Consider the following 57,671-nt stretch of genomic DNA (forward strand, 5'->3'; position numbering starts at 1 on the left):
TGAGTGCGCCAATTCATTGCTGATCACGCGATAAGAGATTGTGGTTCCACCATAGACATTTCCTTCTGAAACCAAAATACCATTTGGACCAACGGCTTCAACAAAAGCGACATGACCATAACGAGGATCAGATCCAGCTGTTCCAGGTGCAAAAGAGATCATACTACCTGCTTTAGGCGTTTGACTGACGTTGTAACCTAAACGTCGTCCGGTATTGCCCCATTGACCACCATTTCCCATGTAGTCATCTACTTGACCGCCTAATTGACTCACCCGATTGAACACATACCAAGTACATTGTCCAACAGGATACGAACCAGAAAGATTGTAGTCACGACCGTTGTATTCTGGAAATGTCATGAGGGAGCGATACTCTTCTGGAATTTGTTCTTTTCCTTGGATAAACAAGCCTGTTTCTGTTGCGATCACTTGGTCATATTGCGTCAATCCATAGACCGCAATCAGTGAATTGATTTTTTTACTATAATTAACATCGGTCGCATAAGTGCCCGTCAAAGCATCTGCTGCCCGAAGATAGTTTTTTGATTCAGAGCGCCACACGTCTTGATAAAAGGTTGGATTTCCAGTGATTCCTCCGCGAATCAATTTGACATAATCCGCCATCGAATCTCGATAACTTGAATAGGAACGAAAGGCTGCTTGAATTTGGAATAGTTCTCCGTTGCCTTTATCTTCCATTGTTGGTAAAGTCACGCTGCTTCCTTGGTAACTGCCTTTGATCCCAAAAAGGTTATAATGGGGACTGCTGGAAAGCCCGCTGTCGCCACTGCCGCTTTCAAGGATCGCTTGCGCGATCAATACAGAAGCAAAGACATCGTATTCTTGCCCTAAGCTTTGGGCTTCTTGTGCCAATGTTTCAATAAACGTCTGGGTCTTTTGATTCACTGTAAATTCGTAAGGGGCTGGATATTCAGTAACTAGCTTTTCGCCATATGTAGCCAATTCAGGATTTGATAGCCGTCTGATCGATAGCGGCTCTTCGATTGAAACCCGCTGAACTTCGATGGCAGTTTTCGTTGGCTCTTCTTGATTTGTCACTAAACTTGCTTGGTAACCATCTGCGAGGTAGATACCGATTAACTTATTTGCGTCATATAAAAGATCCCCCGGTTGTAATTGTTCAACCTGCTGTTCTTTTTCTATCCAGCTAGCTTTTCCTTCTATAACCGCTTTGATCCGTTCATTGATCCATTCGTCCATTGTCGATGGTTCTTCTAGTTCACCAATTTGCCCGATGATCTCGTAGACCAATGCCGCTTGCCATTGGGCATCATAATCAGCTAATATTGGCAAGGTGAAATCTAACAGATTCGAATCTGCGATCTTCGCTGTCCGAAAACTCTCTGGTAAATCAATGGTACGTCCATCATAAAAAGAATTTTTCAAGTGAGAAGTAGCATCTGGTGATTGAACGACAGGGTTTATTACTTGCTCAGGTGCAATAATCGGAGGTGTTTTCGGCTCCTCTTTTTTTGCATTTTCAGTATTTTCGTTGCTCTCAGTTGAAATTTCATTTTCTTTTGGTGCCAATGACTCATCAATCAAGTCGGTCTCTTTTGGCTTGTTCTCTGTTTCTACTTCTAGATCGTCCGTTTCAGCATCTAGTTTTTCCTCTTCCTCGGAAGGTTCCGTGGACTCAGATTCGTCTAGTTCGGTCGTTTCCGCTGACTCGATCGTTTGTGTTGAGTCTGATTCTTCAGACGAATCAAGAGATTCTACAACGGGATCTGCTGTTTCTGAATCCATAAGCGGTTCATTTGATTCGGAGGATAACTTGGTCGAGTCCTCCGTTTGCTCTTTGCTGACGTCTTCTTGACTTTCTTGGTCTTCTGCTGCCGATGAATCTTGGTCATCAAGTTGCTGTTGGACATTTGTATTTTCTGAATAGTTATCAGGCTGAGGGCTTTCTTTCGCCAGCAATACGGGAGAAACAAAAAGTTGGCTTGCTAAAATCCCAGCACTGAATACTGTCAGATATGACTTCTTTTTTTTACTCTTCATACAGTTTCCTTTCTCTTGTTTCAGCTGGCATCATTGGTTTTGAACAAAACCTGACGAACTGATTCAAAGCTGCTTGAATAGTTTTTGCACGAGTTTAGGTGAACTCTATCTCTTCGCGGTTATTATGAAGCAAGCGTGATCTACCGCAAAAAAACGGTAAAACCCACTGCTTTTCAAGCGATTTACTCACTATCTTCCTATCAAGAATGGAAGCTGTCATAGGCGTCAACAGCTTCCATTTGATAAGATTGAGCATTGATCATTCGGTAGATGGGACAAAACTTAACTCCCATTCAATCGTTGCTTGGTAGGTCATGTTACGCGGATTTGATCCAATGGGTACTTCAAGTTTGACACTATCCCCCATCGTCCCCATATCCCCGTAGCGCTGAATCCAGGTACCGCTTCCTTCATTTGCATCTGCTTCAGCGATCAAAGCGGGTACCCCAGGATCAAGGATCATTGATTCACTATAAGTGGGAGGAATTGCTGAATTGGCAGCATTCGTCAGCATAACTGCATTTTCTAAAATAATTCGTGCCCCCCGAAGTTCTTCTCCTCGATCATTACGAAATCCTGCAGCGGATAATGTCGCGTTTAGTTCCCAGCCGGTAAATTGAGCGCGACGGTCAGAAATCTGCACGTAATTTGGCCGTTCCTCAGTTACTGAGCCATCTGCACTGCTAAGACGTTGCGGCAATGCCTTGTACTGTTTGGTATCTGCACTTATTGATACATCTCCAAAGCTATACTGGGAGATGAAATCGATACTGATAAACCCTAAATGTTCTGGTATATCCGGTTTATTTTCTGGATTCACTTCAATATCTGGCGCGATCGGATCTCGTGGATTCATTGTGGCAATCTCTTGAACAACTGTTTCAGCTGTATCAAATTTTCCATTTAAGAAAGCGTAAGCCGTCACCGTATTATGTTTTGTAAACCGATCCCCCTCGGCTAAGGTCAAGCTGAAATCACCATTGGCATCTGCTTGAAGATGGAACAAGCTGTTATCATCAAAAGAGGGTGATTGCAGTTGCGGTGCGGGAATCGCTGGATCTCCGTCAAAACGAATCACACTATAAGGTGTGGCTTTTCCCCTAATGATTCTTGAGCCTTCCAGTGCCGGGTCTTCCGTTAATGGTTCTAAATGAACCTCGACATCTGGAATATATTCAAATAGGATACGTTGTGCTCTTGTGGTAAAATTCGCGCGAAAATGATCAACGATCTCTTGAGAGATGGAAGAAACATTCGAAATCGATGACAAGGTTGAGGCAAAATTCACTTTTAAATTGAAGATTGGACTCCAACTGAAGTCTGGTTCCTCCGTCAAGTTTCCGTGCCGCCATTGTTTCGCTGCTTGAATATCCACATCTAATAGCCCACCGCTGCCGGAGATCGAAATAAGGCTGCTATTTGCTGCATTTCCGGTAACCGCCCTTGTTTTCTCTAAATTGATGCGTTGTGCATCCGCAAAAGTGAAGGTTGAGGCCGAGCTCAAAAATGTCATCAAGGAATGAGAGGGATTGGTTCCGTCTGACTTAATATCCAAGATTCCTTCTTTAGCAACAATAAATGTGGCGGCACCGGCTACATGGATCACTCCGGATGTGGTGGTCCCTTGATTCACTGCATCAATTTCGACACTGCTTTTATTTCCAATAAGCATCGTGCTTCCAGCACCCATGTAGATAATGTTATAGCCCCATCCATTGAGGCTTGTGGTACGTCCGTCAGCTTTGATTACCACTTTGCTATCCTCAGACATTTCAAAGTGGGCGCCGCTAGCATACATACTGATTGCGGGGGAGCTGGCTCGAGCATTCAAATGAAGCTCGGATCGATTACCGATATCGATCCGACCATTTTGAATGTAAATATTTGCCCCAAAGGCTTCTCCTCCTGTGCCAGCTGTTCGCAAGGTCATTTTCACATCATCGCCAATAATCATTCGACCCGTTGCATAGTACAAATAAATATTTCCCGCATTAATCGTTGACATGTCAACTACTGCGTTATCGAGAACTTCTAATTGGGTTATTTCCATATTTACCTGATTCGTTGCGTTGATCGTTTGTACTCGTCCTGATCGGGACGTATACGTCGGTGATTGATGCGATGTTACCTCGCCAGACATAACGACAGGTGTTGCGTGCGAGTGAATCAATTGATTTCCCGCATTGGTCAAATTATGGTAGCGCATTCTGGATAGATTCTGTTGTGGAATGCTCATATTCGTAAAATTCATGAAGCCATAATAGTTGCCATGAACGATATCGATATTTTGGTACGTGATGTCCCACGGCGTTGCACTATTGACGGTACTATCATAAAATCCGACTGCAACAGCTCTAAAGTCGATTTGATACCCATTGCCTTCGATCACAAGCGTTCTTGAAATTCCAGAAGCATTGGTCCAAATATAGGCTAATCCATTTGTAGGGTTGGAAGTTGCACTTCCCGCAGCCACTCCAGAAACTCCTTGAGTAGGATTATCCGAAGATTCAAAGTCATTTACGATATTGATATAATTTACATCTTTATTCACGATTGCCGCCATAAATTCTTGCCAGTTGGAAACATCCCGGTGACTGATTTCGTTTAACGGTGTGACCGGTTCTGTCAATTGGGCAATCGCTTCTGCTTGATCAGCTTCTGTGTCTTGCTGATTCTCGTTTAGGTTCGCGTCATTGGAAGGTTGCGTGGTTCGTTCCCCTTCCTGCGGCGTCTCTGATGGTGAGACTTCTGTCTCGATCGTTTCATTATCTGCATCATCATCCGAGTCCTCTTCCTCGTCATCTTCTGCCTGTACTTCGATCGTTAGTTCCGCTTCACCTATAACCAGTTGATAATCGCCTATTTTATTAAAGACGATAGGAATCTCGAACTCCATTAGCTCTTCATCAAAGGTAAGCGTCCATTCCTGTTCTTCTTCAGACAGCTTTTTACTCTTCACTTCTGCAGCAAATTCTTCTTCCACGATCGCTGCTTCTTTCGCTACAACCAGCGTAATCTCATCTAACGGTTGGCTTGATACGACGAAAACATCGATCGGTTGATCCACGACACCTTCAATCACACTAACTGGAAACTGAAAAAAAGGGGTATGGATGTCAAATTCTTTTGTTTGGATCGGTTGTGTTGCTTTATCAAGCAAGGACATGTTATGCGTTTCGTCCAATGGTTCAATCGTGTGATCGATGGCGTGGATTTCTGGCAATAGTAAACTGCTCAGACTTGGAAAAAAAGTTTGCACACTTAGCAATCCAATAATGATCGCAATTATTACCTTGTGTGGGGTATTCTTCATTTCAACTTTTCCCACCTTCCTTTGCATTTTTTTTCTGACGAACAATTAGGATGATCGCAAGCAATAGAAACAAGCTGATTAGACCAGCCGTGGCGATCATCCACCAATTGAGTGACGTATCTACAGTGACATCGAGTTCATTTAAGCGGCGAGCATCTTCTGCCTCTACGCTAAATGTCTGTTCCCAAGACCACTCTTCCTCTCCTGACCGCGCAGTAAGATTCAATACATACTCCCCATTACGAAAACGATCGCCATTCAAGGGAATTGGGAAATGCATATGTGAATTAGGAGCCATTTGCATCGCTGATTGACTTGTTTCATATAAAATTGTCTCACTGCCAACAGATCGAATTTCAGCTGTTACTTCCAATTGATTGACAAATGTTGAAGTATAATTTTGGATAACAGCACTAAATACGTTTCGGTAGTTTACTTGATCGGCAAAAACATCAAGCAGTTCCAATCCCGGATCCGTTGCGGACCGATTGTTGCTTACTACCACACCAATGACATAGGAAAATGCATTCCGAATACCTAATCCTTGTTCAGCAGATTGTGTTTGCTCCTCTTCCGAAATAACCTCTTTGATTCGAATGCCACCTGCCAAAACCCCTTTAAATTCCTCTTCTGGCATCGTAATCGGTAAAGAAATGATTCGTTTTTCTAATGGATCGAACGATACGGTTTCAGGCACCTCTACCAGTTCATCAATTGATGCAGGTAAAGTCGGATCAGGGGATTCTGCATCCCTACCATATTCCACAACACCATTCACATTCGTAAATGCCGTATGGGCAGAAATTTCTATTTCGATCGCTTGATCAGAACCATTTTCGATCTCTAAAGCCAATTCATCACGTTCTCCTGCCCCAAGATTTAAATCGAAATACCCCAATGCCCCTCCTTCCAGCTGACTTTCCGGTAAGATAGGCGTCACATAGAAGTTTAATTCTGATTCTGTCTGAGCATAGCTCAATCTTGGTGAAAAAAAGAATGATAATAGGATGACCGCATAGGTAACCGTTTTTATCCATTTCATTCTCATACGTTGTTCAGTCAAAAGTGGTTCTCCTTCCAAAAAAGGCAGGAATAATTTACTATTCCTGCCAGTTGTTTCTTGTTGCAAGCTATGATCCTTCTTACGGATTTACTGTTTCGCCGCCACTATCAACAGAAGCAGTTAGCGTCCATGTCATTTCCGCAGTATAGTTAGTTGCTAGCTGCGTGGTAGAACCTGGTACAAATAGTTGAATATCATCATTTCTGATAATTTCGCCTTCTTGTTTATTAAGATTTTGTTCCGTCAATTTTTCTTGATCTCCCCAGTAAATCGATGAAGCGCCCGCGCCTTGACCGACCGAAGCACGCATGACAGGAATGTCTTGATCGTTGACATCTAAGATCAACGCATTTTGTTCTTCATTATTGATAACGGCACTTGGCTGTAAGTCTGGATCACCCTCGCCTTTGTTGAACACGATCTCAGGGTTTGCCAACTTGATTTTTGCCCCAGTCAAGACATCCCCTGATTCAGAAGTAAAATCAGTTAGACTAACATTTAATGTCCAACCAGCATGCGTTCCTCGGGTATCTTGCACTTGGGCAAACGATACATACGGTGTCGTACCTGATTGATCAGCCAAATTACGCTCATCAGCAAAGATTGAATACCAACGATCACTGGTAGAAATAGCATTCTGACCAAAATCGAATGTTTGTGGTGCATAAGCAATGGTAAATGGACCCGTTTGTCCTGGCGGTGTTGGTTCGATCGTTTCTACTTCTGGGTGCACGACTGGCGGTTGTACCACTGTTAGATCGCTTCCGTCTGAGGTAAACCCTACAACGTTATCGGTAGTCGTTTCTAATGAAGATTGGGCAAAGGCTTGAACGCCTCCTGCTAGTAAAGTGGTGGATAATACAGCGACCGTAGCTAAACGAATCTTTTTCATTTCTAGTTCCTTCTTTCTTTTTATTCAGTACAAAACCAAGTTATTGAACCGTTTCTCCGTCCGGTCCAGCTGTTGCAGCCAATGTCCAAGTAAGGGTTGCTTCATAAAGAGCAGCGTCTTTCGCTGTTGATCCAGGAACAAGTAACTCGATTCCAGCATTTTCAACAACCTCTGCGCCTGCTTCCACTTGTCGATTGATTTCTTCCTGATCGCCCCAAACGACTGACGATACACCAGCACCTTTTGTTTGAGCAGCGGTCAGAACCGAACGCTCACTATTTGTAGCATCTAAAATCAATCCATCCGCATGAATTTGTGGTTCATTTTCTTGGTTGCTTCCGTTATATTCCAATTTTGGCGAATTAAAACGAATTCTTGCTCCAGTCAGTTCATTATTTTGTGTTCCTGATTCAAAAGCACTTAAGGAAACTTTTAAATCCCACCCAGCATTTGTCCCACGCGTATCTTGGACTTGGGCAAAAGAAACATAAGGAACTCTTTCTTCACTATCTTCCGCATCTCTTAGCTTGTGTAATTCAGCCACTAGCTTATATTCTTGATCGGTATTAGAAATCACTTGCTCACCGAAATTAAGCGTAGGTGCGTAAGCAATCGTCAATGGTCCCGTTTGTCCTTCCGGGCCGACTGGATCGATCTCTACATCTGGACCATTAGGACCAGGATTTGGTGGTTGAACCACTGTTGCTTCGCTATCGTTTGGTACAAAGAGAACTTTCCCTTCTGTATCATGGTTTGTTACACTTTCAGTAGCGAAGGCTTGCGCGCTAATAGTAAATAAAGTTGCAGCTAAAACAGCTGCCGATGCAAATCTTACGAATTTCAAATTCATCCCTGCTTTCAAATTATTTGTCTTTTCTTTTTAACCATCATAAATTTTGATCGATGTTTGGTATATTGCACATACAATACAACCAGTACGAGCAGTAATCCAAGTAAGATTACGCCGTAAGTTCTTGTCTCGTTGGTCTTTGGTAAAATACCACCTGGTTTTGCTACCTCGTTTGGTGGCGAGATATTCTCTGTAGGGCCTGCTGGCGGTGCTGGTTCGGGTTGCCCAATAGGCTCATAAACACCGGTAAAAAGCACAGAGCTTTCTGTTTCAACCGACTGCACTTCCTGAGCATTCACCGCTGCAGTAGAAATAGTTATCCCATAAAAAAGAGTGCAAAACAGAACCATACGAACTAATTTCCATACCTTTTCTCCTTTCATTCTCCCTCCTCCTCTATACTTGCCACATCTTATAAGTGATCTTTTCAAAACTGCGTTTGTCTAAGACCCGTTAACAAAAAATGATTTTGAGATCGTTACAGAATCATTTGAACTATGCAACGCTTTTTCTGTCATTCGTAAAATAGCAGAGAAAGACTTATAACCTTTGACAAAGTTCACTATACTGATGATTTTCACAGATTTGAAATACTATTTTTCACCAATAGGTGAATTTTCTTATTAATTTTACGTTTTATTAACTAAAAATAAGCAGTTTTATAAAAAGAAAGGATGAAAATTGTGCAAAAAAAACCCATCATACTAAGCTTACAAATAGCTTCAAAAAAAAGGCGTATCGGAAGGTTCATTTCGCATCGAGCATCACCCCTCACACGATCTCTTTGTGAAAAAACACCTGATTTTGAGTGGTGTAATCAAAAAAATTCGGTAAGCTTATGTTTTTCCAGTTACTTGAAAGGGCTTTAATAAAGGGTATTACGTTAATTACCTGTTTTTTTTATCAATTTGTGCAAAAAAACGCTAAGCGATTTCGCTTAGCGTCTTGATCCTAGTTACTTTTGGTTTATGTTCACCATTAAATGGTTTTCTTCCCCTTCATCCGAAGTTTTCCTTCTTGGCACATTGTCAACAATGGACAAACCTCACACTTAGGTGCCCGTGCTGTGCAATGATAACGACCAAAGAAAATTAACGTGTGATGCGTTTTGACCCACAACGTATCTGGAATCTTTTTCATCAATGTTTGTTCGACTTCGAATACGTTGGCGTCTAGTTTACAGATGCGCAGCCTTTTTGATACCCGTTCGACATGCGTATCGACAGCGATTGCTGGAATGCCAAATGCATCGCCAAGAACGACGTTCGCTGTTTTTCTGCCGACACCTGGCAAAGAAATTAAGTCTTCTCTGGTTTGAGGCACTTCGCCTCCAAAACGCAGCAACAATTCAGAGGCACAAGCTTTGATATTTTTCGCTTTGTTTCGATAGAGGCCAATCGATTTGATTTTTTCAATAATGTCTTCTAACGGCGCCTCGCTGAGAGCCTGCGGCGTTGGATATGCTTCAAAAAGTGCCGGTGTCACTTTATTAACTGACACGTCTGTTGCCTGTGCGCTTAGAATGACAGCAATCAGCAATTCAAAGGCATTTTTTGACACTAGTTCTCCATGTGCTTCAGGAAACATCTCATACATTATTTCTATCGCAGTCATTGTTTTTTCTTTACTGATCATTGGACGAATTAAACTCCTTGTATCTTACTCTCCTTCTAACCAATTATGCATAGGGATTTTGGGCATTGGGCCATCTTCTTGTGGCGTGATTTCATTTTGAAGAAACTGTTTTTTTCTTCTTTTTTGCTCTTCTTCTACTTGCGCTTTTGAGGTAATATTCTTGCGTTCCCACGAAAGCAAAATACGATCGATATAGTTTAAACTATACGCTTGATTCAAGACCGCTTCGCGCAAAGCAAACTGGACCAGCTCGGGATCATAGTGGTCCTCATCCAACCACTGCCCGATCCGTTGGTATTCGATCGCCGATAAGGGGCGACCAAATTCTCCTTCAAATAAGCGATACAACTCGCGTATCTTCTCTTCATTTGTTTCAGCGACTTCCTTTTTGGATTGCTGCTGCAAAAGAAACTCGAGCCGTTCATAAATGCCAGTGAAATCATAATAATCAACCATTTTTCCTGCGTCGTCTTTTTTAGAACCCATTCGCAGCACATCTTTTTTCAGCAATTGATTCAACCAATGATAGATCTCTTTTTGGTCGCTGCCCATCACCGAGGCGATCTCACGTAAATCTGGAAAATCATTGCCTTGCTCATGGTTGCGATACAGTTGTAGCCATAACAAAAATTCATCATTCGTCAAACCAAGATGATGGTAATTCTCTAAAAGCAAATTTGAAATCGTCGTTTGCCCTTTTGCCAAATATTCCTTTAACGAAACCATACTACATCCTCTTCTCCTTGGCTCACTTGAAACATTAAGATTCTTCCTATCAGGATCGAATCAATAAAAAGGGGACGACGCAAATGCGGACGTCCCACGATTCTTTGTTGGTTACGCTTTTTCTTTGACTGCTGCGATGATCTCAACTTCAACCAAAACATCTTTTGGTAAGCGAGCAACTTCGACAGCAGAACGTGCAGGTAACGCTTCATTGAACAATGTGCTATACGTATTATTGAAAGGAACGAAATCATTCATATTTTTTAAAAAACATGTCGTCTTAACGATGTCATCTGGCGTAAGTTCCGCCGCTTCAAGAATCGCGTTGATATTTTTCAATACTTGCTGAGTCTGTACTTCAATCGTCGTACCGACAACTTCCCCCGAAACAGGATCTAATGGCACTTGACCAGAAGCAAACAAAAAGCCGTTTGCGATTTTTGCTTGAACATAAGGACCGATTGCTTGTGGTGCTTGATCTGTAGAAATTATCTTCATTTTGTTTCCTCCTCTTTCACTTGGCATTCAGGACATAGACCATAAACTTCTAGTCGATGGTTATTTATTTGATACCCAGTTAATTTCGAAGCCGCCATTTCGACATCTTCCAATCCTGGATAGTAAAAATCAGCGATCTTTCCACACTTTTGGCAGATAGCATGATAATGAGGCTCCGTTGTAAAATCAAAACGACTGGAGGCATCTCCATAATTCATTTCTTTTACAAAGCCAATTTCTGTGAACAAACGTAAGTTATTGTATACCGTTGCGACACTTATACCAGGAAAATGAACTTCGATCGCCCGATAAATCTCTTCAGCGGTCGGATGGGCATCGTGACTGGCTAAAAATTCTAATATCGCTACTCGCTGCGGTGTAATACGAATATTTTCATGTTTTAATCGTTTGATCGCTTCATCGTAGATCGTACTCACAGGAGTTCCTCCATTTCTCTTATCTTACCTATCATACTATGTAAAACCTAAAAATTCAAACAGCTTTCCTTGTTTTTTTCAAAGGAATAGCGCATTTTCCCAGCCCGTCTTCACTCAGTTTTTCGAGAAAGAAAAGCAGACAAACGAATGCCTGCTTTCTCCCTCTTTGCTAGTCTTCAAACTGATACAGTGCCGTAGACAAATAGCGTTCACCATTATCTGGTACGATCGCTAAGACTTTTTTGCCTTTTCCTAATTCCTTAGCAACCTCTAATGCCGCTTTGATCGCTGCACCAGAAGAAATCCCTACTAAGATTCCTTCTTTCATCCCAACTTGACGCGCAGTTTCCATGGCATCCTCACTAGCGATGGCAATGACCTGATCATAAATCTCAGTGTCTAGTACTTTAGGAACAAATCCCGTGCCGATCCCTTGGATCTTATGGGGACCAGGTTTGCCACCTCCTAAAATAGCTGATTCTGCAGGCTCAACGCCCACGATCTTCAAATTAGGATAGACGCGCTTCAATTCCTTCCCCGCACCAGTGATCGTACCACCTGTGCCGATCCCAGCAACAAAAGCGTCTAACCCTTTAGATTCAAACGCATCCTCAATTTCTTTCCCTGTCGTTTTTTCATGGACTTCTGGATTGGCTGGGTTTTCAAATTGTAATGGCATATAATAGCCGTCTTGTTTTGCTAATTCTTTTGCTTTATTAATAGAACCAGTGATTCCTTCAGACCCAGGGGTCAAAATCAACTCTGCACCATAAGCTTGAACAATTTTACGTCTTTCAATACTCATGGTTTCTGGCATAACCAGCACGACACGATAGCCTTTTGCCGTACCGATCATGGCTAAGCCGATCCCAGTATTCCCAGAAGTTGGTTCGATGATGGTATCACCAGCTTTTAACAAGCCATTTTTTTCTGCTTTTTCAATCATGGCTAAAGCAATTCTGTCCTTGACACTTCCCCCAGGATTGAAGAACTCTAATTTCAGATACACATCCGCAGAACCTTCTTCTACGATGTGATTTAATTTGACGATTGGCGTATGCCCAACTAACTCATTGACCGATTGATAGATTTTTGTCATTGAAAATCCCTCCCGTTCTTATTCTTCCATTCTACCTAAAATAACCCCGAGTTGCGAATAAAAAGTAAGCAATTTCAATTTTTTTCTTATTTTTTTATATTTGTTTGTATTCACTTTCTTGATTTTGTTTTTCCATTACAAAAAAACCTTAAGAATGATGCCATTTAGAGCAATCATTCTTAAGGCAGTATCAGATAATTAAACGATTAATTCTTGGCCAACAACAATGACCTCACTAGATAACCCATTTGTTGCCATTAGAGCGTCGACCGTTGTGCCAAATTTATTGGCGATATCCCAAAGTGTATCGCCTGAAGCAACGTGATAGCTCTGCGCTGTAGATCCGCTGTTTACCTGAGTCGGCGTTGTAGTTTGCGTAGTACTGGTGCTAGTTGTGCTCGTTGTACTTGTCCATGCGGTACTTTGCGTTGTCCCAGTATCAAAGCGTGTGAGCTGATACGTTTCAATTAACCAGTTCAGTTTTTGTGCATACCCTGGATCGGAAGCATAGCGCCCCGTCAAGTAATTCGTTGCATCATAAAATGAGGTTGTTTGGCTTTTCCAAACACCACTGTAATGAGCAGTTCCTGTCGCGAAACTCGTGCTGCGCAAGACATTCGCATGATCCTGAAACGATTCCCAGTAAGAGTTATATTGACGAAACGGTTCATTCATCTCTACCCACTGACCATTCAAATACTCTTGTGTAGGCATATAGACACTTTGTCCGTTGTAACTGCCTTTGACCCCAAACAAATTGTAATAGGGTGCATTGGATAACGCAGAAGAACCATAGCCGCTTTCCAAAATCGCTTGAGCAATCATCACAGAAGCATAGAGATCATTGTTGGCAGCAACATCTTGTGCTGACCAGCCAATTTGCTCAATAAAACCTGAGATGTCCTGCGTCGCGTATTGATTCTCAGCAGCTTGTACCTGTTGAGGAACGAAAGTGACCGTCATTGGCGCTAACATCATTCCTGCCCCCATCAAAGAGACCACCGCCTCTTTAGTAGGTCTTTTTATCGTCTTCTTTGGTTGATGATGTCTTTCACTTCTTGTTTGATAACTTCCCATTTTTTTCCTCCAGTAACTGTACGTTTTTTCAAATAAATCAATACAGCTATTATACGGAAAAACATCTAACAGTGCAAACAATGTTCACTTCGCAAACAACAAAAGACTTTTAAAAAACTGTATGGGTATCCCGCTTGGTTTGCTAACTACTGATAAGTTTTTTTAAAAACTGTTAGATTGCTATTTTATCGATTCCCTCTTACTATTCACAAGTGCTTGTGCCTTGCGGTACAACCATTTTTTGGAAATCTTAGCCACTATTACTTTAAATAAGTCACTCTAACACGTTTAAAGTGGCAAGAATCCAGACAAAAAAACACGCTCGAAAATCGAAAAGATTCTCGAACGTGCTATTTTTGATTGATTGTCGATCAATTAATCGATTGATTTGAAAGTATTCACGACATTCTCAACACTGAAGCCGAATTCCGCTAAGACTTTGTCACCAGGTGCGGATGCACCGAAATGATCGATCGCGATCACTTTTCCATGGCAACCGGTGTAACGTTCCCAACCAAATGGGGAAGCCGCTTCGATCGCTACCCGTTTCTTCACTGCTTTTGGCAAGACGCTTTCTTTGTATTCTGAGCTTTGTGCTTCAAACAGATCAAAGCTTGGTAAGGAGACCACCGATACATCGATGCCTTCTTCTGCCAATTTAGCTTGTGCTTGAACCGCAAGATTCACTTCAGAACCTGTGGCGATCAAAATCCCCGCTGGTGTTTCACCAGCTTGTTTTGAAATCACGTAACCACCTTTTGCGACATTTTCATCCGCACCGGTTTGCGTGCCTTCGATCACTGGTAGATTTTGTCGGCTTAAGACTAAGACTGTTGGTTTATCCGTTGTCGTCATGGCCAATTTCCAGGCAGCACGGGTTTCATTGCCGTCTGCTGGACGAATCACTTGGACATTTGGCATGCAACGGACGCTGGCTAATTGCTCGATTGGCTCATGCGTCGGTCCATCTTCTCCAACCGCCACGGAGTCATGCGTCAAGACATAGATCACAGGCGCATGCTGGATCGCAGACAAGCGCACCGCTGGACGCAAGTAATCAACGAAGACGAAGAAGGTTCCGCCATAGATTCGCGTACCGCCATGCAATTGGATGCCGTTCATCGCTGCCGCCATCGCAAATTCTCGGACGCCAAACCAAATGTTGCGGCCTTCGTATTGGCCAGGTTCAAAGTCTTTTTCTGCTGCCACCATCGTGTTGTTGGATCCAGAAAGGTCAGCCGATCCACCCCAGAGACTAGGGACGGCTTTGGATAAGGCTTGGATCATCTCTTTGCTGGATACTCGACTAGCTTGTGAGCTGCCAACTTCGTAGCTTGGTAATGCTGCATCCCAATCTGCTGGCAATTCACCCGCAAAGGCTTGTTTGAATTGCGCAGCAAGTTCTGGGTAGGCTGCTTCATAGGCACGGAAGGTTTCGTTCCAAGCTGCTTCAGCTTTTTGCCCTTCATCGATCATGGTTTCTTTGAAGCGCGCGGCAACTTCTTCAGGCACAGTAAATTCTGGGTATTCCCAACCATAAATCGCTTTGGCTGCAGAAATGCCTTCGGCACCGATCGGCGCACCATGAACGGCAGAGGTGCCTTGATTTGGCGCACCGTATCCGATCACAGTCTTGATTTCGATCAAGGTTGGTTTGTCGCTTTCAGCTTTTGCTTCGTCGATCGCTTTCGAGATCGCTTCTAAATCATTGCCGTCTTCAACGAGAATGTGTTGCCAGCCATACGCTTCAAAACGCGCACCGACATTTTCTGTAAAGGCTTTTGAAGTTGGGCCATCTAGGGAGATATCATTTGAATCGTACAAGACGATCAGTTTGTCTAATTTCATGTGACCAGCCATGGATGCAGCTTCTTGCGAAACACCTTCCATCAAGTCCCCATCGCCACATAAAGCGTAGGTATAGTGATCAATGACTTGATACTTGTCGCGATTGTAGGTTGCAGCCAAGTGGGCTTCGGCCATTGCCATACCGACTGCCATGGCGATCCCTTGTCCTAAAGGTCCAGTGGTTGCTTCCACGCCGTCTGTGTGATCGACTTCTGGATGTCCTGGCGTGCGGCTATCCCATTGACGGAAGTTTTTTAGATCCTCAATGGTCACATCGTAACCAGACACGTGCAACAAGCTGTACAATAACGCCGAACCGTGTCCAGCAGACAAAACAAAGCGGTCACGATCCACCCAGTTGCGAGAAGTCGTTGGATTGACTTTCAAGTGTTTCGTCCACAAGGCATAGGCCATGGGTGCTGCCCCCATCGGTAATCCTGGATGTCCTGAATTGGCTTTTTGTACGGCTTCGATACTTAATGTACGAAGGGTGTTCACTCCTAATTGATCGATTTTATCAAACAATGGTAGTTCCTCCTAATTTAGGTTTTTTTTACCTTTATTACATCTTTCATTATACGTGATTCAGAAGCTTATTTCAATAGCAATGAAAAGGAATTCACAATTATCTGCCGTGGAGACCTTTTTTCTTTTGAATCTCTTTTAACTTCTCTGGTGTTACATCAGCACCTTCAGGGTCAACGATTTTCATTCCTTCGATATGGTGTCGCATCCCTCCACGAAAGGCGGTTAAATACTCTTCACGCAGAACTTTTTGTTCGTGGGTCTCAGCCTCAGTCAATCCTTCTGTTTTTTTCTTGTTGGCAAGTTCATTGATTCGAGCTAATTTTTCTTGAGATAGCATAGTTGTTCCTCCTTTTCCCTCTTGATTTTACTACAAACTAGCGAGCAAAAACAATAGCACAAAAAGCGAACATTTGTTTGAATAATCGATATAGCTATGGTACACTAAGGTTATCAAATGAAAGAAGGTGTCAGTTTTGGCAAAACGAACAGAAAATCGACAAATCGAAATTCTTAAGTTCATTCATACACGTGTCACTGAAAAAGGCTATCCGCCGACTGTTCGCGAAATTGGCGAAGCCGTTCAGTTATCTTCTACCTCAACTGTTCATGGCCATTTGTCCCGACTTGAAAAAAAAGGACTGATTTTACGAGATCCTACAAAACCCAGAGCCATTGAATTAACTGCTTCCGGTCTTGAAAAAATCGATGTTCAACCAGCATCCATTCCGATGCTTGGTGTCGTAACTGCTGGAGAACCGATTTTAGCCGTGGAAGATGCATCCGATTTCTTTCCGATTCCGCCAGATTTAGCGAATAGCACAGGAAGTTTATTCATGTTGACGATCCGAGGAGAAAGTATGATCAATGCTGGCATTCTCGACGGTGATCAAGTAATCGTTCGTAAACAACAAAGTGCTCAAAATGGCGATATCGTGATTGCTATGACAGATGAAGACGAAGCTACGTGCAAACGATTCTATAAAGAAAAGAATTACATTCGTTTACAACCAGAAAATGATTATTTAGAACCAATCATTTTGCCTGACGTAACGATTTTAGGATTGGTTGTTGGATTGTATCGCCATCTGCTTTGATGCTCAACGAGCTGACTAGGAAATCTTCGTTTCTACGAAGATTTTTTTTCTTTCCTCTTTACAAAGCGAACAAACATTCGTATAATAAGTATACAAACATAAGTTCGTATTATTTAAGGAGTGAATGAGATGAAAGCAGTTCGTCGATTTGGTTTTATGTTGTGGGTATTATTGATGGGAATTGTTATTGGCTATTTTGGCGTTTTAAGTGCTGTTCTGATTTTTTGCCCTCTAATGATGCTTTGGTTCATGCTTTGGGATGAAAAGAAATTCCGCCAAGCAGAGCGCAAACGTAACCGCCATTATTATCACGATCATGATTTTTATCGTTATGAACCATGATCCTTCCCCTACATACGCCCATAAGGCAGCAGAAACAAAAAAGGACTCCAGCGAGTCCTTTTTTGTTTCTGCTTTTTTAGTATTCCATTAACGTCTTAATTTCTACACCTTGGATCTTGTCTCTTCCATGTAGATCCATCAGTTCGATCAAGAAGGCACAGCCAACAACGATACCACCTAGTTTTTCTACGAGTTCGATCGTTGCTTTGATCGTTCCACCAGTTGCTAGTAGATCATCACAGATCAAGACACGTTGACCTGGTTTGATGGCATCGGCGTGCAGCGTCAAGACATCCACACCGTACTCTTTTTCATATTCTGCTTCAATCGTTTCTCGTGGCAATTTGCCTTTTTTACGTACTGGGGCAAAGCCGACACCTAATTGATAGGCAACTGGACAACCAACGATAAAGCCGCGGGCTTCAGGTCCTACCACCATATCGATGCCTTTTTCTTGCGCATACTCAACGATTTGTTGTGTCGCATACCGATACGCTTCTCCATCTGCCATCAATGGCGAGATGTCCCGAAAAATAATTCCCTCTTGGGGATAATCAGGAATACTAGCAATATACTCTTTTAAATCCATTTTCTTTCCTCCTAGACTGTCAACCACTGACGAAGGGTTGATAAATCACTCATTAATAAAAATTCTTCTGTTTTGATCAGTTTTTGTCGTTGCTGATACAAATGACTCTCCGTCAATGGACGGGAAACAGGATCAGCAGTTTTATTCAAAACACCATCTTGTATTGTAACAAATTCCAGCTCAGAAAACACCTGAATCATGAAAATAAGTAATTTTTGTGGAATTTTTAGATAGTCAGCGACCATCTTTAGTTTGTAACGAATGTCCAAACGAGGCTGCTGTTTGATCAGTTGAAAGAGACGACTGTATTGCTCTCTTGTCCCTACCCCATCTAAATAAGCATCTTCTGTCGAGTAGAAAACAAAAGCAACTCTTGACGCCTGGAGCGCTTGAACGATCTCTTTGATCACTGCAGGGTCAGCAGGACAATCTAAAAATGCAATCTCTTGGAACTGACCAGCACGAAAAGTATCTTCCAAGGCTGTAACTGAGTCAAATATGGTGGTTTGCCCACAAAAGCCTTGCAATTCCCGAGGAAGTTTCTGCTTGAAAAGAACGCCTAGTGTTTGACTGCCCAGAGAGACACCTTGACGGCTTCTTTTCGAACGATAATCAAATAGCTGAATCCCTTCCACTGCAAAATCATCCAACATGAGCTGCGGTTTTTTGTTGCCATTCCATTCATTGATGGAAAGCTGACCAACGATCGATAAGCGGTCGTTTTCAAACGCTACTAAATCTTTTCCAAAACCAAACCCAATGACATCCAGCTGCGTGTTAGACTCATCGCTCATCACTAACTTCAAATGCTGATTTTCTGAACCAATCTGGCGAGCATTTTGAGTCATCAGATTAGAAAATAAAAATTTCGGTAAGGGGTTGTCCGTTCCAAAAGGCGCTAAGACTTTTAATGATTCAATAAAACTGATCGAAACTTCTGTTAACGGTAACTCCTCATCGATCGCTAAGGGGATGCCCTGACTGAGGTCAATGCCATTTTCTTCAACGTAACGATTCATTTGGGCTTGCAGCATATCTAAATGATCGATGGGGATACTTAATCCAACTGCTGCATGATGGCCGCCAAAGCTAGTAAACATGTCTTTCATCGTCGACAGCATTTCAAACAGATTCAACGCAGCAATGCTTCTTCCCGACCCTTTGGCTAAGCCATTTTCTTTTTTGGTCAAAACGATCACTGGTTGTCCTGTACTTTGCATGATTCGTCCTGCCACGATACCTAAAACACCTTCGTGCCAATGATCTCCCACCACCAAATGAACATGATTCGCAGGATCGATTTTTTCTTGTGCTTCTTTCATGATTTCTTCAACAAAGGTTTTTCGCTGCTGATTGATCGTATCTAAGGTTTGGGCTAAGCTTACTGCCTCTTCTTCATCGAAGGTAGTCAATAAGCGAACAGCCGGATTGGGGTCCTCCAAACGACCGATCGCATTTAAACGTGGTCCAACAGCGAAGCCAATATCTGTTTCGTTGACTGTTTGTTTTTTTAAACCGCTGACTGACAGCAACTCATTCAGTCCGATGCGATCCGATTGCTGAATCATTTTCAACCCGTTGCTGACTAATAGCCGATTCTCATCGGTCAAAGAAACCATATCAGCGATCGTCCCAATCGCAACAAGATCAAGCAATTCCACTGGCACTTCTTCTAACAAAGCGCAAGCCACTTTAAATGCGACGCCGACTCCAGCCAAATCACCAAAAGGATAGTTTCCTTGAGGGTGACGGGGATGGACAATAGCAAACGCCTCCGGTAGTTCTGCAGGTAGTTCATGGTGATCTGTGACGATCACGTCAACTCCTTGTCCTTGAGCATAAGCAATCGCCTCATGACCAGACACCCCATTGTCGACGGTGATGATCAATTGCGTCCCTGCTGCAATTTTATCTTGATAGACAGTTAGATTGGGACCATATCCATCTGTAAAACGATTAGGCAAATAATACTCAGCTTCCGCCCCTAGCAATTCCAACGTTTCCTTTAACACGGTAGTGCTCGTGATCCCATCCGCATCGTAATCACCATAAATCAAGATTCGTTCGCCATTTAAAATCGCTTCATGGATTCGTTCCACGGCTTTAGCCATATCATGAAATAAAAACGGATCATGAAGATATTGCAGGTCCGTTGATAAAAAAGCATCGAGCGCCTCTGCTGTTCGAATATTTCGCTGCCATAGCAACGCGCCGATCCGCTCAGGGAGCTTTCTTTCTTGGATCAGCTCTTTAAATACTGGGGTCGTTTCGCTTTCTTGCGGACGCACCCAATGAAAATTTGCACGTTTCACCAAATCACTCCTAACTAGGATATTATAGCAAAGTTTATGCAAAAAAGAAAAACAACGAGAGAAACAGCACTCGTTTTACAACACAAAAAAAGAGCTTGCAGCAAATCTTGCACTAGCAAACTCTTTTTTTGTGAAATGTCGCTCTTTTAGGCTTGCGATTCAAAAGACTTCATTTCCTCATCGATCGTTGGCGGCGTGGATGCGCCCGCAGCACGTGAGGAAAGCTGGGCTTCTTGATCATCGAGCTGCTGCTGTCTTGCCGCTAACTCCGCCTGCTTGTTCGTGTATTCCCGTTCCAAAGCTTCTCGTTGTTCTTGGAGAACCTTCTCGTTATTCGAACGATAATCTGAGAGCTCTTTTCTCAATTGCTTTAGTTCTTTTTTTTGGCGGAACATTGCGCTTGTGGAAACCAGCAGCAAAATCAATGCGCCTAACAAAGCAGAACCAATAATGACTAAGATCAGTGGCGATTGAATCGTTGTGAAGCCAAAGTTGATCGGGACAGTCATATTGTTTGCAACGGCAAATAAAACGATCACTAAAATCAGTAAAATACCAACGATAACACGCCATTGATTTTTCATGGGCTTCAACTCCTATTTTTTGTTGAACATCGTTCCCGCCATATAATCGCCGATTGAAGGAAACAGCGTATATAGTTTCGCAGCAGCGCCTAAAATATGTGGGCGATTGATTTCTCGTTTTGGATGGATCATCGCTTTGACGATCGTTTGCGCTAATTTGTTCGGTTCGAGCACTAGGCTGCCCACCGACGATAAGTAACTACCGCTTGGGTCTGCTTGGTCAAAGAATGCCGTTTCGATCGGTCCAGGATTGACCGTTGTTACGTTGATCCCTAATGGTTTTAGTTCTAAACGTAATGCGTTAGAAAAACCGAGCACAGCAAATTTTGTTGCAGAGTAGACGGCCGTTTTTGGCGTAGCGATCTTACCTGCGATCGAAGCAACATTTATGATGTGACCATGCTTTTGTTCAGCCATTTGGATCGCTACTTGCTGGGTCAAAACCATCATGCCAAGCACATTGACTTCGAACATATTTCGGATGACCGCCGGGTCCATCTCTGTAAATTCTTGAAAGATCCCGTAGCCAGCATTATTGACGAAGACATCGATCTTACCAACTTTTTCATTGATTTTTTCTAGTAAGCGCTCCACACTTTCAGGATTTGCTACATCCAATTGAAACGCATACGCTTCTTTGCCGCTTAATTCCATACATTGTTCTTTGACTTTTCCAATCAGATTCGTTCTTCGGGCACAAGTCACGACGATCGCACCACGTTTTGCGGCTTCATAACAGATTTGTTCGCCAAGTCCAGCAGAGCCACCTGTTACAACGACAACTTTATTCTCTAAATTCATCTGTTTCTTCCTCTCCGGCAAAAGGGATCTCAACAATATCAAAATCTTTGACGATCAACGTATTCGGAAATACTTCTTTTGCTTCATTTACTAAATTTGTAATATCTTTGCCAACGTAACGCGCACTGATATGGGTCAACAGCAAACGCTTAGCTTGAGCTTCTTGTGCCACTTCGGCAGCTTGCCACGTCGTCGAGTGAAAATAAGCGCGAGCCAACTTGGCTTCTTCTTTGTTAAAGGTACTTTCATGCACCAATACATCCGCATCTTCTGCTAGCAGTACGGCGTTTTGACATTTACGCGTATCACCTAATATCGCCACGATCCGACCTTTTTTCGCTTGGCCCAAGAAATCAGCCCCATTGATTTGACGTCCATCGTCAAGGGTAACTACTTCACCTTTTTTCAAACGACCGAAGAGCGGCCCAGGTTTCAACCCAAGTTCCAGTAAAGCCTGCACTTGCAATTCCCCTTGATGGCTTGCTTCAACAATCCGATAACCAAAACTGTCAATGCCATGATCAAGACGCAGACACGATACTTCAAATTGCTGATCTTTAAAAAGAATCCCTTCTTCTTCAATCTCGAAAAAATGTAAGGGGTAGCTGACTTTGGTCTGAGAAATCCGCAAAACGGTTTGAACGTATGCTTTGATCCCCTTGGGTCCATAAATCTCTAGAGGCGTGTCGCCTCCTTGAAAGGAGCGGCTGCTGATCAATCCTGGCAACCCATAGATATGGTCACCATGAAGATGAGTGATAAAGATTTTTTCAATCTTTCGTGGACGAATCGTAGAATGCAAAATCTGCATTTGCGTCCCTTCGCCACAATCAAAAAGCCAAACGGCATTCCGTTCATCTAAAAGTCGTAACGCAATGCTGGTCACGTTTCGATGTTTCGCAGGCACACCCGCGCCTGTTCCTAAAAATTCTAATTCCATAAGCTTCTTTCCTTTCATCTCTTTCCAATTTTAGCGGAAAAGAAATCAAGTTGCAATTGAAGCTTGTGGATTTTATTTCTCAGATTGGCGATCTTCTGCGTCGTTATGAGAGTTTTTCCAGTCTTCTTGAACGCGTGCTTTGGTGGATTCTTCGACTTTCTTAGCCGTTTCAATCTCTGCTTCCACTTCATCGTAGTCAAAGCGCGTGATGTCACCGCCTAATTCATTCATGATCAATTGATTCAAAGGACGATTGTCTTCTTCATCTGCGATCAATAATAACCCCGTATCACCAACACCAATTTGGTTTCCGACATGTTCAAAAAGCATTTGCGCATTTTGGATCTCTTTTGCATCACGAGTAGCACCGATCATACTGCCACCAAACCAGCCCAGCATAATTCCTAAAGGTCCGCCTAGCACACCAACGAGCATCCCGATCAATCCACCCGTTGATGTCTTATTGTTCCCAGTAAAATCGAGAAAGTCCTCGACTTTAAATTGATGCACGCCTTCATTGGTGTGGGTAAGAACCGCCATTTGTTCCCCTTTGATCTTCCGTTCCATATGCATCCGTTTCACTTCCGAAAAGGCTTGGTACGCTTTGGCACTGGCATCAAAATTCATTACAATGACACGTTTTGACATAAAAATCGCTCCCTTTGGTTTATTTGTTCTCTTCTTTATTTTAACAGTAAATCATTTAAATGAAAAAAGAAACCAAAAAGACTACCAATCATTGATTTCTTAGTGAAAATCAATGATCGGTAGTCAAATACACTGCAGCTAAAAAGGTATTTTTTAGGCAAATGATGTTCTTTTAAACGATTATTCGACAAACTCGAACTCGAAGTTGCCGATCCGAACGATATCGCCGTCTTTGGCACCGCGCGCCCGTAATGCTTCATCGACACCTAAACCACGCAGCTGACGAGCAAAACGCATCACGGTTTCATCATGATCAAAATTCGTCATCTGGAATAGTTTTTCGATTTTTTCACCGCTCAAGATCCAAGTTGCATCAGGATCGCGATCAATTGAGAACTCTGGTTCATCCGATTGGAAGCCGTAATGAACAACATCTTCTTCCATTTCTTCATCGTATAAAAGAAACTCAGGAGTGACTTCCAATAGATCCGCTGTCGCATTCAACAAGGCATCGATTCCCTTACGAGTGACACCAGAGATTGGGAAAATCATTGGTTCATCCGCGAACTCATCCGTTTTTTCTTTTGCCAGCTGCTCTTTGAAAAGGGCTAGGTTTTCTTCAGCATCCGGCATATCCATCTTATTGGCAACGATGATTTGTGGTCGCTCTAGTAAGCGCAAGTTATGGGTCGACAATTCATTGTTGATGGACAAATAGTCCTCGTATGGATCGCGTCCTTCCATGCCACTCATATCGATCACATGTAAAATGACGCGGGTCCGTTCGATATGGCGTAAAAACTGAGTCCCTAAACCAACCCCTTGTGAGGCTCCTTCGATCAGACCAGGTAGATCAGCGACCGCAAAACTACGGCCATCAGTAGTTGTTACCATACCTAAATTTGGTACCAGCGTGGTAAAATGATACGCACCAATTTTTGGTCGAGCAGAGGAAATCACAGAGAGTAATGTAGACTTCCCAACTGAAGGGAAACCAACTAGACCAACATCTGCTAAAACTTTTAATTCGAGCTCGATTTTTCTTTCTTGACCAGGTTCTCCATTCTCAGCTAATTCTGGGGCTGGGTTTTTCGGAGAGGCAAACCGAATGTTGCCACGGCCGCCACGGCCACCTTTAGCAATCACTAATGTTTGGCCTTGCTCAATCAAATCACCTAATAAGGCACCTGTTTCAGCGTCACGAACGGTCGTTCCCTGTGGTACTTTGATGTAGGTATCATCTGAGCCACGACCGTGCATTCCTTTACTCATGCCGTTTTCCCCGGGTTGCGCTTTAAAATGACGATTAAAACGGAAATCCATTAATGTACGCAGACCCTCGTCTACGACTAAAATGACATCACCACCACGTCCACCGTCACCACCTGCTGGTCCGCCGTCTGGGACATATTTCTCTCGGCGAAAAGCAACCATTCCGTCGCCGCCTTTTCCTGCTTTGACATCGATTGTCACTTGATCTAAAAACATGGACATTATTTGTCCTCCATTCTTTTTTTACTACCTTCTATACTTTTTGATTATCAGTTATCTCACCTTAAGTGGTTACTATTTCTCTAATAAGAAAGTCTATTTTATTGTAACGACCCAAACGTCTTTTGTCTATCTTTTCTCATGGGTTTCCGTAAGAAATCGCGAATTCTTAAGGGTTATTCTTTGACAGTCACTTGAAATCGTAGCAAACTTTTAAGTGTACCAGACACAATCAAAGGAGGAAACAAGAAATGACAGTAAAAGTTGGAATCAATGGTTTTGGACGAATTGGACGTTTGGCTTTTCGTAGGATCAAAGAAGTTTCTGCCGATATTGAAGTTGTGGCAATCAATGATTTGACGAGTCCAGTCATGTTAGCACACTTATTGCAATTTGACTCGACCCACGGCACGTACCCTGGAACTGTTACTGCAACGGATAATGCTATCGTTGTCGATGGCAAAGAGACCCGTGTGTACGCTGAACCAGACGCAAGCAAAATCCCTTGGGCAAAAGAAAATGGCGTCGATATCGTTTTAGAATGCACGGGTTTTTACACTTCCGCAGAAAAAGCACAAGCCCATCTTGATGCGGGTGTCAAAAGAGTCGTTATCTCCGCACCAGCTGGTAATATGAAAACGATCGTTTACAATGTCAACTCCGACACGTTAACACCAGAGGATACTATCATATCCGCAGGTTCTTGTACGACCAACTGCTTAGCTCCGATGGCCTACTTCTTAAATGAGGAATTCGGGATCGAAGTTGGTACGATGACGACGGTACATGCCTATACTTCTACACAAATGCTATTGGATGGTCCGGTAAAAGGCGGAAACTTAAGAGCCGCTCGGTCCGCTGCAGATAACACGATCCCTCACTCGACGGGTGCTGCTAAAGCGATCGGTCTAGTTATCCCAGAATTAAATGGCAAATTACAAGGACACGCCCAACGGGTTCCTGTCGTCGATGGTTCTTTAACAGAATTAGTCTCAATTTTGAAAACCAAAGTAACCGCCGATGAAGTCAATGAAGCGATCAGAAAACACACCGTCGATAATCCGTCATTCGGTTACGATGACCGTGAGATCGTCTCTGGAGATGTGATTGGTACCACTCAAGGTTCTATCTTTGATCCGACACAAACAGAAGTAACCACGGCTGGCGATTTCCAACTGGTGAAAACCGTCGCTTGGTATGATAATGAATATGGCTTTACTTGCCAAATGATTCGTTTGCTAGAAGAATTTGCTCGTTTATAAGCCAAGGGTCAAGCAAAAAGTGCCGGTTCTTTTTTTGAACCGGCACTTTTTTATTCACTTGCTGGGTGATCGTATTTGTCCAAAAAAGCTGCAATTTTTTCTTTATAAAGGTCTGGATCTGTTTTGTAGCTTTTCGCATGCTCGGCACCTGAAACAACCCATTTTTCTTTTGGTGCATCGGTCGCGTTATACAAAATTTCCAGCATCGAATAAGGAACAAACGTATCCGCATCGCCATGGATAAAAAAGATTGGACGCGTATTCTTTTGCAGTTGTTTGACTGCATCTGCTTCACCAAAGAAATACCCCGCTCGGATTTTTGTGACAAGGCTAGTGACATTCATCAATGGAAAGGCAGGTAGACCAAACAATTGATCGAGTTGATACCCCAATTCTTCATTGACGTTGGTATACCCACAATCTTCAATGATAGAAGTGACATTTTTCGGCAAGTCTTCCCCACTGGTCATCATTACCGTGGCAGCCCCCATACTGATGCCATACAAAGTGATCGTTTCTTCAGGACCATTTTTTGCGAGTACTTCATCGATCCATTGCAGATAATCCTTACGTTCGTGCCACCCAAAACCAATATAATCTCCTTCGCTTTGACCATGCCCTCGAGCGTCTGGAACCAAGACATTATAGCCTAAATCATGATACATCTTAGCATAGTCCGCCATCGTTTCTGCATTCCCCATGTAGCCATGCGCGATGATCGCCGTTTTTCCTCGATTCTTCTCCTCCGCCGGTAGATAAATGGCGGATAATTTTAAATCATCTTCAGATGTCAGCTGCCACATCTCACGATTTGCGGGATCTGTAAACCAATTTTGCGATTCATTTCCTGTCTGATTTTCATCCGTACCAGGGGTATCTCCTTCCAAAAAATCTTTTTCTGAAGGAACCACCGCATAATCGTAAAAATAGTTTCCTGCATACCCTAATCCTGCAATTGCTAATACAGCCACTCCGATGGCAATCTTCCAGCGCAATTTCACACTTGTCACGTCCTCTTGTTATATAGTTTACATAATATTATTATGGTTTCATCGTTCTTCATGGAAAGAACCCACTACATAAATTACCGTTTTTTGCTCGTGTTTGTCAATTGCAAGCGCCCAAAAAGAAAACCATTGCCAACACGCTTTGTTGGCAATGGTTGATTTCTCGTGATAATTAGTTATTTTCGACCAATTTAAAACTTGACCAAGGTTTCAAGAATTCTAATAAGAATAGTTCCTCATCAGCGATCTTACCAACGACATTGACACGACCATCATTTTTCATTGCTTTCAAGGCGATTTGCGTCTCACCTTTGTATTGTCCATAGCCAGCATTATCGATCAAGACATCCCCTCTTACCATATCACGGGTATCATGAGGTGGAAATTCCTTGTCTTTATAATAGATCCGCGTCATCGTTGAACGCAAGATGTACTCTGAGCGATCTCCTCGATAGCTGTGCAGATTATCGAAGAGACAAATTCGTTCATCTTCAGTGATTCCGTCAACGACATCGACTCTTAATGTCGGATAATCAGCATGAAACGCTTCAGCCATTGCTGCCAATTCTGCTTCTGAAGCATAGGCATTTCCAATAGAGATATCATCGATCAAACCAGTCAACACTAAATGTTTGACTTGTGTAGCTAGTGGCAGATCACGATGGTCTTCCAACGAGCATAAACCATCTTGTGTTGGCCATGGACCGAAATCAGCTTCGTGAGAATTCACGAAAGCCATCGTATTTAAATTGTATTTGCGGAATTTTTCCGAACAAAAAACAAAATGGTCATAGCCTAACCCTGAATAGCGATGAGGATAGAAGTTATGCGAACCGAGTAAATTTTCAGTATTAGGTGAATAACTCATGATGTTATCCACGTAGCTCGTGCCGCTGCTCATATTGATTTCGATTTTGATCCCGTAAGGATTACGGGTCATTTTGGCTTCTTCTGAACCAGTGAAACCAATATCTAACCGAACACCGTAAGCCCCCATCTCATCAAAGAAGGATAAATCATCATAAGAAATACCTAACTGTTCGAATAAACCAGGATTGATATCTACCATGACTTCCATTCCTAACTGATTGGCATAATCCACGACTTGCTTAAAGTCTGCCAAGACTTTTTCTTTGTCATCGTTGATTTGCAGCAAACTGGTAAATACCCGTTTAAAGCCGTATTTGTGTGCCAAGTCTAGATACGCTTTGTCCTTTTCAAACGTTGAGCGCTCTGGATAAATCGATATCCCTAATTTTCCCATCAAAAAAACCTCCTGTAAATTCTATCCGTTTATTATAATGAATCCTCTTTCATTATAGCAAACATCTAAAAAGTGGTCTACACCTTTCCGTCTGTTTCTTTCTCATTCCACAAAATCTGCGCTTTCTTCTATGTCTCTTTTTTGTTATGATTATCATTAAGAAAACTGGAAGGAATGAAAGAATGAAAAAAATCCTATTCACACTGACAGCAGCTGCTAGCCTTTTATTATTAGCTGCTTGTACAGGTTCAAGTACCACCGATCCCTCATCAAGCAATTCGGCAGAAAGCACGTCAACCTCAGAATCTGTTGACTTGAATGCCCTGGAATTGCCGCAATTATCAACGGATGTGCAAGAGAATGAAGCTTTAGTTGAAATGGTAACGGAAGAAGGCTCGATCAAAATCAAACTTTTCCCAGAGATCGCGCCCAAAGCAGTCGAAAACTTTTTGACCCATGCCAAAGATGGGTATTATGACGGCTTGACTTTCCATCGTGTCGTAGAAGAGTTTATGATCCAAGGGGGCGACCCTAATGGTGATGGCACTGGCGGAGAAAGCATTTGGGGCGAAGGATTCGGCGAAGAATACTCGAACCAGCTTTATCACTTGCGAGGCGCATTAGCAATGGCAAAATCAAGTGCGCCAAACAGCCAAGGCAGTCAATTCTACATCGTTCAAAATGATCAGGATGTATCTGACGGTCTAGCGATCCAACACTATCCTGAAAAAATCATCGAAGCCTACAAAAATGGTGGAACACCACGATTGGACGGTAGCTATACCGTATTTGGTCAAGTGATCGAAGGCATGGATGTCGTAGATAAAATTGCGCAAGCAGAAACCCAAGACTCTGGCAATGGTGAGAATTCTCAACCGGTTGAGCCAGTGAAGATCGAAACGATCAAGGTCTTGCAAGAAGCCAAAGAATAAATAAAAAACCGCTGAAGTCTCCGTTAATCGGGAATTTCAGCGGTTTTCTTTTATTTTTGGTCGCCAACGATAAAGGTGAATTCGCATTCCGCAGCTTTTTTGCCGTCCACTGTAGCGACCGCATCAGCAGTTCCTACAGAGCCTTTGATTTTAGTGATCTCGAAAACAAGTTTCATGGTATCTCCCGGAACAACTTTTTGACGGAATTTGGCTTTGTTGATGCCGCCGATATACGCCGTTCTACCTTGGAATTCCTCGGATTTCAAGATCAGGATCGATCCTGCTTGTGCCAATGTTTCTAAAATCAAGGCACCTGGCATTACTGGATTTCCTGGGAAATGTCCTTGGAAAAAGTCTTCGTTGATGGTGACATTTTTCGTTGCGATAATCTTTTTGCCAGACTCGATTTCATCGACGTAATCAATATATATAATTGGGTAGCGATTTGGAATCAAATCCATGACTTCTGTTTCAGTCAATAGTTTTTTCATGGTTTCCCTTCCTTGCTTAAGAATTTATTATAGTTTGATTATCAAAGTATCATAGTTCAGCGAAATTCGCAACTAAATATTTATTAAGAAAAAAATAGTTTGACAATCAAACAATTATGCTTAATAATTAGAAATCAAGATAGTTTGATTTACTATTTGTCATTATACGTATTTTATTATTGTTGAATTTATTAAGGAGTGGAATTATGAGTTTTTTAACCGGTAAAAAAGTTGTCGTCATGGGCGTTGCTAACAAACGCAGTATCGCTTGGGGCTGTGCACAAGCATTAAAAGCACAAGGAGCCGAAGTGATCTACACGTATCAAAACGACCGCATGAAAAAGCCTTTAGAGCGCTTATTGGAATCTGATGAATTTGTAGTGGAATGTGACGTCGCCAATGACGAAAGCATTGCTTCCGCCTTTGAAACGATCAAAGAATATGCAGGTGAGATCCACGGTGTTGTCCATGCCGTTGCTTATGCCAATAAAGAAGATCTATCTGGCGATATTTTAAATATTTCTCGTGACGGTTATGCTTTGGCGCAAGACATCAGCAGTTATTCATTGATTGCCGTCACCAAATATGCCAAACCAATCTTAGCTGAAAATGCTGGAATCGTTACCCTTTCCTACTTAGGTGCCGAACGGGCAGTACCGAACTACAATATGATGGGGATTGCAAAAGCCGCTTTAGAATCAAGCGTTCGCTATTTAGCTGCCGAACTTTCACCGCAAAAAATCCGCGTCAATGCGATTTCAGCTGGTGCCATCAAGACGCTGGCAGTAACTGGTGTAAAAGACTATCAAAAACTGATCCAATTGTCAGAGGATCGAACACCTGATCATATTGGTGTGACGATTGAAGAAGTGGGCAATACTTGTGCCTTCTTGATCAGTCCATTATCAAGCGGGATTATCGGCGAAGTGATTTTCGTTGATAAAGGCGTTCATTTATCTTAATCAATGATTGTCATAGAAAAGTCTGCTATTTGCCTCTCCGTTGGCTAAGCAGGCTTTTTCTGAAAAAAACAGATATTTCAGAAAACCTCCTTTGCATTTCTATTTTATCTTCGTTAAAATAGATGCAGTAAGACTTGGAGGGATTTTATGAAACAACTGCTAATTGCAGCTAGCACGACCGATTCAAGTGGTTCCAGCATTACCGAACCAGCAGCTGCTCAGCTCAATGCATTACAAAAATGGTGGGCATCGATCGACTGGGAATCGATCATTGGCCTACTGATCCAAAAAGCACTGATGCTGTTTTTTTTGTGTATCTTATTCGGAATTTTATTAAAAATAAGCAACATGATCATTGACCGGATCTATCGGTCCTATGAAAAAAAAGCCACCTTCAATGTGAGTCGAATCAACACGATCCATACCCTGATCCGCAATACGGTTCATTACACATTAGGCTTCTTTTTTGTCTATGCACTCCTTTCAACCATCGGCGTACCTGTAGGCTCGCTACTAGCCGGTGCCGGAGTCGTCGGTGTCGCTCTCGGTCTCGGTGCCCAAGGCTTTATGAATGACTTGATTACTGGCTTCTTTATTATTACCGAACAACAAATCAACGTTGGTGATTACGTCCGCTTGACCAATCTGACGCTTGAGGGTACGGTGACGGCCGTCGGTATTCGGACTGTTCAATTAAAATCCGTTGATGGAACCGTTCATTATATCCCAAATCGTAACATCACAACCATCAGTAATACATCAAGAGCCAATATGCAAGTCGTGGTAGACGTACGTATCTTACCATCTGAAGGCTTAGATGAAATACGTGCCATCATTGAAGAAGTCAATGAACAGATTGCTCAGCAGCACGAAGAAGAGATTCAAACGGCCCCTACGGTCTTCGGTCTGGTGGATCTAGGAAACAACAACTTTGCAATTCGCACGACCATGTATGTGACCAACGGTACGCAATGGAAAATCAAAGAGGAATTTTTGGCCGCATCGATCGATGCATTAACTGCCAAAGGCTATACGATCCCCAATGCGCCGATCGTCGGTATTTAAAAAAAGGTTATCCCGAAACTGGGATAACCTTTTTTCTATACCACATGCAGTTCATCTGTCATCTTTGGGGCATCTTCTTTCGAAATCAGCAAATAGCGTCTTTCGATTTCATGCGCCAAATGATTGACGGATTTTAAAATCTCTTTGCGGGTGATAATCCCAACAAAGACATTGTCATCATCAACGATCGGCAAGAATGCTTGATCCACTAACAGATGCAGCATACTTTCCAACTCATCGTTTTCTTTGATGCAATTCACATTGACTTCCATGACATCTGCCACAGTCAGCCCTTCAATATTTTCCATACTGAAGCCAGTGAGATCCATCATTCGTTCTACGATGTTTGAGAGGCTGATTAAGCCGACTAAATGGTCCTCACTATCTAGTACTGGGATCTTTGAATAGCCCACTTTTGATAAAACAAGCAATGCGTGACTCAAAGGGTGGTTATAAAATACCGATGCCACATTCTCTGCCGGCACCAAGAAATTTTCTTGATTCTCGAGTAATATTTTTTCTACGGTCTGTCCTATCAATCTAATTGCCTCCATTTCACAGCTACTCTTCTATTTTACTTGAAAATGAGAATAGAAAGTAGAAACCTGCAAAATTATAATGAAATTTTTACTTTTTGATTCCGCTTACTTAACGTGTGAAAACGAAAGCTAGCTCTGGGACTTTATGAAAGGAACGATCATAGTATTGGATTGCCCATTGTTCTGGTGTACTTTCAATAATCGCAAAACTTTTGATTTGGATTTGCCCTCGCGGTTGAGAAATACTGCCAGGATTCAAGAAAAGTCGATTCCCGACTTTCTCACAAGCAATTTGATGCGTATGACCAAACAAAGCGATCGAAGCATCTGCTTGTTGCGCTTTTAAGCCTAATTTGGTTACGCCAAAACGAACATCCGCCAAATGGCCATGGGTCATATAGATGGTATCCAGTGGCGTTTTAACGATACGTTCATTCGGAAAACCACCACCGTAATCGCAATTGCCACAAACGACTTGGAATGTTTCCCATAAAGGATCCGTTTCAGGAAGTTCTGAATCCCCACAGTGAAGGAACAAATCGACTTGATTTTCGAATTCATTTTTAAGATCAACAAGAATCTCACGATCTGAATGATTGTCACTGACAACTAAGTATTTCATACATTTTCTCCTTCTAACCACTCCCGCCACTGTTCCTGCAGTTTTTTGATTGCTAGACCACGGTGGCTCACTCGGTTCTTCTCTTCTTGACTCATTTGGGCTGCGCTTTGCTCTGAACCATCAGGAATAAACAATGGATCGTAGCCAAACCCATTTTCTCCACGAGGGATGCGGCCGATTCTCCCCGGCCATTGAGCTTCAACCACCAAACTCTCTTTTCCTGGTGCTGCGAAAACTAACGTACAGTGAAATTGGGCACTGCGTTTGTCATCTTCGACATCCGTCAATTCATAGAGCAATTTTGCATTATTGGCAGCGTCACTTTTTTGCTCACCAGCAAATCGAGCAGAGTACACCCCTGGTCGTCCCCCTAGTGCATCGACTTTCAGTCCTGAGTCATCAGCTAACACCGGTCTTCCCAAAATTCTGGCGATGGTTTCCGCTTTAAGGCGGGCATTTTCTTCAAAGGTGGTGCCGGTTTCTTCAACATCTGGTAAGGAAGGATAGTCTTTTAAGGTACGGACATCGTAACCTGCTGCGCCAAATACGGCTTTAAATTCCTTGGCTTTTCCTGGATTGCCTGTAGCAATGACGATCGTTTTTTCGGGAATCTCATAAGGGGGTTCATCTGGTAAAAACAGTGCCTCTTTTTGATAGGCGATCAATTCTTCGATAGCTGTTTTTCCGTAGATCAGCATCTCATTCAACTGCTGACCATCAAAGGTCGCTTCTTCCCCAGTTCCTTGCAATTCGACAAATCGACCAGATTCCGTCATCACCAAATTCATGTCAACAGCAGCTGAAGAATCTTCTTGATAATCGAGATCGGTCACACAGGTGCCATCTGGTAAGATCCCGACACTAATTGCTGCCAAATGCTCCTTGATTGGATCTTCCGTCAATGCTCTGTCACGCAACAAGGTATCGATAGCTAAACGCAACGCGACAAAAGCGCCGGTAATACTAGCTGTTCGGGTACCGCCATCTGCTTGAACGACATCACAATCGACCACGATACTGCGCTCCCCTAATTTTTCTAAATCGACTACTGCGCGCAAGGAACGAGCGATCAGCCGTTGGATCTCCATCGTCCGACCAGAAAGCTTGCCTTTGGCACTTTCTCGACGATTACGAGTGTTGGTCGCTCGTGGGAGCATACTGTATTCGGCTGTGACCCAGCCTTTTCCCGTATCTCGTAAAAACGGAGGGACCCGCTCTTCAATCGTTGCCGAACAGATCACGGTTGTGTCACCAAAAGAGATCACAACCGATCCTTCGGGGTGTTTGTAGACGTTGGTTTGAATTTTAACTGGTCTTAACATTGTTTCTTTTCTGCCATCATGTCGCATTTAAAAGCCTCCTAAATCAGTGTGAATCGATGAGATCGTGTCTAAATCAAGCCAATCATTGGCAATCTCATCAAACATTTTCGGTGAACCAGTAGTAAAAAATGCATGTTGCGGATGCGGATCGTCCTGACTCGTTGCAGCAATGGAAAAATAGTCCAACAAGGTACTGACTTCCCCCACCGTTTCTGCCCCTGAATCAATCAGCTGGATATGAGCGCCCAATTCATTTTGAATCAAAGGACGCAATAAAGGATAATGGGTACAACCCAAAATCACTGTATCTAGCCGTTTGTTTTTCAATGGACGCAACGTTTCTGCCACGATTTTCTTGGCGACCGAGCTATGGTATTGTTTGCTTTCTACGATCGGCACAAACTTCGGGCAAGCCAAACTGACGACGGACGCATGGGGCGCTTTGCCATGAAGCGCGCGCTTGTAAGAGTCACTTTTGATCGTTCCGTTTGTCCCGATGACACCGATTCGTTGGTTTTTGCTTGCTTTGACTGCTGCTCGACTGCCAGGCAGGATCACGCCGATCACTGGGATCGTTAGTTGTTCTTTGATTTCTTCAAGGGCGACCGCTGTCGCTGTATTACAAGCGATCACCAACATTTTAATATTTTTTTCTAATAAAAAACGGGTCATTTGCCACGTATACTCGATGACTTGCTCAGCAGGTCTCGGACCATACGGGCATCTGGCTGTATCTCCCAGATAAAGAATCGATTCGTTGGGTAATTGCTTGATTGCTTCTTTGACGACCGTCAACCCACCAACACCAGAATCGATAAAACCAATTGGTCTGTTGTTTGTCATAGTTTCCATCCTTTACATGAAAGAAAGAGTTTGGTGCATTTTTCTCTCTTATTCATTTTGGACTTTTTTTGTCTATTTTTCAAGTATTCCTTTCGTTTGCTAAAAAAGCTTTCCGAAAAACCACGAAACGGTCAAAATGAAAAAAGCCCCTACGATTGGCTTACACCCCACAAGTTGCACTTGCATGGGTGAAAGACCGATCGTGGGGATGTTTTTGTCGATTATTCGTTTTAGTAATCGTACTGACGTTTTTCCAAAAAGCCAGAAAGCAATGACAAGGCATAACAAACCAAAAAGTATAAAACAGTCATTGCCAAAAACATAGGCAAAACATAGTTTGTGTTTTGACCATAAATGATTCGAGCATGATGAGTCAGCTCTGGTAAAGAAATAATCACGGCTAATGACGTATCTTTGATCAAAGAGATCAACTGACTGACGATCGCTGGCAGCATCGCTTTAAATGCCTGCGGCACGACGATGCTCCGCAATACTTCGACATAGCTTAGCCCTGTAGATAAACCAGCCTCCATCTGTCCTTTTGGCACAGAATTCAAACCAGCACGAAAGATTTCAGAAAGCATCGCTGATTCAAAAATCGTCAATGCTACAACCGCTGACCAAAAAATATTAAAGCGGATACCGATCTGCGGCAATGCAAAGTAAGTGAAAAAGATGATCAAGAGCAAAGGCAAGTTACGAATAACATCGATCACGACACCTAATACTTTAGAAAAGACTGGGATCGAGCTGAAGCGCAAAATGCCGGCGATCCCTCCGATAATAAAGCTAAATAAAATCGATAGGATCGACACTTCAACTGTTACCCGCAAGCCATCGATCAAGAAGCGAATGTTAATCGCTGAAAAAGCTTCAAAAAAGTCCATAGTTCGTTAGCTCCTTTCTATGAGCGGACAGCCCAACGCCGTTCCAAGTAAACCATCAAATAAGACAATGGTAGGGTAATGATCAAATAGAAAAGACCAACAATGATATACGTATCAAATGTATTGAAGGTCTCACTTGCGATCAAATCGCCTTGATACATAATATCTAATCCTGCGACCATCGCCAAAATTGATGAATTTTTGACAAGATTGATAAATTGATTGCCTAACGGCGGTACGACGATCTTAAATGCTTGAGGCAAAATAATGTAGCGCATCGCTTGGCTGTAAGTAAAACCAGAAGACAAGGAAGCTTCCATCTGGCCTTTAGGGACCGTTTGAATCCCTGAACGGATCGTCTCAGCGATAAATGCCGATGTATAGATCGTTAAGCCGATCGTTCCTGCTTGAAAGCCGTCAAAAGAAACCCAATACATTGGCACAACGACATAAAAGAACATCACGATGATCAATAAGGGAATATTTCTAAAAAACTCAACATACGCTTTGGCAATCCCTTTGATGAGGCGATTGTCTGACAACTGAAAAATTGCCATTAAGGTTCCGATCAAAAGACTAAAAAACAGTGCGATCAAACTCGCCATGACTGTGTATTTAAAGCCTTCAATAAACTGACCGGTATACGTTTGAAATAATTCAACCATTCAGTTTCCTCCTACTCTACTTTTCCTGATTCGTCTTCAGGGAACCACTTGTTGTAAATCTCATCATAGGTTCCATCTTCACGCATTTCCCGCAAGGCTTGATTCACTGCATCAAGAAACGGCTTTTGTCCTTTATTGATAGCAATCCCATAAGGTTCTTCTGTAAAAGTTTCGCCAACTAAATGGTAATTGGGATTTTCACTCGCCATCCCTAATAGGATCGCATTATCCGTGGTCATAGCATCCCCTTGACCAGATTGTAAAGCGGTAAAGGCTTCCGCATAATTCTCAAGTTCCAAAATTTGCGCTTCTGGTGCTGCTTCACGGATGTTGACAGCTGAAGTAGAGCCCTTCACGACCAATACAGTGGTGTCTGCGGTCAAATCTTCGATCCCTTGGATTGGACTATCTTTTGCGACTAATAAAGATTGTCCTGCATCAAAGTAGACATCGGAAAAATCGACCTGTTTTTTACGTTCTTCCGTGATAGTCATCGTGGCGATGATTGCATCGATGTTGCCGTTTTTCAAAAGAGGAATCCGGGTTTTTGAGGTAACTTCAACAAAGATGGCATTGCCATCACGACCTAAAATTTTCTCAGTGATTGCACGAGCGATATCAATATCGAATCCTCGTACTTCTCTGGTCGCGATATCCATTAATCCAAAAAGACGGGTATCGTTTTTTACGCCCCAAACGATCTGATTCGTCTCTTTGCTGTTTTCTAAAATATCGATCTCTGCGGCACTTTGTCCTTTACAACCTGAGAAAGTCACAAGGGCAAAGGCTAAGACTAGAAAGGAAAAGATTTTCTTTCTCATAAGGGTTCCTCCTATTGCTTAATGATTGCTGACTTTGCTCAAGAATTGTTTTGCACGTTCGTCTCTTGGTGCATCAAAGAATCCATCGACATCGCGCCGATCCTCTAGGACTTGTCCTTCCGCCATAAAGACGATTCGATCTGCTACTTCACGGGCAAAGCTCATTTCATGGGTAACAACGATCATGGACATGCCTTCACTGGCAATTTTTTTCATGACATCCAAGACATCACCAATCATTTCTGGATCCAATGCTGACGTTGGCTCATCAAAAAGCAGCATTTCTGGTTTCATCGCAAGCCCTCTGGCAATTGCGACCCGCTGCTGTTGTCCGCCAGATAACATGGAAGGATAGGAATCTTTTTTATCTAACATCCCTACCCGATCAAGAAGCTTTTCCGCCAAATTGATGGCTTCTTGCTCATTTTGTTTTAATACTTTGATTGGTGCCAACGTAATGTTTTCTAACACGGTTTTATTTGGATACAAATTGAAATGTTGAAACACCATGCCGATGTTTTTTCTAATTTCTGTCATTTTGACATCTTTGTCAAACAAGTTCTTGCCATTGACCAATAATTGACCACCTGAAATGGTTTCTAGACCATTAATCGTACGGAGCATTGTACTTTTACCAGATCCTGAAGGTCCGATAACAACAACGACCTCACCTTTTTCAAATTCAAGGTTGATGTTTTTTAATGCATGGAACTTTCCGTAATATTTCTCTACGTTCTTAAATTCGATCATTGCCATTGATTCACACTCCTAGCTTTTTTTAAAATTAAATGAGTAATTGGAAAGATTTGATTCATATTATAGCTCAATCTTTTTTCATTTGTAAAGGTGCTTTTCCAATGTTCCCCCCTTATTTCTGAAAAGACAAGTGCTATTTTACTTTGATGTGAGGTTTTTGTCCATGAAAATTTTTCTCACCCCATCAGATCACAAGGAGAACCGGTTGTTTCTTTTGCTAAAAAAAGGTAAGATAAACCATATAACAAAGGAAAAGGTGGAAAAAAAGTGAATACGATTTTAACTGGCGACCGCCCAACTGGCAAATTGCATCTTGGCCATTATGTGGGGTCTTTAAAAAAACGGGTCGAAATGCAAGCTGACCCTGAAAATCAGCTTTATATCATGGTCGCTGACATGCAGGCACTAACAGATAATGCGAAAACACCTGAGAAGGTCTCAGCGAATATTTTAGAAGTTGCTTTGGATTATTTAGCCGTTGGATTGGATCCTGCAAAAACAACGATGTTTATTCAATCGCAAATCCCTCAGCTCTCTGAATTGACGATGTATTATCTCAATCTAGTCAGTGTTGCTCGAGTACGACGCAATCCAACTGTTAAAGCCGAAATTGAACAAAAAAAATTTGGTGAAGGCGTCCCTTCTGGTTTCTTCATCTATCCTGTCTCTCAAGCAGCGGATATCACCGCTTTTAAAGCAAATTTAGTTCCCGTTGGAGAAGATCAAAAACCAATGCTGGAACAAACGCAAGAAATCGTGCATAGTTTTAATTCTACGTATAGTGAAGTATTAGTCGAACCAAAAGCGGTTTTACCGCCAAAAGGCATGGGACGTTTAGCGGGGATCGATGGGAACGGGAAAATGAGTAAATCACTGAACAATGGTATTTACTTAGCTGATCCAGCCGATGTATTACAAAAGAAAGTGATGAGTATGTACACGGACCCAAATCACATTCATGTCAACGACCCTGGACAAGTCGAAGGCAATATGGTCTTTACGTATCTTGATGTATTTGGCACTGAAAAAGAAAAAATTGCTGAATTAAAAGAACATTACACCCGTGGTGGACTAGGCGATGTCAAAATCAAACGCTATTTGATCGATGTTCTGGAAGCCGAATTTGCACCGATTCGTGAACGCCGTGAAGCTTTTGCCAAAGATCCCGGTGAAGTGATGAACTTATTAAAACTTGGTAGTGAAAAAGCAGAACAAGTTGCCGCCCAAACGTTAGCTGAAGTCAAAAATGCAATGGGCATCAATTACTTCGCCTAAAAAAACAAGCCTTTACGGCTTGTTTTTTTGTTTACAAATCGGAATGAATTCTTTCATACAAAACCTATGTGCCAACTATGTGTTAGATTTCACGAGAACCCTTCCTCCCCAGACTGACACTTTGTGTAATTTGATTTGATGCTGTTTCTTGCACAAAAACCAAGAGAGCTGTCCTAAAAAATATCTTCATAAAATGTGGATTAGAAAATGCATTTTTTCAACCTTGCCAGTGTTTAAAAAAAGTTGTACCAAAAAAGCTGGATTGCCTTCTATAGAGAAATCTTTTACGGCTTTCACTCAACTCCTCACATTCTTGTGTCATCTGAGCATCTATTATAATAGTAGAAAACGTTCCCCACCCAACTTCTTTGTATGGTGGAGAACGTTTTTCTACTTATTTGATTAGCGGATTTCTGCTTGAACTTTTTCTTCTAAGTTACGAGTAATTTTCGCTATTGCTTGATTGATCTCTTCATCCGTCAGGGTAGCTTCTGGATTGCTAAAGGTCAGGCTATACCCTAATGATTTTTTGCCTGCTTCGATGTTTTTCCCTTGATAAACATCGAATAAACGAATCGCACTTAAGAAGCGACCGGCACTTTCGCGAATGATCTCCATCACGGACTGGTTATCGATCGTTTCATCAAGCAAGAGTGCCATATCCCGCGTTACTGATGGGAACTTAGAAACTGGTTGATAAACCAATTGTTCTGTTTTCGCTGCTAACAGTTGATCTAAGTTCAATTCAGCAACATAGGTTTCACTCACTTCATAATCTTTGGCGATCGATGGGTGGACTTGTCCCAAGAAGCCGATTTCTTGGTCATCTAACAAGATCATTGCCGTACGGCCAGGATGCATCTCTTTGAGGGCTGCCGTTTTTTGATATCGAATACGGTCGGTTAATGCCAACGAATCAAATAGATTTTCTAAAATGCCTTTCAAATGGAAGAAATCAACTTTTTGAGCTTGGGTTTGCCAGTCTTTCTCATGGATATTTCCTGTCAAAGCTAGCCCTAAGTGATTGACTTCTGTTGGCAGCTCGTGCTTACTGTCGCCTGTTTGATAGAAGACGCGACCAATTTCATACAAAGCAACACGATTGTTTTTACGTGCCAAATTGTACGCAACGTCGTCTAACAAGCCTGAAATCAGATTCAACCGCAAGACGGCACGCTCTTCGGTCATTGGCCAATCCAATCGAGTCACTTGGCTCGATTTATCCGTAAATTGTTGTGCCTTCTCTTCAGTGGTCAAAGCATAGCTGATGGCTTCACTGACCCCGTTGCCTTCCAATAGTGTCCGAACTTCTCTAATCAGACGTTGAGTTTTGGTTAGATGACCGGCAACCGTTTCTCCTTGCGGTAAAGTCGATGGCAAACGATCATAACCGTAAATACGCGCCACTTCTTCAATGATATCTGCTTCGATCGTAATATCCCAACGACGAGGTGGGACAGAAACAATATAGCTGTCTGCTTCTTGACGATGACCAAAGCCTAATGCATCAAAGATTTCTTGCACTTCTTCATCAGTGATTTCTGTGCCTAAATAGCTATTGATTCGAGCTAAAGTGATTGTAACCTCCACAGGTTCTACAGCTACTTGGGAACCTATTACTGCCCCTTTTAAGACCGTTCCGCCAGCAAGTTTTGCAATCAGTGCTGCTGCTGCATCACAAGCTTTTGCAACCGTTGCTTGGTTGATCCCTTTTTCAAAACGAGCAGAGGACTCACTTCTTAAATTGAATTTCTTTGAGGTTAAACGAATCGCTAATGGATCGAACAACGCCGCTTCTAAAGCGACTGTGGTCGTTGTTTCCGTGATTTCAGAATCAAGCCCTCCCATGACGCCTGCGAGCGCAACGGGTGTCGTTCCGTTGGTGATAACGATGTCTTCTGATGAGAGCTGACGTGTTTCTCCATCTAAGGTAACCAGGCTTTCATTTTCTTTGCCGCGACGTACCAGTATTTCCTTGCTGTCTAGCTTTTGATAATCAAAAGCATGCAAAGGTTGGCCAAATAATAGTAAGATATAATTTGTCACGTCCACGACATTGTTGATTGGACGAATGCCTTCATTCATCAAGCGATTTTGCAGCCATTGTGGACTTGGGGCGATCGTTACACCATCAATGATTCGAATTTGGTAGGCGGGTGCATCGGTTGCTTCCGTGACCTTCACCTGAATTTTATCGGCAGCAGCTACTTCACTTTCATTAAGCGCAATTTCAGGAAACTTCGGTGTTTGCCGATAGATGGCACCGACTTCATAAGCAACCCCCCGCATGCTCAACGCATCCGCGCGGTTCGGAGTGATCGATAATTCGATAATGTGATCATCCATATCGAGATAAGGAAAAACCGGTGTTCCTACTTCTGCTTCTGCTGGTAAATAATAGATTCCTTCTGCGTATTCTTTGGGGATTACACTATCAGCATATCCCAATTCTTGCAATGAACAAATCATGCCGTTCGAAACTTCTCCCCGCATCTTGCCCTTTTTGATTTTTACATTGCCCGCGATTCGAGAGCCTGGTAATGCCACGATGACTTTGATGCCGCTTTTGACATTTGGTGCCCCACAAACGATTTGCGTGTCTTCTTCCTCACCAATATTTACTTGGCAAATCGATAGATGATCAGAATCTGGATGTGGTCGGCAGTCGGTCACTTCTCCGACAACGATTTTTTTTAAACCCTCTTCAGGCACGTCAATACCTTCGACTTCGATCCCGGTCACTGACATTTTGTCCGCCAGCTCTTTTGGTGTGATCTCAGACAGATCAAGGTATTCATTTAACCATTTGTACGATACTAACATTTATTGTTCCCCCTTGAACTGGCGAATGAAACGCACATCATTTTGATAGAATTGGCGAATGTCGTTTACGCCGTAGCGCAGCATTGCCACTCGATCAGGACCTAAACCAAAAGCAAATCCTGAATATTGGGTTGGATCGATCCCTGACATTTCTAAGACGTTAGGATGCACCATTCCAGCACCGAGGATCTCGATCCAGCCAGTTTGTTTACAAACGTTACAACCCGCCCCACCGCACTTGAAGCAGCTGACATCAACTTCGACCGATGGTTCAGTGAAAGGGAAATAGCTTGGTCGCAAGCGAATTTGGCGGTCTTCACCAAACATTTTTTGCATCATGACTTCTAAGGTTCCTTTTAAGTCACCCATCGTAATATTTTTATCGATCACCAAGCCTTCAATTTGATGGAATTGGTGGCTATGGGTCGCATCATCTGTGTCACGACGGAAAACTTTCCCTGGTGAGATCATCCGCAGCGGCCCTTTAGAAAAATCATGAGTCTCCATTGTTCGCGCTTGCACTGGTGACGTATGGGTCCGAATCAGCACTTCCTCTGAAATATAAAAAGTATCCTGCATGTCTCTGGCTGGATGATCTTTTGGCAGATTCATCCGTTCGAAATTGTAATGATCTTTTTCCACTTCGTAGCCTTCAACTACTTGGTAGCCCATACCAACAAAGATATCTTCGATTTCTTCCATGATTTGCGTTAGCACATGGCGTGTTCCTCGGTCCATCTTTTTACCAGGCAAAGTCACGTCGATGGATTCTTCAGCAAGGGCTTTTTCCAAGTTTGCTGCTTCGATAGACGATTTTGCTTCTTCGATCGCTTCTGTCAAGATATCACGAATCTCGTTGGCATAGCTCCCCACCTTCGGCCGTTCTTCCGCAGAAAGATCTTTCATCCCCCGTAGAACTTCAGTAATGGGACCTTTTTTTCCAAGCACTTCCACTCGAATCTGATTCAAGTCATTCATGGTTGGACTTTCTTTGATTTTAAGCAATGTCGTTTCCTTCAATGCTTCTAATTTTTCTTGTAAAGACATGTGTTTCCTCCTTCTATACAGTGAATAGTGTAAAAAACGATTTGACTGGAAAAAGTGACGATCTTTTGATAAAAAGACAAAAAAAGACGTCATCCCTAAAAAAAGGAACGACGTCTCGTGTTACCATCCTCATTCGCGGAAAGTTCCGCGCACTCACTTCGGCTAACGACAGCAACACTGCCGACTGATTGTTCTCAGCAAGCTCCAGAAGTGAAATTCATTTTTCGAATACAGGACTTGCTTTCAGTCTGTGACAAGTCTCCCTTTTTCTGATCCAGCCAAATTACTAGTTTCTATCAACGCTTTTTTTACTATTCATTTAAGCTTAGTTTACCTAATTTCCGTTGAGAAATCAACTGCATTCTTCCTCACGTACCCAGGTTTCTGCCCAACGCTTCACACTCATCATACTCTTTTCAAGAGCAATACCTCTTGGCGTCAAGCAGTAAAGATTGTTTTCTTTGCAGACAATTTCTTCCCGCTCTAATTCTTTCAAGCGTTCGACTAACACCCGATCACTCACTTGAGGAATCTTGTTTGCTAACTCAACAAATCTTTGTTTGCCGTCTTCAAGAAGGACATCAATGATCAAGCCGTTCCACTTTTTGCCTAAAATAGAAAAAGCTTTTTCAAATTTAGGACAAAGGGCATAATCCGATTCTACTTTTATCATTCTCCATCACCTCTTTTACCTATTATAGCATATGACTTACGAAATGTAAGAAACTAGGATCGATCAGCTAGAATGCCACGATCATCTTAGGTTTTAACAGCACTAAATAGGTCTGTTTCACTGGTTTGTTCAATGCTTTCTCCAATGCTTGGCAATAGAGTTTTAATTGACCATAATATCGTTCGCGCATTTTCTGTTCAATCTGAGCCTGACTGCCGAACACATCATCTGTTTTAAAGTCATACAAAATGATTTCATCCGCCAATTCAATATAGCCGTCAATAATACCATGGATCAAAAGTGGCGCATCTGGTTCGTCAAACCCTTCAAAGATCGTATCGGTCTCTTTTAGCATCGAAAACGGCTGCTCCCGCTTCACCACATCAGAGGATTGGTTCAGCAGTTCACCTAGTTCAGTTTGATAAAACCACAAAATACTCGATCGGTCAATTTTTTTGGCGATTTCTTCAGAAAAAAATTGCTTTTTCACGAGTTCAGCAATCAGGAGCGCCAAAGTATCTTGTGTTGGCTTCATTCCTAAGGGGATCATTTGCAAAACCGTATGTGTTGCGGTTCCGATACTGCTGGCGAGAGGCTTCGTTTCTTGCAGAAATTTGGGTTTCGCCAATTCATCTTGTACGTAGCGATATTGCTGAGGATTCGTCTTCTCGGAAACCGACCGCCATTCCAACAAAGTGGTCTGTTGATCATCAGGATCGTTATAGAGTCTTTTCAATTCTGAAACAGATTGATAACTAGTCGTTTGGGTCGCTTTTTGATAAGGATAGCGATAGGCTAGGCGTTTCAAAAGATCATCGATATTGCTATCTGGCGCAATCAATCGTTTAGGCTCCTCGACTGGCGCAAGGGTCTCTTGGACTTCTTGCGTGATCGTTTCTTGATTCCACCATGATAGACGAAAATGAGCAGGATGATCGATCGTCCGCTTGCGCTCTGACGCTTCGGAGAATACTGCTTCCATATCTGGATGGCGCATCAGTGTCCGTCCGACCCAATCCATCAAGCTCCCCCGAGCAACAAGGCGCAACGCTGGATCAAGAACCATCTCGGATTGTGTCAAGCCAGATTGCCACGTCTTAAAGGCATCCGCTTGATTTTTATAGGAGCCTACTAAGAAAAGCTTCTGCTCTGCTCGTGTCAATGCTACGTATAATTTTCGCATCTCTTCTGACAAGGCTTTTTTCAAACGAACTTGCTTGATGGCTTGAAACGGCAGTGTTTCAAATTTAAGGTTTTCTGCGGGTTCCACATATTGGATCCCAGCCCCCAGCTGTTCTTCAAAGATATAGCGTTTTTGAAAATCTTGGTAATTAAAGAATTTTGTTGTATCCAATAAGAAGACTACAGGAAATTCCAAACCTTTACTTGCATGGACGGTCATCACACGAACTGCATCTTCTACTGGTGTAGCTAATGGCTCTGCCAAGTCCTTGTTTTTTTCTTGCATTTTTTCGATGAAGCGAATGAATTGGTACAACCCACGGAAACTGCTCTTTTCATATTTCTCCGCTCTGTGGACCAATGCCGCTAAATTGGCATAGCGCTGCTGACCTGCAGGCAGTCCCACGACATAATCCAAATAGGCAGTATCTTCATAGATTTGCCAAAGCAAGGTTGGGATTGGTAATCGTCGTGCTTCCTCTCGCCATTGTTCCAGTTTTGTTAAAAATCCATCCACCGTTTCCCACAAGGGTGACGCTTCTTGTTGCCCATGGTAATCCAATACTGCATCGTAGTAGTCGCTGGAACGATTCGCTAAACGGATCTCAGCCAATTGATCTTCTGTTAGGCCGACGATTGGCGAACGCAAAACGGCCACAAGTGGGATATCTTGGTACGGGTTATCAATGATCTGCAGCAAAGAAACGACGGTTTGGATCTCCGTTGCCTGAAAATAGTTTTGAGCATCATTGACCGCCATCGGAATCCCAAACTGCTTAAAGACATCTAAAATGACAAGATTGTTTTTACGTGTGGGGGTCAATAAGACGATGTCATTGTAAGTGATTGGTCGATTTGTTTTAGCTTTTTTGTCATAGATCATGAATTTTGATTCAATCAACTCTCGAATCTTCAAGGCAGTGATCTGCATTTCACCTTCTGTTTTGTCATCGATCAATTGTTCTTCGGATTCATGCTCTTTTTCATATAACAAGAGCTCTGTGGCAAAGGCCTCGCTTTCTGGAAAATCAGGAAAACCGGTAATCAAGGCTGCCGCCTCATCGTAAGGGATTTGTCCAACCCTTTCATCCATCAGTTGTTGAAAAACTAGATTCGTAAAATCCAATACATCGGAACGAGAACGGAAATTTTCTGCTAAGACGATTCTTCGCCCACCATTCTCTGTTTCAAATGCCAAGTATTTTTCGATAAATAGCGTCGGATCTGCTAGTCGAAACGAATAGATCGACTGCTTCACATCCCCCACCATAAACATATTGCCAGGGTTATGATCGACTTGTCTGACCCAATATAAAATTGCCTCTTGCAGCCGATTGACGTCTTGGTATTCATCGACTAAAACTTCTTCAAAGCGATCACGATAATAGGTCGACGCCTCACTTCCACTGCCATCTCCTTGTAAAATCTGCAAGGTGAAATGTTCCAAATCATTAAAGTCTAAACGGCCTTTTGAAAGCTTTCTTTCTTGAAATGCTTTCATAAATGCTTCGGTCATCGCTGCCATTTTTTCAACGACAGGTGCTGATCGATGAAGCAGCTCCATCATTTCAGCTGGTGGATACGGGAAGGTGGCTTTCAATTGCTCGACCAATTTTTTCGCATCATCGCGTAAGGGCTTGATTTCTTGGGACAATTCCTTTTGTTCTGGTTTGCGAAAAGCTGGGTAACGACCAAAACGCAATGTTTGGATCTGCTCATAGAATCCATCGACATCGTCTGCATCCAGCAGAGCCTTTAAGGTTTCCACCATGCCCAATTCGGTATCGATCAACTGTGCTGCTTTTTCCATCGCTTCATCAGAACGGGCATAGTCTTGCGCCGCCTGCAGCAAATGCGCCGCTGTCTTCAAATTTTCTTGCAAACTCGGTTTGATTTGCGATTGATACAGGGTATTTTCAGCAAAGGTTTCTTTGCCGATATAGTGATCACTTAGATGGGCTAACCAGTTGACTGGATCTGGATTGGCTCGGGCAAAGTCATAAAGAGACAGGATCAGATCCCCGACGCCTTCATCAGAACGATCACTTGAAAAATTTTCCGTCAAACGAAAGAAGGCTTCATCATTGGCTTCATATTGTTGATCTCTCAGCTGTGTCCATATTTCTTCTTTCATCAATAAAATTTCGGTTTCATCGGTCATCATGCGGAAATTGGGATCTAAATCGATCAAATAATAAAAACGCCGAATCACAGTTAAACAAAACGCATGCAAGGTAGAAATGTTAGCTGTCGGCAACAGCTGCAGCTGACGAACGAAGTGCTGGCGCTTTTGCTCGTCACTTTCTTGATTGATGGCCTGTTGCAATGCCACTTGAATCCGTTCTTTCATTTCTCGAGCAGCTGCTTCGGTAAAGGTTACGATCAGTAAAGAATCGATCGTCGTTCCTGCTTTTAGCTTTTCGATCACTCGCCGAACCAAAACGGTGGTTTTGCCTGAACCCGCTGAAGCGGAAACGAGGATATTATCCCCTTTATCAAAAATGGCTTGCCATTGGGTATCCGTAAAGGTTTCATTTTGCGGTTTTAAAGGGATCTTACTCATCTTCTTCCTCCCTTAAGCGATGGATAATCTCATCTTTAGATAAGTTTTCTAAACGGTGGTACTCATTTTCTTTCAACAATACATCAAAGTCACAGATGCTGCGAAACGGACAAAATTCACACGCCCGTTTTTTGTCTTTTATTTTATAAGACGGGTTTAAGGCGATTTCACCGCTCAACAGCTTCTCACCGCTTTGCTGCATGTTTTTACGATTGTGTTTTCTTAACAGTTCAAGCTCTTCTTCTGTATAAAACTTGTTTTTCGCCTGCGTTGTTTTTTGATAATTGCCGTTTTTGTCTTTTCGAACAGGGAATATCGGTGAATTTTTGCTGGCTTCAACATCCTCATCTAGCAACGGGAAAACAGCCGGTTCGTCAATAAACAACCCATCATACTTGAAACGTTTTAAACGTTCTTCTTCACTGGCTTCTTGTCCGTCCAAAAGCGGATTATGCACATGCAGATAATAAGCCCCCGCTGGTCGCACATTTGGCGAACCAACCAGTTGGACAGCATCCGTCAATGCGACATCGAGATAGGTGATCAACTGCATCGCAAGTCCGTAGTATGCTTCAGAAAGGTCAAAATCTCGGCTGCTAGATTTATAGTCAACAACAGAAAGCCATTGTTCTTCTTCCGTTTTCGCCGTATCGACACGATCGATCTTCCCCCGCACATGCAGTTTCCCGCCAGAACTTAATGGCAATTCGATCCCATTGATCCCATTTGAGCCAGCGATCTGACCGAATAGCACCTCCGTCTTTTCAGGACTAAAATGCATTTTTTGTCCTTGTTTCGCTAATGCCCACGCTACTCGCTGAATCGTCTTGCCTAATTGATACCGAATAAAATTCATCCGAGCAGAGCTCGTCAGTAAGCGATAACGGCTTTCGCCAAAAATTTCCTGCAAAACGACTTCCACAAATTGCACGCGTTGGTCAGCAGTTAACTGGGTCAAGGAAATATTTTCAGCAATCAGGACTTTGACAAAGCGGTCCAACGCATCATGGAAAAACTCACCTGTCATTGCTGGATTTAAGCCATAAACTTCCCGTTCTTTTAACCGTAATCCGTAGCTGACGAAATACTTGTATTCACACTGATAGAACGTCTCCATCTGAGAAATGGAACTGTAGATCGACGGTCCATATAGTGCCGCAGCTTGTGCTTGAGACAAAGGAATCGGAATATTTTGATGGGTTTGGCTTTCAAATACTTGGGCAGCTAAATCTGTCCATTCCGAACGCAGCAGTGCTTGTTTCAGCTGCTCCCAAACCCTAGGCAAATTCTCTTTGTTTTTTTGCGCTTGCTGACTGAGGTTATTGATTTGATAGATCAGGCCACGGTAACTGCCGACATAGTTTCTTGGATCGCTGACTAGCGTCAATATCCCTCGCTCTTGCAGTGGGACATCCAAACGTTTGACCACGCGATCTAAATAAGGCGACATTTTGATGTTTTGCTGGGTATCAAAATTAACGGCATAGGACAGTGATAAGTGTTCCGTTGCTGAAAGCAAGACAGAATAAAAGGCAAATGGCTCCTTGACACTGCCTTCCACCACTGTATCTCTAAGATATTTTTCACCATTGAACAACTGATTGAAATGCTGACGTTCTTCATTCGTCAACAACGTTTTGTTCTCTATTTTTCTTGGCAACGCCGTTTCATTCAATCCCGGTGCAAATGTGATCTTTGCTTGCTTTGGACGTGCCAGATCAAGGCGATTGATGTTGACTTGGTCGATCGCTGTTGGGATCTTCCCGAATGTGACATTTTCTAAGCCAGTCAATAAGACATCCTCAAAGAGCCCAAAATCAAAGGACTCTTCCCCATAGATCGCAGCATATTCATCCAGCAAATCCATCAAGGCTTGCCATGCTTGTTCATGATTACGGGCTTGATCCAACTTCCCTTGCTGGATCGCTTGATCTCGCCAATGCCGCAGTTGTTCTTCAACACCGGCATTCAGTAAAAAGCGATACAGCAGTTCGACCGCATCGCGGTTCGTTCTAGCAGCCGTCAGCCAGTCTAGAGTATCAGCAACATCTTGTTTAAAGGCCCTGCGCAACTGGTTGGTATACGCTGTCAAATCCACTTTATCCGTCTGCTCTTCTTCCGATTGTAAATACTCGATCAGTTCCCAATCTTCGTTTCTCGTCCAACTCGCTCCTTGGAAATCATGAGCCAACGCTTTGTTCTCGGTAATATCCACCAACTTACGAAACTGGTCACGCCCAACGAGCCAATCTGCTTCGGAGCGATAGGCTGCCGGTAAGTAAAGTTCCGTTCTAAGCAACCGTAAAATATCATTTAAGCGAAAGCCATAGGATTGACAAGCAAAAAAAGCATTCAAAAACTCAACCAATGGATGTTGCGCCATCATCTGCTCTTCATCGATATAAAAAGGAATCTCAAACTCAGTAAAAATTTTAGGGATATATTGATGATAGATTTCTGGTTCGGCGATCAATAATTGGATCTCTCGGTATCGTAATGTTGGGTACCGTTTCTTATCGCTCATCATCCCACGGATCGACGCTGCAATCTGACGGATCTCTTCTTCTGGATTCCCAACTTTCCAAATTGCCAGAAAGTCCTTCACAGAGGACTGTTGCTGATAGTTGACTTGTGACTGAGTCTGCCGCCAAAATGTTTCAATTTCATTATACGCCTGTTGCATCGATCCCTTCGCTTCCTTGTCTACCTCTTGGTTGACCGAAAGTTTCTGATCCAAATAAATCGGCACTTGATTTTCTCGGGCAAAACTGATCAATTGATAATAGGTTCGCCCTGCTTCATAAAACAAATTTAACGGTGAAGGCAGCTCTTGTGGATACCCACGATCCAGAAAAAGATCAATAATGACATGACTTTTTTTCATCAACACTTGAATCAGCTGCTGTTCCTGTGTTGAAAAAGCGGAAAACCCACTGATAATAAATAAGGCATGGGAAAGATCTGGTGCTTTGTTCATTGACACCGCGTTAGGCATTGCTTGCTCCACTGGAGAATCATCCAGCAAGGAACCTTCAAGAAAGCGTGTCAACAAGGTGATCGGTTGTTCGACTTGTAATGCACGCTCCAGAAGTTCTTGTTCAAATCGTTGAAATATTTTCGCTAATTCACTGTATTTTTTCTCCTCGTCTTGGGTTGCGCTTGGTGCAGCACCACCTGCCAATAAATCTTCGATCCCCAATCGACTTGTATGCATTTCTTGATAGAACGCCAACAATTGCTGGATAAAACCCGCTTTGTTGATCTCACCACGGTATAAGACGAGTTCTTCTTCTAGTTCCAAAAGCAGCTTACGCATGATCATGGAGGCACCATTTTCAGTGATGGCATTTTGAGAAAGCAAGCCGGTTTGCTGCAAATAAAACCAAGCCAAACGGTGAAAACTATACACTTGCGCGCGAATAGAAGCAAAATCTTCTACGCGATCCTCTTTCAGTAATTGAAGGATCTCACGCTCTCGTTCAAATTTGTTGTAGTTAGGTACCAGAAAAAATACTTCTTGATGGTCTTTTTCTAACCAACTTTTTGCATTTTCTATCACTGCTTGATCATGACGACAACGGCCATCGCCAAGGATAAATCGTAAACTCATGAAAGGACTCCTTCTCTCCATCGTCTTTTAAAAAAAACACTAAAATTCAGCGATACGCTTCTTCAAATGCGTCTTTGTTTTAAAAGAATCTCCTTAAAAACAAAAAAACGGTCGCAGAATTTCACTCTTTGCCTAGCATACCAAAATCGGCAATTGGCCAGAATACAAATTTTACATCACCCAAAATCGTTGCTTCATCGATCAAACCTAATTGACGACTATCCTTGGAAATTCGGCGGTTATCCCCTAACACTAAAATTTGACCTTCAGGAATGACTTCAACACCAAATAACCCCATATCAAAATCACTGGTCAATGGAAAGCCATCTGTGACAGCTGCTTTGAATTCATCCAAGTAGGGTTCATCATATGCTTGTCCATTGATATAAAGGGTATCGTTTTGATAGGAAACCTGATCGCCAGGTAAACCGATCACTCGTTTGATATAGTTTTTGCCTGCTTCATCCGGTGCTTCAAACGTTATGATATCGAAACGTTCGATCTCGGTATTTTTCAAAGCAATCACCCGCTCACCATCATGTAATGTGGGGTCCATCGAATCTCCTTTTACGATCACAGGAGTAAAGACATACTGTCTTAATAACAAGAGGAATAAAGTGAAGATCACGACAAATCCTACTGTTTTTAAAAGCTCTTTTACTTGTTGCACGCGTCCCTCACTCCTTGAATATTTTACTATATTTTTCAAGAATCGAACAAACATTCTTATTTTTCTATTCTACCATAAAATGATAGGAGCAGGACATTTCCCCTTTGGTTCTTTACAAAAATTTGGAGAATCAAGAGACTTGCATATGAATTGTCATCCTTTCTGATCCGTGCTAGGGTTAAATAAGAACCCATTATTGAAAGGAAGTGCCAAGATGAACCAACAGTTACCACAAGTACCAACAAAGTTATTGATTAACGGAAAATGGCTTGAAGGAACAAAAGAGTCAGTTTCGGTTACCAATCCTGCCACTAATGAAGAACTCGTAAAAGTCAGTCAAGGAGGGATCGAGGAAACCAAGCAAGCAATCGATGCCGCAGCGATTGCTTTTCCCGAATGGTCAAAACGCTCCCCTCGAGAACGTGCCGATTTGATGAACGTCATTGCTGATTTGATGGAGGAAGAAAGCGATCGTTTAGCAAAAATCATGAGTATGGAACAAGGAAAACCATTAAAAGAAGCGGAGGCAGAAATCCAATCCAACGTTGACAATTTCCGTTGGAATGCAGCTGAAGCGCAACGGGTCTATGGCGAAGTGATTCCAGCCCCTGAACACAATCATTGGCTGGTACGCAAAGAAGCGATCGGGGTTGTTGGCGCGATCACACCTTGGAACTTTCCTTCTAACATGATTGCAAGAAAAATTGCACCTGCTATGGCCGTTGGCTGTACCCTTGTTATGAAACCATCAAAAGAAACCCCACTATCCGCATTAGCTTTAGGCGAGCTTTTTCAACAAGCAGGACTTCCAGACGGGGTCGTCAATATCGTCTTAGGTGATTCTTCTGAGATTGGGAAAGAATTGACCGAAAATGAACAAGTCAAAAAAATCACCTTTACCGGCTCCACGAAAGTTGGGATGAAATTATATGAACAAGCAGCACCAACTCTGAAAAAAGTTTCATTGGAGTTAGGTGGTCATGCCCCGTTTCTTGTTTTTGCTGATGCTGATTTAGATTTAGCTGCTGAAAAATTAATTGCAGCAAAATTCCGCAACAACGGTCAGGTCTGTACATCCCCCAATCGAATTTTTGTCGAAGAGTCCGCCAAAGACGCCTTTACCAAAACATTACTAGCGAAAATGGAAACCGTAACGGTCGGCAATGGTCTGGAAAACCCTACTGTTGGTCCTTTGATCAACCAAGCAGGCGTTGAAAAAGTCATCGAGCAGTTGGAAGATGCGGTAAATAAAGGAGCTAAAGTTTTACTCGGTGGTAAAAAGCTTACTGAAGGTGAATACGAAAAAGGCAACTTCTTCGCACCAACGGTCATCGATGGGATTACTTCTGAGATGGCTATCTACTACGAAGAAACCTTTGGACCTGTGATTCCATTGATCTCATTTACGGATCGACAAGCAGTCATCGCTGCGGCAAATGATACGGAATTTGGACTAGCTTCCTACTTCTTTTCAACGAATTTGCAAACGATCTCGAATGTAGCCCAAAACCTCCAATATGGGATGGTTGGGGTCAATGACATTGCGATCTCAAATCCGGCGGCTCCCTTCGGCGGCGTCAAGCATTCCGGTTTTGGTCGTGAAAACGGCAAATATGGCCCTGAAGAATACGTGACCGTTAAATTCATTGCTATCGATGCCCAATAAGAAAAAGTCAGGTGCGTTTGCCTGACTTTTTGACGTCCCAAGCATTTTCTTTTACTAACATTAAGTAAGAATGTATACTTCACTCTATGACAATAGAAAAGGTGGGAATACGATGACAAAATTTCTTGAGACAATCAAACAGCGCCGCTCAATCTATGGGCTAGGTAAAAATGTGGCTCTTTCCGACACTGAAATCGAAGACATTGTGAAAGAAGCAGTGAAAAATAGTCCAACTGCGTTTAACGCACAATCACCAAGAGCCGTGATTTTATTTGGCGAAGCCCACGAAAAATTGTGGACATTAACAGAGGCTGCGATAGAACCATTGACACCACCCGAAGCGTTTGAAGCGACAAAACAAAAACTTGCTGGTTTTAAAGCGGGTTACGGAACCGTTCTATTCTTTATTCACACGGATACCGTGAAAAATTTGCAAGAGCAATTTGCTCTATACGCAGAGAACTTTCCCGTTTGGGCAGAACAATCGAATGGGATCGCTCAAGCGAACGCTTGGACCGCTTTAGAAGAAGCTGGATTAGGTGCCAACTTACAGCATTACAACCCTGTCATCGATGACGCTGTTGCAGCTGAATGGTCAATTCCTGAAAATTGGCAACTACGGGCGCAACTAGTCTTTGGTTCAAAAGAAAGCGAACCGAACGAAAAAGAATTTCTAAGTGACGATGAGCGCTTCCGCGTGTTCCATTAATCAATTTTCGACCTAAAAAAAGACCCTTGATTACGCCTTAAACTGGCAGTAATCGAGGGTCTTTTAGTCCTTTGTTCCTTGATCATGATCGACTAAAATATCGATCGGTGTCCCTTCATTCAAGTGTTCTGACAAGAAAACAACCAATTCTGCTAATGGCTGCTTGAATTTCATTAATGGGCCTCTCATCCCTCTTCGAAAATAGTTCATCTTGATGGGCTGCCCTTCCTTTTCTTGAAATAAAACGACTCGATCGATCTCTTGGTAGAGTACCCCTTTGATACTCATTGGATGGACAATGATTCGATCAAGTGCTAAGCCGCGGCTATCTAAAACAAAGCTCAAAAAGACCAAACCCGAAACGATCCCTCGCACCCGATTATCAAGTGCCTCTTCCATCATCACCATAGATAGGATAATCATTACTGAAAAAATCGTAATGGCGACCTTGCTTAGTTTGCGCTCCACAGCAAGAAATTGAATGTCTTTCCGTACCACGAATAAATAAAGGTATAAAACGATCGTAAAGGCACACATAACTAGCGTTAACCCACTCATAATACTCTCCGTTCTGTTTTCTTTTCCTTATTCTACCAAAAAACCATCTGATACAAAAGGCTTAGCCTATTTCGTAGGTTTTTTGATATCTATTTTAACAAGAATTCGGTACAATAGGAAAAAAAGGAGGAATTATCATGAATGCATTTTTTGATAAATTACAACGCTATGATTTACTTCGTGCCGTCGTATATATCGTCTTTGGCTTCATCATCTTGATTGCACCACGATCTGTCTTCAACACGATCGTTTATCTTGTTGCCGGGTATATTGCATGTTTAGGGATCATTAGCTTGTATACGAGCTACAAAGAAAAACAAAAGGGCTATCGCAATGTGCAATCCGTCTCTGGTATCTTACTGTTGATTGCGGCAGCTGCGATTTTAGTTTTTGCCAAAGGATTACTTGCCATCGTGCCATTTTTCTTAGGAATCATGATCACCATCAGCGGTTGCACCCGATTGATGGCAAGCTTTAACCAAAAACGCATTGGTTTACCTTATATCACTAGCTTGATCATCAGTCTATTGATCATTGCTGCAGGGATCATCCTAGTATTGAATCCCTTCGCCACTTGGTTATTATTCTTCCAAATTTTTGGCGGGATCTTGATTTTCATGGGTGCCTCCGATGCGGTCAACCATTTTCAACGAAAAAGAGCCTAATAAATGAGAATGTTTTAAAATTTCCTACGAATCTAACATCTACATGTAGACTTTTCCCGCTATTCCTTTTAAAATAGGAGATATCAAACAGTCAGTCCATTGACACGCGGGAGGTGCGACATGAAGAAAATCAAGCAAGCAGCAAAACATCCAAACGATGTACCGGTAATTTTTTTGACCGATGCAACTGGCAAAGTCGTACGAAAAATCTCGATCAATGAGTGGCGTGCGCTTAAAGCAACCCCTGACCAGATCGAAGAACTTGATATCAAATTGTATCGTGAAGCAATCAGTTTTTATCTTCAAGAAGACTACGCAAAAGCAAAAGATCTCTTGCATTTCTTGATCAACAAAACAGACTATAGTCATTATGAATACGTGGAACGACTAGCAAATATCTACCGCATCGAAAACCGTCCCGCTAAAGAAAAAGACCTGTTACTGACTGCTTATCATGCAATCAAACCGTTGGATTCCTCTGAAGGGATTTTAAGAAGGATCGAAAATCGATTGCAAAAAATCGATGCCTTTGATTTTCCAACTTCGACACAATTCAGTCATTAAAAAAGCAGCTATCCTTCGATAGCCGCTTTTTTTTATGCATCTGGCAGTTTGCGCAAAAGGCGCAACCCGTTAAACAATACAATCAACGTACTTCCTTCATGGGCAAATACCCCCAGTCCAATATTCATTTTTCCAAATAGATTCAACCCGACTAGTAATGCGACGATAAACATGGAGAAGAAAATATTTTGCCAAATGATTCGATCCATTTTCTTCGCTAAGCGATAGGCATACGCGAAGCGTGAAAGATCATTTTTCATGATCACGGCGTCCCCCACTTCGATAGCAACATCTGACCCTTCCCCCATCGCAAAACCGATGTCTGCCTGAACAAGTGCGGGCGCATCATTGATGCCATCCCCCACCATGGCGGTTTGTCCGTAGGCTTCTTGGAGTGCTCGAACCGCTTCCGCTTTGTTCTCAGGTAACACATTAGCCGCCACTTGATCAACGTTTAGCCGCTTTCCGATGGCTTCCCCAGCAGACGCACTATCTCCGGTGATCATAACGGTATGGATCCCTTCATTTTTTAAATAACGAATCACAGAAGCTGCCTGTTCGTTCGGCTCATCCATCAAAGCGATGATTGCGACAACCTCTTCATTGATGGAAAAAATGACCATCGTTTTTCCTTGCGCTTCCAGGTGACGGTACTGTTGATCCAACGAACCTGTTAACTGGGAGTTTTCGGTTCTTTTTCCTAATCGATAGGTTTTTGTTCCTGAGACGGCTACTAAACCGGAACCAATCTCATTCGTAACCGTCAGCTGTTCGCTTTGCAGCCCTTTATTGTTCTTCTCAAAATAAGTAACGATCGCATCTGCCAATGGATGATTGGCTTGTTTTTCCAGCGAAACGATGATGGAAGCGGCCTCTGCTTGATCGATGGCTTCAGCGAAAATGACATCCGTGACCGTTGGTTTTCCGACGGTCAACGTGCCCGTTTTGTCAAATGCCACCGCTTTGATCTGAGCAAAATTCGTTAAGTAGTTGCTGCCTTTAAAAAGAATCCCTTTTTTCGCTAGATTTGAAATCGCAGATAAACTAGCAGGTACGGCACTTGCCGCTAACGCACAAGGAGACGCTGCAATCATCATCACGATCCCGCGATAAAAACTGGTATACCAATCCCAACCAAGTAGAAACGGTGCTGTTAAGATGAACAAAGGGACTGCAATGAAAACAATCGTTACATAGATTGGTTCGATTTTTTTGATTCGTGTTTCTGTTGGTGATTGATTCGACTGTGCCGCTTCAACGACTGAAAGAATTTTGGCAAAGACCGTTTCCGAGCTGTCTTTTGTGACTTCCATTAAAAATGTTCCATTGCCATTGATGGTACTGCCATAAACTTCGTCTCCCGCTGTTTTCTCTCGCGGTATACTCTCGCCATTGATGGAAGCTTCGTTGATAGCACTCGTGCCAGAAAGAATCACCCC

At 42.7% G+C, this 57,671-nt stretch carries 51 protein-coding genes (2 of these 51 cut by a window edge); 11 read left to right on the forward strand and 40 right to left on the reverse strand.

Features of this window, described 5'->3' with window-relative positions; genetic code table 11:
- The 14 genes from ECA1_RS05995 to ECA1_RS06060 form a co-directional block, all read right to left on the reverse strand.
- Nucleotides 1-2,022, reverse strand: the 5' portion of a protein-coding gene (locus tag ECA1_RS05995) for a glucosaminidase domain-containing protein (protein ID WP_060791953.1). 30 nt of this gene lie to the left of the window's left edge; the window shows 2,022 of its 2,052 coding nt (coding positions 1-2,022); its start codon is at nucleotides 2,020-2,022; its stop codon lies beyond the left edge, outside the window.
- Nucleotides 2,023-2,281: 259 nt separating this feature from the next.
- Nucleotides 2,282-5,335 carry a WxL domain-containing protein gene (locus tag ECA1_RS06000; RefSeq protein ID WP_060791954.1) on the reverse strand — a complete coding sequence of 1,018 codons (3,054 nt, stop codon included), beginning with the start codon at nucleotides 5,333-5,335 and terminating at the stop codon, nucleotides 2,282-2,284.
- Nucleotide 5,336: 1 nt separating this feature from the next.
- Entirely contained in the window at nucleotides 5,337-6,464 is a 1,128-nt protein-coding gene (locus ECA1_RS06005) for a WxLIP family cell surface protein (protein WP_060791955.1), read from the reverse strand.
- A gap of 13 nt (nucleotides 6,465-6,477) precedes the next feature.
- A complete protein-coding gene (locus ECA1_RS06010) occupies nucleotides 6,478-7,290 on the reverse strand; it encodes a WxL domain-containing protein (RefSeq protein ID WP_060791956.1) in 813 nt (270 codons plus the stop codon).
- Between the two features lie 40 nt (nucleotides 7,291-7,330).
- Complete coding sequence (locus ECA1_RS06015) at nucleotides 7,331-8,134, reverse strand: WxL domain-containing protein (protein WP_060791995.1); 804 nt, start codon at nucleotides 8,132-8,134, stop codon at nucleotides 7,331-7,333.
- A 14-nt stretch (nucleotides 8,135-8,148) separates the two neighbouring features.
- Complete coding sequence (locus tag ECA1_RS06020) at nucleotides 8,149-8,523, reverse strand: EF2685/EF0750 family sortase-dependent surface protein (protein ID WP_010748400.1); 375 nt, start codon at nucleotides 8,521-8,523, stop codon at nucleotides 8,149-8,151.
- Between the two features lie 595 nt (nucleotides 8,524-9,118).
- Nucleotides 9,119-9,775 (reverse strand): endonuclease III, encoded by a 657-nt coding sequence (gene nth, locus ECA1_RS06025; protein WP_060791957.1) that lies wholly within the window; start codon nucleotides 9,773-9,775, stop codon nucleotides 9,119-9,121.
- Between the two features lie 24 nt (nucleotides 9,776-9,799).
- Nucleotides 9,800-10,501, reverse strand: a complete 702-nt coding sequence (locus ECA1_RS06030) for a DnaD domain protein (protein WP_060791958.1) — start codon at nucleotides 10,499-10,501, stop codon at nucleotides 9,800-9,802.
- A 111-nt stretch (nucleotides 10,502-10,612) separates the two neighbouring features.
- Entirely contained in the window at nucleotides 10,613-10,999 is a 387-nt protein-coding gene (locus ECA1_RS06035) for a RidA family protein (protein ID WP_015509753.1), read from the reverse strand.
- On the reverse strand, nucleotides 10,996-11,436 hold the full coding sequence (locus ECA1_RS06040; protein WP_005226158.1) for a Fur family transcriptional regulator: 441 nt from the start codon (nucleotides 11,434-11,436) through the stop codon (nucleotides 10,996-10,998). The genes ECA1_RS06035 and ECA1_RS06040 overlap by 4 nt, the downstream gene beginning before the upstream one ends.
- A 169-nt stretch (nucleotides 11,437-11,605) precedes the next feature.
- Entirely contained in the window at nucleotides 11,606-12,535 is a 930-nt protein-coding gene (gene cysK, locus ECA1_RS06045; protein ID WP_060791959.1) for a cysteine synthase A, read from the reverse strand.
- A 198-nt stretch (nucleotides 12,536-12,733) separates the two neighbouring features.
- Nucleotides 12,734-13,612 carry a glucosaminidase domain-containing protein gene (locus ECA1_RS06050; RefSeq protein ID WP_060791960.1) on the reverse strand — a complete coding sequence of 293 codons (879 nt, stop codon included), beginning with the start codon at nucleotides 13,610-13,612 and terminating at the stop codon, nucleotides 12,734-12,736.
- 375 nt (nucleotides 13,613-13,987) lie between these two features.
- A complete protein-coding gene (tkt, locus tag ECA1_RS06055) occupies nucleotides 13,988-15,985 on the reverse strand; it encodes a transketolase (RefSeq protein ID WP_060791961.1) in 1,998 nt (665 codons plus the stop codon).
- Nucleotides 15,986-16,085: 100 nt separating this feature from the next.
- Nucleotides 16,086-16,325: a DUF896 family protein gene (locus tag ECA1_RS06060; RefSeq protein WP_005226164.1), complete on the reverse strand. Its 240-nt coding sequence runs from the start codon at nucleotides 16,323-16,325 to the stop codon at nucleotides 16,086-16,088.
- A gap of 136 nt (nucleotides 16,326-16,461) precedes the next feature.
- Here ECA1_RS06060 and lexA point away from each other — a divergent pair, with 136 nt between their 5' ends.
- Together lexA and ECA1_RS06070 are read left to right on the forward strand one after the other, a co-directional pair.
- A complete protein-coding gene (lexA, locus tag ECA1_RS06065) occupies nucleotides 16,462-17,082 on the forward strand; it encodes a transcriptional repressor LexA (protein ID WP_005226165.1) in 621 nt (206 codons plus the stop codon).
- Between the two features lie 129 nt (nucleotides 17,083-17,211).
- Nucleotides 17,212-17,424 carry a hypothetical protein gene (locus ECA1_RS06070; protein ID WP_005236082.1) on the forward strand — a complete coding sequence of 71 codons (213 nt, stop codon included), beginning with the start codon at nucleotides 17,212-17,214 and terminating at the stop codon, nucleotides 17,422-17,424.
- 76 nt (nucleotides 17,425-17,500) lie between these two features.
- Here the strand turns inward: ECA1_RS06070 and ECA1_RS06075 are convergent, their stop codons facing one another.
- From ECA1_RS06075 to obgE, 7 genes are all read right to left on the reverse strand, one after another.
- Nucleotides 17,501-18,013 (reverse strand): adenine phosphoribosyltransferase, encoded by a 513-nt coding sequence (locus ECA1_RS06075; RefSeq protein WP_005226167.1) that lies wholly within the window; start codon nucleotides 18,011-18,013, stop codon nucleotides 17,501-17,503.
- An 11-nt stretch (nucleotides 18,014-18,024) separates the two neighbouring features.
- On the reverse strand, nucleotides 18,025-20,325 hold the full coding sequence (recJ, locus tag ECA1_RS06080) for a single-stranded-DNA-specific exonuclease RecJ (RefSeq protein WP_060791962.1): 2,301 nt from the start codon (nucleotides 20,323-20,325) through the stop codon (nucleotides 18,025-18,027).
- 146 nt (nucleotides 20,326-20,471) lie between these two features.
- On the reverse strand, nucleotides 20,472-20,909 hold the full coding sequence (locus ECA1_RS06085) for a lipopolysaccharide assembly protein LapA domain-containing protein (RefSeq protein ID WP_005226169.1): 438 nt from the start codon (nucleotides 20,907-20,909) through the stop codon (nucleotides 20,472-20,474).
- A 12-nt stretch (nucleotides 20,910-20,921) separates the two neighbouring features.
- Nucleotides 20,922-21,710 (reverse strand): SDR family NAD(P)-dependent oxidoreductase, encoded by a 789-nt coding sequence (locus ECA1_RS06090; RefSeq protein WP_015509761.1) that lies wholly within the window; start codon nucleotides 21,708-21,710, stop codon nucleotides 20,922-20,924.
- Nucleotides 21,694-22,650, reverse strand: a complete 957-nt coding sequence (gene rnz, locus ECA1_RS06095; RefSeq protein WP_060791963.1) for a ribonuclease Z — start codon at nucleotides 22,648-22,650, stop codon at nucleotides 21,694-21,696. Before rnz ends, ECA1_RS06090 begins: the two co-directional genes overlap by 17 nt.
- A gap of 72 nt (nucleotides 22,651-22,722) precedes the next feature.
- Entirely contained in the window at nucleotides 22,723-23,298 is a 576-nt protein-coding gene (locus ECA1_RS06100; RefSeq protein ID WP_010748409.1) for a DUF456 domain-containing protein, read from the reverse strand.
- 180 nt (nucleotides 23,299-23,478) lie between these two features.
- Nucleotides 23,479-24,792: a GTPase ObgE gene (gene obgE, locus ECA1_RS06105; RefSeq protein ID WP_005226173.1), complete on the reverse strand. Its 1,314-nt coding sequence runs from the start codon at nucleotides 24,790-24,792 to the stop codon at nucleotides 23,479-23,481.
- 248 nt (nucleotides 24,793-25,040) lie between these two features.
- On the opposite strand from obgE, the gene gap reads away from it, so the two are divergent.
- Nucleotides 25,041-26,051, forward strand: coding sequence for a type I glyceraldehyde-3-phosphate dehydrogenase (gene gap, locus ECA1_RS06110; RefSeq protein ID WP_005226174.1), 1,011 nt, complete (start codon nucleotides 25,041-25,043; stop codon nucleotides 26,049-26,051).
- Nucleotides 26,052-26,101: 50 nt separating this feature from the next.
- On the opposite strand, the gene ECA1_RS06115 is transcribed toward gap, so the two are convergent.
- Both ECA1_RS06115 and ECA1_RS06120 read right to left on the reverse strand, forming a co-directional pair.
- Nucleotides 26,102-27,052, reverse strand: a complete 951-nt coding sequence (locus ECA1_RS06115; RefSeq protein WP_010748411.1) for an alpha/beta hydrolase — start codon at nucleotides 27,050-27,052, stop codon at nucleotides 26,102-26,104.
- Nucleotides 27,053-27,230: 178 nt separating this feature from the next.
- Nucleotides 27,231-28,322 (reverse strand): DUF871 domain-containing protein, encoded by a 1,092-nt coding sequence (locus ECA1_RS06120; protein ID WP_060791964.1) that lies wholly within the window; start codon nucleotides 28,320-28,322, stop codon nucleotides 27,231-27,233.
- 182 nt (nucleotides 28,323-28,504) lie between these two features.
- On the opposite strand from ECA1_RS06120, the gene ECA1_RS06125 reads away from it, so the two are divergent.
- Entirely contained in the window at nucleotides 28,505-29,254 is a 750-nt protein-coding gene (locus ECA1_RS06125; protein ID WP_010748413.1) for a peptidylprolyl isomerase, read from the forward strand.
- Nucleotides 29,255-29,304: 50 nt separating this feature from the next.
- On the opposite strand, the gene fabZ is transcribed toward ECA1_RS06125, so the two are convergent.
- On the reverse strand, nucleotides 29,305-29,745 hold the full coding sequence (fabZ, locus tag ECA1_RS06130; protein ID WP_005226178.1) for a 3-hydroxyacyl-ACP dehydratase FabZ: 441 nt from the start codon (nucleotides 29,743-29,745) through the stop codon (nucleotides 29,305-29,307).
- Nucleotides 29,746-29,951: 206 nt separating this feature from the next.
- Between fabZ and fabI the strand changes: the two genes are divergently transcribed.
- Nucleotides 29,952-30,707, forward strand: a complete 756-nt coding sequence (gene fabI, locus ECA1_RS06135) for an enoyl-ACP reductase FabI (RefSeq protein WP_005226179.1) — start codon at nucleotides 29,952-29,954, stop codon at nucleotides 30,705-30,707.
- A 147-nt stretch (nucleotides 30,708-30,854) separates the two neighbouring features.
- Entirely contained in the window at nucleotides 30,855-31,772 is a 918-nt protein-coding gene (locus ECA1_RS06140) for a mechanosensitive ion channel family protein (RefSeq protein ID WP_060791965.1), read from the forward strand.
- A gap of 35 nt (nucleotides 31,773-31,807) precedes the next feature.
- Here ECA1_RS06140 and cbpB read toward each other — a convergent pair whose 3' ends face one another.
- The 8 genes from cbpB to ECA1_RS06180 all read right to left on the reverse strand — a co-directional run bounded on the left by cbpB (nucleotide 31,808) and on the right by ECA1_RS06180 (nucleotide 38,227).
- Entirely contained in the window at nucleotides 31,808-32,311 is a 504-nt protein-coding gene (gene cbpB / locus ECA1_RS06145; protein WP_005226181.1) for a cyclic-di-AMP-binding protein CbpB, read from the reverse strand.
- Nucleotides 32,312-32,420: 109 nt separating this feature from the next.
- The gene (locus ECA1_RS06150; protein WP_005226182.1) at nucleotides 32,421-32,933 is read right to left on the reverse strand and encodes a metallophosphoesterase; all 513 of its coding nucleotides are present in this window, start codon (nucleotides 32,931-32,933) and stop codon (nucleotides 32,421-32,423) included.
- The gene (rph, locus tag ECA1_RS06155) at nucleotides 32,930-34,282 is read right to left on the reverse strand and encodes a ribonuclease PH (protein WP_060791966.1); all 1,353 of its coding nucleotides are present in this window, start codon (nucleotides 34,280-34,282) and stop codon (nucleotides 32,930-32,932) included. Before rph ends, ECA1_RS06150 begins: the two co-directional genes overlap by 4 nt.
- The gene (gene racE, locus ECA1_RS06160; protein WP_010748417.1) at nucleotides 34,283-35,098 is read right to left on the reverse strand and encodes a glutamate racemase; all 816 of its coding nucleotides are present in this window, start codon (nucleotides 35,096-35,098) and stop codon (nucleotides 34,283-34,285) included.
- Between the two features lie 230 nt (nucleotides 35,099-35,328).
- Entirely contained in the window at nucleotides 35,329-35,985 is a 657-nt protein-coding gene (locus tag ECA1_RS06165; protein WP_005226185.1) for an amino acid ABC transporter permease, read from the reverse strand.
- Between the two features lie 17 nt (nucleotides 35,986-36,002).
- Nucleotides 36,003-36,650 (reverse strand): amino acid ABC transporter permease, encoded by a 648-nt coding sequence (locus ECA1_RS06170; protein ID WP_005226186.1) that lies wholly within the window; start codon nucleotides 36,648-36,650, stop codon nucleotides 36,003-36,005.
- Nucleotides 36,651-36,661: 11 nt separating this feature from the next.
- Nucleotides 36,662-37,471, reverse strand: coding sequence for a transporter substrate-binding domain-containing protein (locus tag ECA1_RS06175; protein WP_005226187.1), 810 nt, complete (start codon nucleotides 37,469-37,471; stop codon nucleotides 36,662-36,664).
- An 18-nt stretch (nucleotides 37,472-37,489) separates the two neighbouring features.
- Nucleotides 37,490-38,227, reverse strand: a complete 738-nt coding sequence (locus tag ECA1_RS06180) for an amino acid ABC transporter ATP-binding protein (protein ID WP_005226188.1) — start codon at nucleotides 38,225-38,227, stop codon at nucleotides 37,490-37,492.
- A gap of 267 nt (nucleotides 38,228-38,494) precedes the next feature.
- Between ECA1_RS06180 and trpS the strand changes: the two genes are divergently transcribed.
- Nucleotides 38,495-39,502, forward strand: coding sequence for a tryptophan--tRNA ligase (gene trpS / locus ECA1_RS06185; RefSeq protein ID WP_005236112.1), 1,008 nt, complete (start codon nucleotides 38,495-38,497; stop codon nucleotides 39,500-39,502).
- A 402-nt stretch (nucleotides 39,503-39,904) separates the two neighbouring features.
- Here the strand turns inward: trpS and pheT are convergent, their stop codons facing one another.
- The 6 genes from pheT to lepB form a co-directional block, all read right to left on the reverse strand.
- Nucleotides 39,905-42,325, reverse strand: coding sequence for a phenylalanine--tRNA ligase subunit beta (pheT, locus tag ECA1_RS06190; RefSeq protein WP_060791967.1), 2,421 nt, complete (start codon nucleotides 42,323-42,325; stop codon nucleotides 39,905-39,907).
- Nucleotides 42,326-43,372: a phenylalanine--tRNA ligase subunit alpha gene (pheS, locus tag ECA1_RS06195; protein ID WP_005226191.1), complete on the reverse strand. Its 1,047-nt coding sequence runs from the start codon at nucleotides 43,370-43,372 to the stop codon at nucleotides 42,326-42,328.
- A gap of 352 nt (nucleotides 43,373-43,724) precedes the next feature.
- Complete coding sequence (locus tag ECA1_RS06200; protein ID WP_005226192.1) at nucleotides 43,725-44,045, reverse strand: winged helix-turn-helix transcriptional regulator; 321 nt, start codon at nucleotides 44,043-44,045, stop codon at nucleotides 43,725-43,727.
- A gap of 67 nt (nucleotides 44,046-44,112) precedes the next feature.
- Nucleotides 44,113-47,790, reverse strand: coding sequence for a helicase-exonuclease AddAB subunit AddA (gene addA / locus ECA1_RS06205; RefSeq protein ID WP_060791968.1), 3,678 nt, complete (start codon nucleotides 47,788-47,790; stop codon nucleotides 44,113-44,115).
- A complete protein-coding gene (locus tag ECA1_RS06210; RefSeq protein WP_060791969.1) occupies nucleotides 47,783-51,400 on the reverse strand; it encodes a PD-(D/E)XK nuclease family protein in 3,618 nt (1,205 codons plus the stop codon). The genes addA and ECA1_RS06210 overlap by 8 nt, the downstream gene beginning before the upstream one ends.
- A gap of 121 nt (nucleotides 51,401-51,521) precedes the next feature.
- On the reverse strand, nucleotides 51,522-52,070 hold the full coding sequence (lepB, locus tag ECA1_RS06215) for a signal peptidase I (RefSeq protein ID WP_005226195.1): 549 nt from the start codon (nucleotides 52,068-52,070) through the stop codon (nucleotides 51,522-51,524).
- 214 nt (nucleotides 52,071-52,284) lie between these two features.
- Between lepB and ECA1_RS06220 the strand changes: the two genes are divergently transcribed.
- Together ECA1_RS06220 and ECA1_RS06225 are read left to right on the forward strand one after the other, a co-directional pair.
- A complete protein-coding gene (locus ECA1_RS06220) occupies nucleotides 52,285-53,736 on the forward strand; it encodes an NAD-dependent succinate-semialdehyde dehydrogenase (protein WP_060791970.1) in 1,452 nt (483 codons plus the stop codon).
- Between the two features lie 112 nt (nucleotides 53,737-53,848).
- Entirely contained in the window at nucleotides 53,849-54,445 is a 597-nt protein-coding gene (locus ECA1_RS06225; protein ID WP_060791971.1) for a nitroreductase family protein, read from the forward strand.
- A 63-nt stretch (nucleotides 54,446-54,508) separates the two neighbouring features.
- Here ECA1_RS06225 and ECA1_RS06230 read toward each other — a convergent pair whose 3' ends face one another.
- On the reverse strand, nucleotides 54,509-55,003 hold the full coding sequence (locus tag ECA1_RS06230; RefSeq protein ID WP_005226198.1) for a hypothetical protein: 495 nt from the start codon (nucleotides 55,001-55,003) through the stop codon (nucleotides 54,509-54,511).
- 137 nt (nucleotides 55,004-55,140) lie between these two features.
- On the opposite strand from ECA1_RS06230, the gene ECA1_RS06235 reads away from it, so the two are divergent.
- Nucleotides 55,141-55,668 (forward strand): HdeD family acid-resistance protein, encoded by a 528-nt coding sequence (locus tag ECA1_RS06235; RefSeq protein WP_005226199.1) that lies wholly within the window; start codon nucleotides 55,141-55,143, stop codon nucleotides 55,666-55,668.
- 120 nt (nucleotides 55,669-55,788) lie between these two features.
- Nucleotides 55,789-56,232, forward strand: a complete 444-nt coding sequence (locus tag ECA1_RS06240; RefSeq protein WP_016609260.1) for a hypothetical protein — start codon at nucleotides 55,789-55,791, stop codon at nucleotides 56,230-56,232.
- Nucleotides 56,233-56,264: 32 nt separating this feature from the next.
- On the opposite strand, the gene ECA1_RS06245 is transcribed toward ECA1_RS06240, so the two are convergent.
- Nucleotides 56,265-57,671: the 3' portion of a heavy metal translocating P-type ATPase gene (locus ECA1_RS06245; RefSeq protein ID WP_060791972.1), read on the reverse strand. The gene runs 528 nt beyond the window's last position; the window shows 1,407 of its 1,935 coding nt (coding positions 529-1,935); its start codon lies off the right edge, out of view — the gene reads right to left on this strand; the stop codon is at nucleotides 56,265-56,267.

Origin of the sequence: Enterococcus casseliflavus NBRC 100478 (genome assembly GCF_001544095.1) — a bacterium.
Classification (GTDB): Bacteria; Bacillota; Bacilli; order Lactobacillales; family Enterococcaceae; genus Enterococcus_D; species Enterococcus_D casseliflavus.

Bases quoted from the DNA above. Each gene is read 5' to 3' on its own strand.
- ECA1_RS06000 (WP_060791954.1), bottom strand. From the start codon at position 5,335: ATGAAGAATACCCCACACAAGGTAATAATTGCGATCATTATTGGATTG.
- ECA1_RS06010 (WP_060791956.1), bottom strand. From the start codon at position 7,290: ATGAAAAAGATTCGTTTAGCTACGGTCGCTGTATTATCCACCACTTTA.
- ECA1_RS06020 (WP_010748400.1), bottom strand. From the start codon at position 8,523: ATGAAAGGAGAAAAGGTATGGAAATTAGTTCGTATGGTTCTGTTTTGC.
- nth (WP_060791957.1), bottom strand. From the start codon at position 9,775: ATGATCAGTAAAGAAAAAACAATGACTGCGATAGAAATAATGTATGAG.
- ECA1_RS06030 (WP_060791958.1), bottom strand. From the start codon at position 10,501: ATGGTTTCGTTAAAGGAATATTTGGCAAAAGGGCAAACGACGATTTCA.
- ECA1_RS06035 (WP_015509753.1), bottom strand. From the start codon at position 10,999: ATGAAGATAATTTCTACAGATCAAGCACCACAAGCAATCGGTCCTTAT.
- cysK (WP_060791959.1), bottom strand. From the start codon at position 12,535: ATGACAAAAATCTATCAATCGGTCAATGAGTTAGTTGGGCATACGCCA.
- ECA1_RS06050 (WP_060791960.1), bottom strand. From the start codon at position 13,612: ATGGGAAGTTATCAAACAAGAAGTGAAAGACATCATCAACCAAAGAAG.
- ECA1_RS06060 (WP_005226164.1), bottom strand. From the start codon at position 16,325: ATGCTATCTCAAGAAAAATTAGCTCGAATCAATGAACTTGCCAACAAG.
- ECA1_RS06070 (WP_005236082.1), top strand. From the start codon at position 17,212: ATGAAAGCAGTTCGTCGATTTGGTTTTATGTTGTGGGTATTATTGATG.
- ECA1_RS06075 (WP_005226167.1), bottom strand. From the start codon at position 18,013: ATGGATTTAAAAGAGTATATTGCTAGTATTCCTGATTATCCCCAAGAG.
- ECA1_RS06085 (WP_005226169.1), bottom strand. From the start codon at position 20,909: ATGAAAAATCAATGGCGTGTTATCGTTGGTATTTTACTGATTTTAGTG.
- ECA1_RS06090 (WP_015509761.1), bottom strand. From the start codon at position 21,710: ATGAATTTAGAGAATAAAGTTGTCGTTGTAACAGGTGGCTCTGCTGGA.
- rnz (WP_060791963.1), bottom strand. From the start codon at position 22,650: ATGGAATTAGAATTTTTAGGAACAGGCGCGGGTGTGCCTGCGAAACAT.
- ECA1_RS06100 (WP_010748409.1), bottom strand. From the start codon at position 23,298: ATGTCAAAACGTGTCATTGTAATGAATTTTGATGCCAGTGCCAAAGCG.
- obgE (WP_005226173.1), bottom strand. From the start codon at position 24,792: ATGTCCATGTTTTTAGATCAAGTGACAATCGATGTCAAAGCAGGAAAA.
- gap (WP_005226174.1), top strand. From the start codon at position 25,041: ATGACAGTAAAAGTTGGAATCAATGGTTTTGGACGAATTGGACGTTTG.
- ECA1_RS06120 (WP_060791964.1), bottom strand. From the start codon at position 28,322: ATGGGAAAATTAGGGATATCGATTTATCCAGAGCGCTCAACGTTTGAA.
- ECA1_RS06125 (WP_010748413.1), top strand. From the start codon at position 28,505: ATGAAAAAAATCCTATTCACACTGACAGCAGCTGCTAGCCTTTTATTA.
- fabZ (WP_005226178.1), bottom strand. From the start codon at position 29,745: ATGAAAAAACTATTGACTGAAACAGAAGTCATGGATTTGATTCCAAAT.
- fabI (WP_005226179.1), top strand. From the start codon at position 29,952: ATGAGTTTTTTAACCGGTAAAAAAGTTGTCGTCATGGGCGTTGCTAAC.
- ECA1_RS06140 (WP_060791965.1), top strand. From the start codon at position 30,855: ATGAAACAACTGCTAATTGCAGCTAGCACGACCGATTCAAGTGGTTCC.
- ECA1_RS06150 (WP_005226182.1), bottom strand. From the start codon at position 32,933: ATGAAATACTTAGTTGTCAGTGACAATCATTCAGATCGTGAGATTCTT.
- rph (WP_060791966.1), bottom strand. From the start codon at position 34,282: ATGCGACATGATGGCAGAAAAGAAACAATGTTAAGACCAGTTAAAATT.
- racE (WP_010748417.1), bottom strand. From the start codon at position 35,098: ATGACAAACAACAGACCAATTGGTTTTATCGATTCTGGTGTTGGTGGG.
- ECA1_RS06165 (WP_005226185.1), bottom strand. From the start codon at position 35,985: ATGGACTTTTTTGAAGCTTTTTCAGCGATTAACATTCGCTTCTTGATC.
- ECA1_RS06170 (WP_005226186.1), bottom strand. From the start codon at position 36,650: ATGGTTGAATTATTTCAAACGTATACCGGTCAGTTTATTGAAGGCTTT.
- ECA1_RS06175 (WP_005226187.1), bottom strand. From the start codon at position 37,471: ATGAGAAAGAAAATCTTTTCCTTTCTAGTCTTAGCCTTTGCCCTTGTG.
- ECA1_RS06180 (WP_005226188.1), bottom strand. From the start codon at position 38,227: ATGGCAATGATCGAATTTAAGAACGTAGAGAAATATTACGGAAAGTTC.
- pheT (WP_060791967.1), bottom strand. From the start codon at position 42,325: ATGTTAGTATCGTACAAATGGTTAAATGAATACCTTGATCTGTCTGAG.
- pheS (WP_005226191.1), bottom strand. From the start codon at position 43,372: ATGTCTTTACAAGAAAAATTAGAAGCATTGAAGGAAACGACATTGCTT.
- ECA1_RS06200 (WP_005226192.1), bottom strand. From the start codon at position 44,045: ATGATAAAAGTAGAATCGGATTATGCCCTTTGTCCTAAATTTGAAAAA.
- addA (WP_060791968.1), bottom strand. From the start codon at position 47,790: ATGAGTAAGATCCCTTTAAAACCGCAAAATGAAACCTTTACGGATACC.
- ECA1_RS06210 (WP_060791969.1), bottom strand. From the start codon at position 51,400: ATGAGTTTACGATTTATCCTTGGCGATGGCCGTTGTCGTCATGATCAA.
- ECA1_RS06220 (WP_060791970.1), top strand. From the start codon at position 52,285: ATGAACCAACAGTTACCACAAGTACCAACAAAGTTATTGATTAACGGA.
- ECA1_RS06225 (WP_060791971.1), top strand. From the start codon at position 53,849: ATGACAAAATTTCTTGAGACAATCAAACAGCGCCGCTCAATCTATGGG.
- ECA1_RS06230 (WP_005226198.1), bottom strand. From the start codon at position 55,003: ATGAGTGGGTTAACGCTAGTTATGTGTGCCTTTACGATCGTTTTATAC.
- ECA1_RS06235 (WP_005226199.1), top strand. From the start codon at position 55,141: ATGAATGCATTTTTTGATAAATTACAACGCTATGATTTACTTCGTGCC.
- ECA1_RS06240 (WP_016609260.1), top strand. From the start codon at position 55,789: ATGAAGAAAATCAAGCAAGCAGCAAAACATCCAAACGATGTACCGGTA.